At 59.9% G+C, this 57,671-nt stretch carries 51 protein-coding genes and 1 pseudogene (2 of these 52 cut by a window edge); 11 read left to right on the top strand and 41 right to left on the bottom strand.

The genetic code is table 11. The annotated features are described in order from the left end of the window. From ASC90_RS09895 to ASC90_RS09880, 4 genes and pseudogenes are all read left to right on the top strand, one after another. On the top strand, positions 1–854 hold the 3' portion of the coding sequence (locus ASC90_RS09895) for a glycosyltransferase family 2 protein (protein ID WP_056540172.1). 157 nt of this gene lie to the left of the window's left edge; 854 of the gene's 1,011 nt are visible here — the last part of the coding sequence; its start codon lies off the left edge, out of view; its stop codon occupies positions 852–854. 108 nt (positions 855–962) lie between these two features. After that, positions 963–1,166 (top strand): annotated as a pseudogene (locus ASC90_RS30250) (transposase); the annotation flags it as partial. Between the two features lie 653 nt (positions 1,167–1,819). Next, complete coding sequence (locus ASC90_RS09885) at positions 1,820–2,170, top strand: DUF1330 domain-containing protein (RefSeq protein ID WP_056539028.1); 351 nt, start codon at positions 1,820–1,822, stop codon at positions 2,168–2,170. Positions 2,171–2,547: 377 nt separating this feature from the next. Then, the gene (locus ASC90_RS09880) at positions 2,548–4,077 is read left to right on the top strand and encodes an aldehyde dehydrogenase (NADP(+)) (RefSeq protein WP_056540169.1); all 1,530 of its coding nucleotides are present in this window, start codon (positions 2,548–2,550) and stop codon (positions 4,075–4,077) included. A 453-nt stretch (positions 4,078–4,530) separates the two neighbouring features. On the opposite strand, the gene ASC90_RS09875 is transcribed toward ASC90_RS09880, so the two are convergent. The 11 genes from ASC90_RS09875 to ASC90_RS09825 form a co-directional block, all read right to left on the bottom strand. Beyond that, a complete protein-coding gene (locus tag ASC90_RS09875) occupies positions 4,531–6,159 on the bottom strand; it encodes a GMC family oxidoreductase (protein WP_056539025.1) in 1,629 nt (542 codons plus the stop codon). Then, positions 6,156–7,685, bottom strand: a complete 1,530-nt coding sequence (locus ASC90_RS09870) for an FGGY-family carbohydrate kinase (protein WP_056539022.1) — start codon at positions 7,683–7,685, stop codon at positions 6,156–6,158. The genes ASC90_RS09875 and ASC90_RS09870 overlap by 4 nt, the downstream gene beginning before the upstream one ends. A gap of 31 nt (positions 7,686–7,716) precedes the next feature. Beyond that, positions 7,717–8,535 carry a class I fructose-bisphosphate aldolase gene (locus tag ASC90_RS09865; RefSeq protein ID WP_200950881.1) on the bottom strand — a complete coding sequence of 273 codons (819 nt, stop codon included), beginning with the start codon at positions 8,533–8,535 and terminating at the stop codon, positions 7,717–7,719. Beyond that, the gene (locus ASC90_RS09860; protein ID WP_056539015.1) at positions 8,532–10,280 is read right to left on the bottom strand and encodes a glycerol-3-phosphate dehydrogenase/oxidase; all 1,749 of its coding nucleotides are present in this window, start codon (positions 10,278–10,280) and stop codon (positions 8,532–8,534) included. Before ASC90_RS09860 ends, ASC90_RS09865 begins: the two co-directional genes overlap by 4 nt. 9 nt (positions 10,281–10,289) lie before the next feature. Beyond that, the gene (locus ASC90_RS09855) at positions 10,290–11,285 is read right to left on the bottom strand and encodes an aldo/keto reductase (RefSeq protein ID WP_056539013.1); all 996 of its coding nucleotides are present in this window, start codon (positions 11,283–11,285) and stop codon (positions 10,290–10,292) included. Continuing rightward, complete coding sequence (locus ASC90_RS09850; protein WP_056539011.1) at positions 11,282–12,286, bottom strand: sugar-binding transcriptional regulator; 1,005 nt, start codon at positions 12,284–12,286, stop codon at positions 11,282–11,284. The genes ASC90_RS09855 and ASC90_RS09850 overlap by 4 nt, the downstream gene beginning before the upstream one ends. 1 nt (position 12,287) lies before the next feature. After that, positions 12,288–13,277 (bottom strand): ABC transporter permease, encoded by a 990-nt coding sequence (locus ASC90_RS09845; protein ID WP_156392896.1) that lies wholly within the window; start codon positions 13,275–13,277, stop codon positions 12,288–12,290. A gap of 28 nt (positions 13,278–13,305) precedes the next feature. After that, the gene (locus tag ASC90_RS09840; RefSeq protein ID WP_056539006.1) at positions 13,306–14,850 is read right to left on the bottom strand and encodes a sugar ABC transporter ATP-binding protein; all 1,545 of its coding nucleotides are present in this window, start codon (positions 14,848–14,850) and stop codon (positions 13,306–13,308) included. A 70-nt stretch (positions 14,851–14,920) separates the two neighbouring features. Next, a complete protein-coding gene (locus ASC90_RS09835) occupies positions 14,921–15,952 on the bottom strand; it encodes a substrate-binding domain-containing protein (RefSeq protein WP_056539003.1) in 1,032 nt (343 codons plus the stop codon). A 174-nt stretch (positions 15,953–16,126) separates the two neighbouring features. Beyond that, a complete protein-coding gene (locus ASC90_RS09830) occupies positions 16,127–17,242 on the bottom strand; it encodes an ionic transporter y4hA (RefSeq protein WP_056539000.1) in 1,116 nt (371 codons plus the stop codon). Positions 17,243–17,527: 285 nt separating this feature from the next. Then, positions 17,528–19,333, bottom strand: a complete 1,806-nt coding sequence (locus ASC90_RS09825; RefSeq protein WP_056538997.1) for a diguanylate cyclase — start codon at positions 19,331–19,333, stop codon at positions 17,528–17,530. A 156-nt stretch (positions 19,334–19,489) separates the two neighbouring features. Here ASC90_RS09825 and ASC90_RS09820 point away from each other — a divergent pair, with 156 nt between their 5' ends. Continuing rightward, positions 19,490–20,239 carry a cytochrome c biogenesis CcdA family protein gene (locus ASC90_RS09820; RefSeq protein WP_056538994.1) on the top strand — a complete coding sequence of 250 codons (750 nt, stop codon included), beginning with the start codon at positions 19,490–19,492 and terminating at the stop codon, positions 20,237–20,239. A gap of 18 nt (positions 20,240–20,257) precedes the next feature. On the opposite strand, the gene ASC90_RS09815 is transcribed toward ASC90_RS09820, so the two are convergent. The 5 genes from ASC90_RS09815 to cysG are packed head-to-tail and all read right to left on the bottom strand — an operon-like array spanning position 20,258 to position 25,464. Further along, on the bottom strand, positions 20,258–21,469 hold the full coding sequence (locus ASC90_RS09815) for a UbiH/UbiF family hydroxylase (protein WP_056538991.1): 1,212 nt from the start codon (positions 21,467–21,469) through the stop codon (positions 20,258–20,260). Between the two features lie 36 nt (positions 21,470–21,505). Next, entirely contained in the window at positions 21,506–22,018 is a 513-nt protein-coding gene (locus tag ASC90_RS09810; RefSeq protein WP_056538988.1) for a DUF934 domain-containing protein, read from the bottom strand. A 13-nt stretch (positions 22,019–22,031) separates the two neighbouring features. Beyond that, the gene (locus ASC90_RS09805) at positions 22,032–23,702 is read right to left on the bottom strand and encodes a nitrite/sulfite reductase (RefSeq protein WP_056538985.1); all 1,671 of its coding nucleotides are present in this window, start codon (positions 23,700–23,702) and stop codon (positions 22,032–22,034) included. A gap of 8 nt (positions 23,703–23,710) precedes the next feature. Beyond that, positions 23,711–24,025 carry a DUF2849 domain-containing protein gene (locus ASC90_RS09800; protein WP_056538982.1) on the bottom strand — a complete coding sequence of 105 codons (315 nt, stop codon included), beginning with the start codon at positions 24,023–24,025 and terminating at the stop codon, positions 23,711–23,713. A gap of 2 nt (positions 24,026–24,027) precedes the next feature. After that, positions 24,028–25,464 (bottom strand): siroheme synthase CysG, encoded by a 1,437-nt coding sequence (cysG, locus tag ASC90_RS09795; protein ID WP_056538980.1) that lies wholly within the window; start codon positions 25,462–25,464, stop codon positions 24,028–24,030. Positions 25,465–25,727: 263 nt separating this feature from the next. Here cysG and ASC90_RS09790 point away from each other — a divergent pair, with 263 nt between their 5' ends. Continuing rightward, positions 25,728–26,315: a nucleoside deaminase gene (locus tag ASC90_RS09790; RefSeq protein WP_056538976.1), complete on the top strand. Its 588-nt coding sequence runs from the start codon at positions 25,728–25,730 to the stop codon at positions 26,313–26,315. A 6-nt stretch (positions 26,316–26,321) separates the two neighbouring features. After that, complete coding sequence (gene mazG / locus ASC90_RS09785) at positions 26,322–27,155, top strand: nucleoside triphosphate pyrophosphohydrolase (protein ID WP_056538973.1); 834 nt, start codon at positions 26,322–26,324, stop codon at positions 27,153–27,155. A gap of 4 nt (positions 27,156–27,159) precedes the next feature. On the opposite strand, the gene hflX is transcribed toward mazG, so the two are convergent. The 8 genes from hflX to dusB form a co-directional block, all read right to left on the bottom strand. Next, the gene (gene hflX, locus ASC90_RS09780; RefSeq protein WP_056538969.1) at positions 27,160–28,488 is read right to left on the bottom strand and encodes a GTPase HflX; all 1,329 of its coding nucleotides are present in this window, start codon (positions 28,486–28,488) and stop codon (positions 27,160–27,162) included. A 77-nt stretch (positions 28,489–28,565) separates the two neighbouring features. After that, positions 28,566–28,808, bottom strand: coding sequence for an RNA chaperone Hfq (gene hfq, locus ASC90_RS09775; RefSeq protein ID WP_003539403.1), 243 nt, complete (start codon positions 28,806–28,808; stop codon positions 28,566–28,568). 108 nt (positions 28,809–28,916) lie between these two features. Continuing rightward, entirely contained in the window at positions 28,917–29,780 is an 864-nt protein-coding gene (locus ASC90_RS09770) for a D-amino-acid transaminase (protein ID WP_056538966.1), read from the bottom strand. A 56-nt stretch (positions 29,781–29,836) separates the two neighbouring features. Continuing rightward, complete coding sequence (locus ASC90_RS09765; protein WP_056538963.1) at positions 29,837–31,201, bottom strand: sigma-54 dependent transcriptional regulator; 1,365 nt, start codon at positions 31,199–31,201, stop codon at positions 29,837–29,839. Further along, positions 31,191–33,461, bottom strand: coding sequence for a PAS domain-containing sensor histidine kinase (locus ASC90_RS09760; protein WP_056538961.1), 2,271 nt, complete (start codon positions 33,459–33,461; stop codon positions 31,191–31,193). The genes ASC90_RS09765 and ASC90_RS09760 overlap by 11 nt, the downstream gene beginning before the upstream one ends. Before the next feature lie 188 nt (positions 33,462–33,649). After that, the gene (gene ntrC, locus ASC90_RS09755; RefSeq protein ID WP_056538958.1) at positions 33,650–35,101 is read right to left on the bottom strand and encodes a nitrogen regulation protein NR(I); all 1,452 of its coding nucleotides are present in this window, start codon (positions 35,099–35,101) and stop codon (positions 33,650–33,652) included. Next, a complete protein-coding gene (locus ASC90_RS09750) occupies positions 35,098–36,252 on the bottom strand; it encodes a nitrogen regulation protein NR(II) (protein ID WP_056538955.1) in 1,155 nt (384 codons plus the stop codon). The genes ntrC and ASC90_RS09750 overlap by 4 nt, the downstream gene beginning before the upstream one ends. Beyond that, positions 36,249–37,271 (bottom strand): tRNA dihydrouridine synthase DusB, encoded by a 1,023-nt coding sequence (gene dusB / locus ASC90_RS09745; protein WP_056538952.1) that lies wholly within the window; start codon positions 37,269–37,271, stop codon positions 36,249–36,251. Before dusB ends, ASC90_RS09750 begins: the two co-directional genes overlap by 4 nt. A gap of 141 nt (positions 37,272–37,412) precedes the next feature. Here dusB and ASC90_RS09740 point away from each other — a divergent pair, with 141 nt between their 5' ends. Continuing rightward, positions 37,413–38,633, top strand: coding sequence for a bifunctional 2-C-methyl-D-erythritol 4-phosphate cytidylyltransferase/2-C-methyl-D-erythritol 2,4-cyclodiphosphate synthase (locus ASC90_RS09740; protein WP_056538949.1), 1,221 nt, complete (start codon positions 37,413–37,415; stop codon positions 38,631–38,633). Next, positions 38,630–39,130 carry a CinA family protein gene (locus ASC90_RS09735; protein ID WP_056538947.1) on the top strand — a complete coding sequence of 167 codons (501 nt, stop codon included), beginning with the start codon at positions 38,630–38,632 and terminating at the stop codon, positions 39,128–39,130. The genes ASC90_RS09740 and ASC90_RS09735 overlap by 4 nt, the downstream gene beginning before the upstream one ends. Here ASC90_RS09735 and ASC90_RS09730 read toward each other — a convergent pair. The 14 genes from ASC90_RS09730 to eno form a co-directional block, all read right to left on the bottom strand. After that, positions 39,121–39,564 (bottom strand): type II toxin-antitoxin system RatA family toxin, encoded by a 444-nt coding sequence (locus ASC90_RS09730; protein WP_056538944.1) that lies wholly within the window; start codon positions 39,562–39,564, stop codon positions 39,121–39,123. The genes ASC90_RS09735 and ASC90_RS09730 overlap by 10 nt on opposite strands. A 9-nt stretch (positions 39,565–39,573) precedes the next feature. Then, the gene (locus ASC90_RS09725) at positions 39,574–40,143 is read right to left on the bottom strand and encodes an AAA family ATPase (RefSeq protein ID WP_056538941.1); all 570 of its coding nucleotides are present in this window, start codon (positions 40,141–40,143) and stop codon (positions 39,574–39,576) included. Positions 40,144–40,177: 34 nt separating this feature from the next. Then, positions 40,178–40,756 (bottom strand): AAA family ATPase, encoded by a 579-nt coding sequence (locus tag ASC90_RS09720; RefSeq protein ID WP_056538938.1) that lies wholly within the window; start codon positions 40,754–40,756, stop codon positions 40,178–40,180. Positions 40,757–40,816: 60 nt separating this feature from the next. After that, positions 40,817–41,791: a lipoyl synthase gene (gene lipA, locus ASC90_RS09715; RefSeq protein WP_056538933.1), complete on the bottom strand. Its 975-nt coding sequence runs from the start codon at positions 41,789–41,791 to the stop codon at positions 40,817–40,819. Positions 41,792–41,831: 40 nt separating this feature from the next. Next, on the bottom strand, positions 41,832–42,080 hold the full coding sequence (locus ASC90_RS09710) for a GlsB/YeaQ/YmgE family stress response membrane protein (protein WP_037117818.1): 249 nt from the start codon (positions 42,078–42,080) through the stop codon (positions 41,832–41,834). Between the two features lie 14 nt (positions 42,081–42,094). Continuing rightward, on the bottom strand, positions 42,095–42,349 hold the full coding sequence (locus tag ASC90_RS09705; protein ID WP_056538929.1) for a GlsB/YeaQ/YmgE family stress response membrane protein: 255 nt from the start codon (positions 42,347–42,349) through the stop codon (positions 42,095–42,097). Positions 42,350–42,430: 81 nt separating this feature from the next. Next, positions 42,431–43,876, bottom strand: a complete 1,446-nt coding sequence (gene lpdA, locus ASC90_RS09700; RefSeq protein WP_056538925.1) for a dihydrolipoyl dehydrogenase — start codon at positions 43,874–43,876, stop codon at positions 42,431–42,433. Positions 43,877–43,891: 15 nt separating this feature from the next. Continuing rightward, on the bottom strand, positions 43,892–44,473 hold the full coding sequence (locus tag ASC90_RS09695) for an N-acetyltransferase (RefSeq protein ID WP_056538922.1): 582 nt from the start codon (positions 44,471–44,473) through the stop codon (positions 43,892–43,894). 2 nt (positions 44,474–44,475) lie between these two features. Further along, on the bottom strand, positions 44,476–45,117 hold the full coding sequence (locus tag ASC90_RS09690) for an SGNH/GDSL hydrolase family protein (protein WP_056538917.1): 642 nt from the start codon (positions 45,115–45,117) through the stop codon (positions 44,476–44,478). Positions 45,118–45,136: 19 nt separating this feature from the next. Further along, positions 45,137–46,483, bottom strand: coding sequence for a pyruvate dehydrogenase complex dihydrolipoamide acetyltransferase (locus tag ASC90_RS09685; protein ID WP_056538914.1), 1,347 nt, complete (start codon positions 46,481–46,483; stop codon positions 45,137–45,139). An 18-nt stretch (positions 46,484–46,501) separates the two neighbouring features. After that, positions 46,502–47,878 carry a pyruvate dehydrogenase complex E1 component subunit beta gene (locus tag ASC90_RS09680; protein ID WP_056538912.1) on the bottom strand — a complete coding sequence of 459 codons (1,377 nt, stop codon included), beginning with the start codon at positions 47,876–47,878 and terminating at the stop codon, positions 46,502–46,504. A 15-nt stretch (positions 47,879–47,893) separates the two neighbouring features. Then, positions 47,894–48,940, bottom strand: coding sequence for a pyruvate dehydrogenase (acetyl-transferring) E1 component subunit alpha (gene pdhA, locus ASC90_RS09675; protein WP_056538909.1), 1,047 nt, complete (start codon positions 48,938–48,940; stop codon positions 47,894–47,896). Positions 48,941–49,086: 146 nt separating this feature from the next. Then, positions 49,087–49,407, bottom strand: a complete 321-nt coding sequence (locus tag ASC90_RS09670; protein ID WP_056538906.1) for a septum formation initiator family protein — start codon at positions 49,405–49,407, stop codon at positions 49,087–49,089. Positions 49,408–49,547: 140 nt separating this feature from the next. Next, on the bottom strand, positions 49,548–50,822 hold the full coding sequence (gene eno / locus ASC90_RS09665; protein WP_056538903.1) for a phosphopyruvate hydratase: 1,275 nt from the start codon (positions 50,820–50,822) through the stop codon (positions 49,548–49,550). A 423-nt stretch (positions 50,823–51,245) separates the two neighbouring features. Here eno and ASC90_RS09660 point away from each other — a divergent pair, with 423 nt between their 5' ends. Further along, complete coding sequence (locus ASC90_RS09660) at positions 51,246–53,090, top strand: methyl-accepting chemotaxis protein (RefSeq protein WP_056538900.1); 1,845 nt, start codon at positions 51,246–51,248, stop codon at positions 53,088–53,090. A gap of 22 nt (positions 53,091–53,112) precedes the next feature. On the opposite strand, the gene kdsA is transcribed toward ASC90_RS09660, so the two are convergent. Both kdsA and ASC90_RS09650 read right to left on the bottom strand, forming a co-directional pair. Beyond that, positions 53,113–53,958 carry a 3-deoxy-8-phosphooctulonate synthase gene (gene kdsA, locus ASC90_RS09655; RefSeq protein WP_056538897.1) on the bottom strand — a complete coding sequence of 282 codons (846 nt, stop codon included), beginning with the start codon at positions 53,956–53,958 and terminating at the stop codon, positions 53,113–53,115. Next, positions 53,955–54,839: a VOC family protein gene (locus tag ASC90_RS09650; RefSeq protein WP_056538894.1), complete on the bottom strand. Its 885-nt coding sequence runs from the start codon at positions 54,837–54,839 to the stop codon at positions 53,955–53,957. The genes kdsA and ASC90_RS09650 overlap by 4 nt, the downstream gene beginning before the upstream one ends. 202 nt (positions 54,840–55,041) lie before the next feature. On the opposite strand from ASC90_RS09650, the gene lexA reads away from it, so the two are divergent. Next, a complete protein-coding gene (gene lexA / locus ASC90_RS09645; RefSeq protein ID WP_056538891.1) occupies positions 55,042–55,758 on the top strand; it encodes a transcriptional repressor LexA in 717 nt (238 codons plus the stop codon). On the opposite strand, the gene ASC90_RS09640 is transcribed toward lexA, so the two are convergent. Beyond that, positions 55,739–57,671: the 3' portion of a ComEC/Rec2 family competence protein gene (locus ASC90_RS09640; protein ID WP_056538888.1), read on the bottom strand. The gene runs 518 nt beyond the window's last position; 1,933 of the gene's 2,451 nt are visible here — the last part of the coding sequence; its start codon lies off the right edge, out of view; it ends in the stop codon at positions 55,739–55,741. The two genes, lexA and ASC90_RS09640, sit on opposite strands and share 20 nt — an antisense overlap.

The following is a 57,671-nucleotide window of genomic DNA, read 5'->3' as shown; positions in this document are numbered from 1 at the left end:
TGGAACAATTGATCGCGCTGTCGCAGGAAGACAATCGCTTTCGGGTTATCGAGCTCTCCCGAAACTTTGGAAAAGAGGCTGCGTTGACTGCCGCCATTGATTTCTCGAACGGCGACGCGGCCATTCCTTTCGATGCAGATCTTCAGGATCCTCCAGAACTCATCTTGACGATGATCGAAAAATGGGAAGAGGGCTACGAGGTCGTGCTGGCGAGGCGTGCGGACCGCACCGTGGACACGTACTTGAAGCGGAAGACCGCGGGAATGTTCTATCGGTTTCACAACCGGATGTCCGATACGAAGATTCCCGAGAATGTCGGCGATTTCCGCTTGATGGACAGCGCGGTCGTGGCTGCGATCAAACGTCTCCCGGAGCGGCAGCGCTTCATGAAGGGTTTGTTCGCCTGGGTCGGATTCAGGACCGCCGTGATCGACTATAAGCGCGCTGCGCGCCAGGCAGGCGAAACCAAGTTCTCCGCCTGGAAGCTCTGGAACTTCGCGCTAGAAGGCATCACAAGTTTCAGCACCGTGCCACTCAGGCTGATGGCGTGGGTGGGAAGTGTCGGGACGCTGACCACCTTGGCCTACGCGCTCTACATCACCTTCAAGACGCTCATTTATGGTGTGGATGTGCCCGGCTACGCCTCGCTGCTCGTCGCCATTCTGTTCATGGGCAGCCTCCAGTTGATCGGGTTGGGAATCCTGGGTGAATACATCGGCCGCATCTATATGGAATCGAAGCAGCGTCCTGCGTATCTGGTTCGCCGGCATTACGGCTTGACCGGTTCAGACGAGGCGTCCGCCCAAAGCGCGTCGGGCTTTGGCTTTCAATCAAGAGGAGATCGGGATGGCTAAAGAAGAATTGAATGCAGGGTTCACCGGATCACCTGCCGACCAACCTGAAGGCATGCGCCCGAGATTTGTAGACACCTTCTTTCCTAATTTTGAGGCAGGAAGAGCATCATGAGCAAATCGAATTTCAGCGAAGAATTTAAGCGCGACGCTGTGCGTCAGATCAAGGAGCAAGGCTATCCGGTTTCGCAGCGGCTCGGCGTCAGCCAGCATTCGCTCTACGAGTGGAAGAAGAATTTTGCGGCGTCGAACGCCACGGGTAACGACGAGACCGAGGAGATCAGGCGGCTGAAGGACGCTGCTGGCGTTAGGGAAGCTTTTCCCGGAACGGAGTTTTGGACGTGCAACGGTGACGTGCACTCTGACTGACGAAGCAGCCCGGTGTTTCAGCACGCCGGGCTTCTTGTATGAGAACAATGCTTCCACTAGCAGGTTCATCCATCAGCGGCTCATCCTGTGTGTCGCTCGGCCGGCGGCCAACCTCAACCGTCGGTGGGAAATAGGCCCGGTGTCGTACGAGGCACCGGGCTTTTCGTTGGGAACCTTTGCCAAATTTGCAAGTCTTCACACGCGTCCCAGACCAGCCCCTCGGCCCCGGGCATTCATCACCTGGGTTCGGGAGCCCTGTAAGGTCCTGCCGGGCTCGTATTCAACCATACGAAGCGGTTCGCTATCCCTCGTGTTGCCTGCGGTAGCCAAGCACCGGTCAACAATATAACCTCGCACATCGCCCCAGATCCACTCAAAGCTCATGCAGACGATGGTGAAGCAAAATGCACGGCGCAATTCCGGATTGCCGACGCTTCCGCAGTTGAATTTAATTTTCTTAAGGCCTCTGTCCGCTACGCCGAAGGCTGCGTCGAACCTAAAAGGTTCGCTGATTCAAGCTACCTGCGTCGGCAGTTTGCGCGAATTGCAAGATCTTTGCATGCCCATAACACCTCGAAAGCGAACCAAGGAGTTGCACTATGAAAACATATCTTGTGAATCACTTACGGATTCCCGGCGAGGTGCCCAACGAAGACGGACTCTCGTATCTTGAGCAGGTAGAGGCGACGGTTGCTCCGTTTGGCGGCAAATGGCTTGCACAGGGCCCCGGCGATGTGGTTGAAGGTGCTTGGCCTGGTTCAGTTATATTGATGGAATTCCCCGACCGAAAGGCCGCCACCGACTGGTACAATTCGCCCGCGTATACAAAGTTGCGCCCCCTGCGTATCGGTTGCTGCATATCCGATATCATTCTTGTTGATCAGATCCCAGATGGCTTCACCATCAAGGGGTTTGCCGAGGGAATTCGGGAGAGTCTGAAGAAAAACTGACAGCAGTTCGTATCGACCCAGTCTGCGCGCCTGCTTCCTTCGAGCGTGGGAGATCGATTGCTCTAGTCTTTTTTGAGCAAGATGCTGGCGTTCGTTGTCTCACTGCGCGCCTGCCAACTCGTCGTGATCGCACGATCATCACATCGGCCGCCGCCCGGCAAGCCCAGAACGTTGGGTGCCCGTGCTACATGCTGCGCTTGGCTCAAGGCATCCGAACCTCGCAAATAAAAAGTATTACAATTGGGCAAAAGCGTCTTAAATGTTTGCATTTCAAACCCTACTTAGGTAGCCCGACCTATCGCATGGTGGATTGTATGAGCCACCATCAGACCGGACCCGCAGGGGTCTGGTGATTGGCAATTTCGAAAGGATGTATGATGACAGTCTCCGGCGATCTTCTAATCGGCGGCATTGCAGTGCGCGGCACGGCAGCCAAGTTTTCCGCAATCAATGCTGCCACCGGCGCTGCAATGGATCCCGCATTTGCAGGCGCGACGAAGGAAGACGTTGAAAAAGCAGCAGCATTGGCGTGGGAAGCTTTTCCGATCTACCGCGAAACGTCGCTCGAGCAGCGAGCCCTGTTTCTCGAAGCAATCGCCGAGGGCATTCTAGCGATTGGCGACGAGCTCATCATACGGGCAATGGACGAAACCGGCCTGCCTCGTGGACGTCTCGAAGGCGAGCGAGCGCGAACCGTCGGACAACTTCGCCTGTTCGCCAAGGAAGTGCGTGACGGAGCGTTCCAGGAGCTTCGTTTTGATCCGGCCGATCCGGATCGCAAGCCGGCGCCAAAGCCGGACCTGCGCCTTCGGAATGTGGCACTTGGACCGGTCGCGGTGTTCGGCGCGTCCAATTTCCCGTTGGCATTCTCGGTTGCTGGAGGCGATACTGCGTCGGCGCTTGCGGCCGGCTGCCCCGTTGTTGTAAAGGCTCATTCGGCACATCCGGGAACATCGGAGCTTGTCGGGAAAGCCGTCCAGCAGGCAGTTAACGCAAGTGATCTTCCGGCCGGCACCTTTGCAATGCTGTTCGATGCCGGGTTTGAAGTTGGACAGGCACTGGTGGCGGATCACAGGATACGCGCGGTCGGCTTCACAGGATCCCGTCGAGGTGGAACGGCGCTGATGAAGATTGCTTCCGAGCGCAAACAGCCTATTCCGGTCTATGCGGAGATGAGCAGCATCAACCCCGTTCTGTTGTTCCCACATGCTCTGCGCAGCCGCGGCGAGGCAATCGGAAAGTCCTTTGTCTCATCCCTGGTGCTTGGCGCAGGCCAGTTCTGCACAAATCCGGGCCTCATTATTGCTATCGATGGTGAAGGCCTCCAAACGTTCATCGCCAGCGCAACCGGAGCTCTGGCCGAGGCGCCTGCACAGACGATGCTGACGAGAGGCATCTGCGAAGCCTATCAGACCGGCGTTGCAAGGCTCAACGGCCACTCTGCCGTGCGGCAGCTCGCCAAGGGGAAACCCGGCGAGATGCAGCAGGCTACAGCAACCTTGTTCGAAACGACGGCCGCAGCTTTCCTCTCCGATCCTGCGCTGCAGGAAGAGATATTTGGCGCTGCCGGCCTTGTTGTCAGATGCGTCGATGAAGCCGAACTTACTCGGGTTGTCGATCACCTGGAAGGTCAGTTGACGATCGCATTGCATATCGACCAGGGAGATATGCAGGCCGCCAACAGCTTGGTACCGACGTTCGAGTTGCTTGCCGGCCGCATCCTGGTCAATGGATTTGGTACGGGCGTGGAAGTCTCGCCCGCCATGGTTCATGGCGGCCCGTACCCCGCCACCTCCGACGGCCGGTCGACCTCGGTCGGAACGCTGGCGATCTATCGCTTCCTGCGACCGGTTTCCTACCAGGATTTCCCGGCTGACCTCCTGCCGGCATCACTGCGCAACGCATAACGAACCGTCAAACCTTCGCTTCCGGACGATAGACCGGAAGCGAGTTCCGCGCTGCGCAACAAAACCAGACGACCCGCTGGCGGGCGACCACCACCTTATGGTCGAGCCTCCGATTTGGGGACTTGCCGAAATGTTGCTATGTGTCGTTTTCTGCTCGCCCAATAACTGAAGGGGCGGGTGAAAATGAGCTGGGTCAGCGGAATCTGTCCAATATGCCTCGCCAAATGCGGCGAAGCCCTGCCTAGGGTGGGTGACCAGCGAGAGATCAGCTGCTCAAGTTGCGGCCGATATCGCATTACCGGACTGGCGGAACAAGGCTTCCAGAACACGGCCGAGCCGGCGCGGCGGGCGGTTCTTCGCCAGGCGACAATGATCGCTGCTCGAAGTACGGAAGTGCCCCTCATCGCCAGCCACCTTCCAACCGGTTGATGCCAGCGGAAATGGAGCCGCTGTTCAGGCTCCGGCCGCCAAGATCATTTCCGCCGCCTTTTCGGCGATCATGATCACCGGCGAGTTGGTGTTGCCAGAAACGATCGTTGGCATGATCGAGGCATCAACGATCCGCAATCCGTTCATTCCATGCACCCGTAGCTCTGCGTCGACGACGGCGTGGCGATCGCTGCCCATCCTGCATGTTCCGACGGGGTGGAAGATTGTCGTGGCGATGTCCCCGGCGCGGCTGACCAGGTCCTCGTCACTTTGAAACGCTGCCCCCGGGAGCATCTCCTGCGGCCGGAACTTCGAGATTGCACTGGCTTGCATGAGACTGCGGGCGTGGCGAATGGATTTCACCGCAAGGATGCGATCGCCGCTGGTCGAGAGGTAATTGGGCCGGATTTCGGGTGCTACAGTCGTATCCGGGCCGGCGATGTGAACCGTCCCCCTGCTCTCCGGCCTCAGATTACAGACCGAGACCGTTACCGCGGGATAGCGGTGCAACGGTTCGCCGAGCCTGTCGGTACTAAGTGGCTGCACATGGTATTCGAGATCAGCCGTCGCGACCGCGGGATCGCTCTTTGCAAAGATACCGAGCTGGCTCGGCGCCATCGAGAGCGGACCGGAGCGACGTAGCGCATACTCAATCCCCATGCCGGCGCGGGCAAAGAGGTTGTGGTAGAGTTGATTGAGCGTCTTCGCACCCTCGATCTGGAAGACAGTGCGTATCTGGAGGTGATCCTGCAGGTTCTCGCCGACGCCGGGAAGCGCATGGACTACGTCAATGCCTGCGGACGGCAGCAGATCCGGGCGGCCGATGCCGGAGAGTTCGAGAATCTTCGGCGAGTTGATGGCGCCCGCCGAGAGGATAACCTCGCGTCCTGCCTGCGCGACATGAAACCGCCCGTTCAACAGGAAACGAACTCCGCTTATGCGCCCGCCATCGGACCGCAGCTGCTGCGTCTCGGCGCCGGTCAGGACACGCAGATTGGGCCGCTTCATTGCCGGGCGCAGAAAGGCCTTGGTGGTATTCCAGCGAACGCCGCTACGCTGGTTGACCTCGAAATAGCCGGAGCCTTCGTTGTCACCGTCATTGAAATCGTCCGTCTTCGGAATGCCCAGCTCTTCGGCTGCGTCACGAAACGCATCGAGAATTGGCCAGGAGAGCCGCTGCCGTTCCACCCGCCATTCGCCGCCGGCCCCGTGCATGCCCGATTTTCCGCGATAGTTATCCTCCGATTTGAGGAAATAAGGCAGCACGTCATCCCAACCCCAGCCGACATTGCCCGCTTGCCGCCAGCCGTCATAGTCCGCCGCCTGGCCGCGCATGTAGATCATTCCGTTGATCGACGAACAGCCGCCGAGCACCTTTCCGCGCGGATAGGGAAGCGTGCGGCCGTTGAGCCCGGCTTCCGCGGCGGTTTTCATCATCCAGTCGGTGCGCGGATTGCCCATGCAAAAGAGATAGCCGATCGGGATATGCACCCAGTGATACCGGTCGCTGCCGCCAGCCTCGAGCAAGAGGACACGGTTCGTCGGATCCGCTGATAACCGGTTTGCAAGCACGCATCCGGCTGACCCGGCTCCGACGATGATGAAATCGTACGACCCGGCATCGACGAGACCTACATTTGAAAGCTCGTTCACGCTGCCACTCCCGCCGCCATCGTGCGGACAGAGGCCAGTCGCCGCCAAATCGGCGCCATGGCCTCGGCGATGTCGCGGTAGAGTCCATAGCGTCGCGCGTAGTGGTCCTCCAGAACGGAATTCGGGACGTAGTTGCGTTCCATCCGAACCATCGACGCTGCACCGGCGGCAAAGCTCGAGAAAACACCCACGCCGGCTCCCGCCGTGATCGCTGCACCGAGCGCACCTGTTTCACGCGAGCGCGCGATGGACACCGGCACACCAAGGACATCGGCAAATATCTGCGGCCAGACCATGCTGCGCGAACCTCCGCCCGACAACACGGCTTCATCGAATGTAGCGCCGGCGGTGCGCATCGTTTCGATATGTTGGCGGTGGCCGAAGGCCACGCCTTCGAGTACCGCACGAACCATGTGCCCCTTGCTATGCCAACCGGCAACACCATAGAAACCGGCGCGGGCATTGCCGTCCTGCTGGGCGCCATAGAGGAAAGGATGATACAGCGGATCGTCGGCAGCAGGTTCGATGGCCTCCGCAAGCACTCCGCATAGATCGAAGGGCGAACGCCCGTCCGGCGAAACGTCAGGGAAGAATTCTCGAACCAACCATTCGAGGTTGGCAGCAGAGGTGGCGCTGGACTCAATCGCCATATAGCGCTCGCGGTCGAAGGTTGACGACATGAAGACCGGGCCTGCCAGTTGCGGCGTGTCGATGATTACCTGGTTGACGCTCCATGTCCCGGTAATGATCGAGGCCGCTCCAGTCCGGGTTACGCCGGAGCCAATGGCGGAGGCGACCACATCGAACAAACCGCCGACAACAGGCGTTCCCGCCGCAAGCCCCGTTTGCGCCGCGGCCGCCGTCGTGACGCGGCCGGCGACGTCGGAGCTTTCGATCAGCCGCGGCAGCATCTCCAGGCAGTCGCCAAGACCATAGGCTTCCATCAATGTGCGGTCGTAGCGGCGGTTGGCGACATCAAGCAGGCCGCAGCCGGTCATGTCGGAGACCTCGCTGACGCGAACGGCGGTCAGGCGATTGACGATGAAGTCCTTGCACAAAAACACGGTGCCAACCTTGCTGAATGTCTCCGGTCTATGGCGCTTCAGCCAGGCAAGCAGCGTCGGGGTCTGCGACGGCCATGGACGTTGCTGCCCGATCGGATAGCTCCGATCACCGACTCCCTGCGCTTGCCATTCCTCCACGAGGGCCGCAGCGCGCGTATCCAGGGACTGAATTCCCAGGAGAGGCTGGCCATCGCGGTCGAGCGCGTAGAGGCCGTTTCCATGACCGGCGCAACCGACAGCGATGATCTCTTCCGGTCGGATCGCCGCCTGTTCCAGGCAGGTACGCATGACCTGGCACGCGTTGGTCCAGAGTTCATCCAGCCCGCGCTCGACATGGCCGGGGCACGGCATGCGGCTATGTCCCTCCGCGGATGCTGCGGCGATTTCGTTGCCTTGCCGGTCAAAGATCACCGCCTTGATAACGGTATTGCCGGCGTCGAGCCCTAACAGATAATCTCCCATGCAGAACCCCTCCAAGGTTCAGACTTTCACTTCAGCCGCGCTGATAGAGCGCGAAGGCTTCCTCGCCGCCGGCGTCCTCATGCACGATGGCCATCAGCCCTTGCACAACAGCGCTTGGGTTGGCGTGCTGATAGATGTTGCGCCCATAGACCATGCCCAGCGCGCCCTGTCGCATCAAGGCCGCAGATTTGTCGAAGACGGCGCGAAGATCTTCCTTGCCGCCGCCACGCACCAGAACCGGGCATCGCGCCGCCTCCACGACCCTGTGGAAATCCTCCGCGTTCGTTGTCGGATCAGCCTTGACGATATCCGCACCCATCTCACGCGCAAGCCGCGTCAGGGTGACGATCTTTTCGGCATCGCCGTCGACCATGTACCCGCCCCTTTCCGTGACCGGCTGCATCACCAGCGGCTCGATCATCAGCGGCATCCCGTACTTGTCGCAGTCCGCCCGCACACGCGCGATGTTCTGCACGCACTGACGAAACAAGTCGGGCTCATCAGGCAGCATGAAAAGATTGACCACGACGCAGGCAGCATCCATCTCGATCGCGCCGATCAGCGGCTCAGCCTCGTTCTGCAACACGGCCCACATGTCCCGGTGGCGAAGCCGATTGTAGGGGTTGCCCATGTCGATCCGCATCACCATTGCCGGCTTGTCCCTACCTGCAATATCCTGCAGCAGGTCGGCCTGACCATAGTTCATCTGGATGGCGTCAGGCGCTGCTGCAACCAGAGCCTTGACGACCGACGACATGTCCTCAAGGCCGCTGAGGAAGGACGGTTCATTGCAGACGCCGTGATCGATCGCCACGTCCAGGCAACGACCGCCGCCGAACAGCCGGTTCATCCGGACTTTGCTGTTGTTTCGCATTCCATGCTCCTTTGTTCGTTCCGTGCGGAAAGGGTGATTTCATCCACGCCATGCCGTTCGCGCAGAAGGGTGAGAAAGCGGCCGCGCTCCGTCGCGCGTTGCTCAGGTGTCCACCCCTTCTCCGCCACCAGCAGATCGAGGACGGTATCCGTCATCTCAAGCGACAGGGTGCCGGTGATGGCAAGTGTCGTGCGCCTGAGCAGTACGTCGTCCAGCCGTTCGACAGCCTCGTTCCTGATGAGAAAGAGAAGTTCGCGGGCGGAGTAGCCGGGATGCGGCAGCAACGTGTCAGGCGCGGCAGCAACGAATGCTGCCATCGCGTCCGCCTCGGTCCCGTAGCGGGCAAAGAGCTCCGCCATGCGCGCACCGGAAATCCCCCGTCCCGCCGCAGTCTCAGCGATCCAGGCGGCGCGATCCAGGGGAAACCGTCGGCCGCCCCCGATCGGCCGCTCCGCCGTGTCTATGCTGCGTGCCTTGCCCAGACGTTCCAGAGCCAGGTCGGCTGCAAGTTCGCCAAACGATCGGAAGGTGGTCCATTTGCCCCCAACCATGCACAGCACCGATGGGCCGCCATCATTGGTTTCGACAACCGTACAGAAATGGTCGCGCGGGATGCGCCCGGTGAAGCTGTCCTTGCTCGCCGGGAGCGGCCGTACGCCAGAGAACTGAAAGCTGATCTCTTCCGGTCGGATTTCAATGCCGGGAAGAACAAAGGCCAGCGATTGCAGGATGTAATCGCGTTCATCCGCTTCGCAACGCGCTGTTTCGGGGTCGTCGACGCGAATGTCGGTCGAGCCGACGAGCACCTTGCCCAGATAGGGGAAGAGGATGCAAATCCGTCCATCCTCATTCTCGTAGTAGATCATATGGTCAGCCAGCGCTTCATACAGCGCCGCGTTATCGATGACGAGATGGGATCCCTTGGTGCCCCCCATCAACGACGTCGGTCGTGTTTCCGGCGTAAAGAGAGTGCCATTGGTGATGTCGATCCAGCCCCCTGTTGCGTTGATGATGAGGGCCGGGTCGATGGCCGTAGAGGAGCCGCCGATTGTGTCGTGAACGACGAACTGGCCCGGACCGGTCGTGCGAATGTCGACGTAGTTGAGTGCCCGCGCCTCTGTGTTTGCAAAGAGACCATCATGCAACAACTCGATCCCAAGGCGCTCCGGGTGACTCACCCAGGCATCGTAGTAGGTCGCCGAACTCTTGATGTCTGGACTAAGCGCCGGCCATTTCGCAAGTGTCGTGCGTCTTCCGCGAAACTCATGACGCGGCATCATCGGCCGCTTGCGCGTGAGGAAATCATAGATGCTGAGCCCCATCTTGATCGCAACAGCGCCGCGACGGCTGGGGCGGCGGGTCAATCCCAGGAAACGGACGATGCCGTTGCCAAGTCCGGACAGGACGTCAAAGATCGGGACGGTTGTTGGCAAAGGGGTGACGTAGTGCTGCGCATTGCGCAACAGACGGTCGCGCTCGACCAGCGATTCCTGTACCAGCTTGAACTCGCCGTTCTCCAGATAGCGAAGACCGCCATGTACCATTCGCGACAGCCCGGCGCTTGCGCCGGAGCAATAGTCGTTCCTCTCCACAAGGAGCACATTCAGCCCCTGCAACGCCAGCTCCCGGAAGACGCTGATGCCGTTGATCCCGCCGCCGATGACACACACGTCCACCTTCGGGCTTTGGCGCAGCCCGTCAAATGTCTGTTCACGCTTCATGGCGATCCGTTACCTGTCCATGGCCGTCAGCTTCGCCGCAATGGCTGCATCGATGGCCGAATGATCTTCTGCATCGAGCCGTATGGTCCCGGCCCGGGCATTGTCGAGCGCCTGCGAAGGGTTGCGCGCACCGCAAAGAGCAAAGGTGATGCCGGGCTGCGCGAGCGTCCAGGCGATGACGGTTTGTGCGAGGCTTGCTGCGTGCTTGTCGGCAACCGGCCGGATCGTGGTGGCGAAAGCCGCGGCCTTTTCGCGGTTGGCAACCGAAAAGCGCGGATTGTCACGACGCTGGTCATCGCCGGAAAAGATCCTGTCAGGCCCGATGACGCCGGACAGCAGGCCGAGAGCGAGGGAGGAATAGCTCAGCGTCGAAATGCCGTTCGCCTGGGTTAGCGGCAGAAGATCGGCCTCGATCTCCCGGTCGATCATGCTGAAACGCTCCTGGATGGCATCCAGCCCCCCGACGGCAATGTAGGCTTCGAGTTCGGCGGCATTGACATTGCTGGCACCGATCGCGCGGACCTTTCCCGAGGCCTTCAGCTCCTCCAGTGCCCGCATAGTTTCATCGATTGCGGTTGTCGGATCCTGCCAGTGGGTGATGTAGAGATCAATGTAGTCGCTGCGTAGACGGCGCAGGCTCTCTTCGATTTCGTGGAAGATTGCGTCTCGGCCGAGATAGCGGTGGACCGGATTGCCGTTTTGATCGAAGAAATGCTTGCCCTTGTTCGTGTGCCAGACGAGGCCGCACTTGGTGGCAATGACGGCGGTGTCGCGGCGGCCTTTCAAGGCCTTGCCGACTATCTCTTCCGATCGGCCAAGCCCGTAGGCGGGCGCAGTATCGATCAGCGTAACCCCGGCGTCGAGTGAGGCCTGAATCGCGGCGATGGATTCAGCCTCATCCGTGCCTCCCCACATCCAGCCGCCGATCGCCCATGTCCCAAGGCCGACCGCCGAAGCGGCTACACCGGACTTCCCGATCTCGCGTAACAACTGTTGCCCGCTCATACGCGCTGTCCCTTGCCGCTTGCCAGCGCGAGAACGCGCGCGCCGGTGGCCTCGTCGGTGACAAGCGTATCGAGATGATGACCACGCATGACGCTCAGGATCGGTCCGGCCTTGTTCGGCCCGCTAGCCACCCCGATCTTCGTCGGTATGGACGCGAACTCGGGAAGAGTCAGTGACACTAGCGACCGGTTGAGGCTGTAGTCGCAGACACCGCCCTGATCGTCGAGCAGGTGGGCCAGCAATTCGCAGGAGGCGCCGGAGCGCTCGATCGCCACGCGGTCCGTACTCGACGATGGATGAAGGTCGTAGTAGCTGGAGTCGTCCGACAGAATGGAGCCGATGCCGACAACCGCAACCTTGGCCTCGCGCGCTCGTTTGAACACGTCAGCGACCGAACGCATATTGATCAGCATGCCGCGTTCGGCTGCGCTGTCGGCAAACAGCGGCGCATGGATCTGGAATGAGCGTCCCCCGAGCCGGTCAGCCATCATCGTCGAAACGTGGTTGACGTCGGTGTAGTGCTTGCCCTGGACACATCCCGTTGCCGGGATGACCTCGACGTCGAAGCGCCGTGGCGGCTGAAGCCCGGCGACGACGGCGCTGACGCCCTTGCCGCCGGTGATGCAGATCGTGTCGCCGTCCGAGATCCCCTCAAGCAGCAGGCGCGCCGCCGCTTCACCGACTGCCTGCAAGGCAGTACGCGCATTATCGGAAACGGTCGGCACGACGATGACACGACTGATGCCGCCAAGCGCGAGCAGCTGTTCCTCCATGTCGACAAGCGGCTCGACCGGGGACTTGATCTTGATTTCCACGAGACCAAGCTGTCGGCCGCGCTTGATCAGGCGGTTGACTGTGGCGTGCGAAATCCCGAGTTGATCGGCGATCTGCGCCTGAGTCAGACCTTCCAGGAAGTGCAATACGAGCGCTTGGTGCATCTGCCGCGCGATGACTATTTCCTCGCGCGGCATGGAAACGATCTTGGGTTTTGCATTCGGCATATCAGGCAGCCTTCCGCTTGTGCAGGAAATGGTCGATCGAGACGGCGGCAAGCAGAATGCAGCCTTTTATCATGTCCTGCCAATAGACCGAGACGTTGAGCAGGATCAAAGAGCTGGTGACCACGGACAGCAACGCAATACCAAGGATGGCGCCCAGGATGGTGCCGGAGCCGCCGCTGAGCGAGGCTCCGCCGATCACGGCGGCTGCAATGATGTTGAGTTCCATGCCGACACCGAAGGTGGGGGTCGCGGCACCGAAGCGCGACATGTAGATGACGCCAGCAACGCCCGACAAGGTAGTGCAGAGCACGGTAACCCAGAACTTCACCTGGTTCGTCCTGATACCGGAATAGAGCGCCGCCTTCTCGTTGCTGCCGGTGTAGAAGACCTTGCGGAACGCCGTCGCCCGGCGCAGCAGGAAGTCGAACAGCGCAACGATCGCGACGAAGATCAGGATGACGTAAGGGATGCCGTGGAAAGTGCCCTGCCCGATCGCCTTAAACGATGGCGGCAGCGTGAACAGCGATAGCGGCGTTCCCTTCGTGATGACCAGACAGACACCGCGCACGATGACCATTGCGGCAAGCGACGTAATGAAGTGGTTGAGCCCGATGACCGTTACGAAGAATCCCATGACACAGCCAATCAGCGCGCTGGCGAGAATGCCGATCAACGAAGCGCTCCATGGATCCATTCCCATCAGAAATAACGACCCCGACAGGACCATGGAAAAGCAGACCACGGATCCGACCGAAAGATCGATACCGCCAACGATCAGAAGGATCGTCATTCCGACAACAACAATGCCCTCCACCGAGAATGACATCAACATGGCTCTGAAATTGCCGAGCGTGAGGAAGTGCGGCGAGGCAAAACTCATGAGGATGCAGAGCACGAGAATAATCGCAATCAGCCCAGCCTCTCTCATCGTCCCCAGCCTCCTCCAGGAAGAGGGGCGGTCCTTCGTCACCGCCAATGCATGATCTGCCATTGCCTGTTCTCCCGTCCCTGTCTTGTCTTCAGACGGCATGCTCTGATGCCTTCGATGTGTTGTTCTGGCTTCCGCCGATCCCAGAGGCGAGCCTCATGACGGACTCCTCGGTCATCGCCTCTCCCTCTACGTTTCCGGCGACCGTGCCGTCGCGAATGACGATTGCCCGGTCGCAGAGACCGAGAAGCTCCGGCAGTTCCGACGTGATGACGACGATGCCGATCCCGGAGCGTGCGAGGTCACGCAGTAAGCGATGAATTTCAGATTTTGCGCCGACATCGATCCCGCGCGTCGGCTCGTCCATGAGAATCACTTTCGGATTGACCGCCAATTGCTTGGCGATGGCGACCTTCTGTTGATTGCCACCGGAGAGCGATGAGACCGGCATGTCGATCCCGCCCATCCGAACACCAAGACGGCGTGCAAGTTTCTGTGCCCGCTCGGCCTCAGCCTTGGCATCCAACAGGCCGAACCGTCCGGTTAGCGACTTGAGATCGAGGGCGGCAATGTTCTTCGCGATCGACAAATCGAGAAAGACACCCGATCCCTTGCGATCCTCCGACAGGTAGACGACACCCGCCCGTACCGCACTTGCATAGGACGATGCGTCAAGGGTTTTGTCCCCCAAGCGAACATCGCCTCCTGTCGTGGTGCGCAGTCCACAGATGCCCTCGGCGATTTCGGTTCTGCCGGAGCCGATCAGGCCGCCGATCCCGAGAATTTCGCCTTTGCGCAGCTCGAAACTGACGTCTCTGAAGCGTGTACCGTCACCAAGGTTGCGAACCGAAAGAATAGGTTGGCCGGTGCGCTCCGCGAGCAGTCGCTTTTCCGGGTAAAGCTGTGTGATCTCTCGGCCGACCATGCTGCGGACCACATCGTCCGATGTCACATCTGAGAGCTTCTCCGTCGACACGTAACGTCCGTCGCGAAAGACCGTGACGCGGTCGCAGAGGCTGAATATCTCCGCCATGCGATGGCTGATGTAAACGATCGAAATGCCGTGCGCCTTCAGATCGTTGATAATCCCGAACAGGACCTGCGCTTCCGCCTCCGTCAGCGCCGCCGTCGGCTCGTCGAAAATCAGCACGCGGCAGTCGAGCGTCAGCGCCTTGGCGATCTCGACGAGCTGCTGGCTGGATATCGGTAGATCTCCCACCTTCCGGCGGACGTCGATCGGGGCAAGACGGCTCATCACCGCTTGGGCGTCCCGCTCCAGCTTGGCGAAATTCATGAACGGCGAGCGTCGTTTGTTCGTCGTCGCCATGAACATGTTCTCGGCAACCGTCGCATCCGGGCAAAGTGCGATCTCCTGGTGTACCAACCCGATGCCCAGCGACTGGGCCACCGCCGGAGAGGTGATCTTGACGGTAGCTCCGTCTACGAGAATTTCTCCCTCATTCGGTTGCAGCACACCGGCAATGATGTTCATCAGCGTCGATTTACCCGCACCGTTTTCGCCGCATAGCGCATGCACTTCGCCCCTCTCAAGGCGGAAGGTCACATCAGTCAGAGCCTTGATGGCGCCAAAATGCTTGCTGATATTGCGTATCTCAAGGACCGGCGCTTCCGCCATCGCAGCTCTCCCTTCCGATGCTTTGCAACGGCGGCCCGGGGGTTTGCCCCGGACAGCCGCACTACAAAGCTTACTCCTCGATACCCTTCGTACCCCGACGCTGCAGGTACTTGTCCCAGTAGAAATCGTCGGCATTGGCGGCCGTCACGATCGAAAGCCCGTTGTCGACGACGGGAATGCTCATCGGATTGAAGCCCGAGCGTTTCGCGTCGTTCATCGGATCGATCAGCTCCGGATGCTTGGCAAGCCACAGCATCATGAAACCCATGTAACCCTGCATGCCCTGGTTCGGGTTGATCGAGCCGAAGACTTCCCCGGCCTTGATCATGTCGAGAATGTTGGCGTTGACATCGGCGCACATGACAAGGATCTTTCCGCCGCTTTCCTTGTTGGCCTGAGCCGCACCGATCGCAGAGTTTGCCTCCGGCATGAACACCGCATTGAGGTTCGGATGCGCCTGCACCAGGCTCATCAGACCCTGGTAGGCCTTGTTCGGATCCTGGTTCGACGCCGCCCGTCCGACGAGCTTCATATCGGGATATTTCTCTTCCATCCGCGCAATGAAGGCGGCAATGCGCTTGTCGTGGTTGTCCTGTCCCGGATTTTCCAGAACCGCATATTCCCCCTTGCCACCCAGCTTCTCGGCAATCGCGTCGGCCGCATAGGTGCCTTCGCGCGTATTGTCGGAGGTGATGAAGGAAATTCGCTTGGACAGCGGCGAATCCGCAGCAAAGGTGACAACTGCGGTGCCCTGATCGATCGCGCGATTGATCGGCTCGATGAAGGGATCCGAATTCATCGGGTGAACGAGGATACCGGCCGGGTTTTGGGCAAGCGCCTGATCGAAAGTCGCGATCTGCTTGTTCACGTCATATTCCGGTGTGCCGGTGTAGGCGGTTTCGCAGCCAAGCTGCTGACCGGCCTGCTTGAACATCTCGTAGACCGGGAACCAGTATTCGACGCCCGACACCATGACGTTCATGACGTACTTTTCGCCGGGTTTGCAGCGAAACGGGTTTTCGGTTTCGACCGCTGACGCGGCCGTGCTCAATGTAGCCACGGCCAGAACGGCCATCGCGGTCGTGCTCAGAAAATTGCGCAAAGTTCCTCCTCGAGGCCGAAGCCCCTCCCAAAAAGCCGATGGCGCGCATGGCGCCTTGTTCGTGAAACCGGATTTCCTCCTCGAACCCCGGTGATCGCAGTTAGCCTTGGGACAAGACGAATGTCAATATAATTCACGTACTGAAATATATTTCAGTCAATTATGATGGCGAGGTCAAGGAACCGCCGAAACCAGCAGGAAGACAACGAAAATCACCAGATGGATTTCGCCCTGAAGCACAGTGGTGCGCCCGGTACCAAGCGTCAGGGTTCCAACGAACAGGGTGAGTACCAGCAGCGTCACATTCGCGGAGGAGATACCTAGCGCCAGGTCGTGGTTGATGAGGAGCGAGACGACCGCGACCGTTGGGACAGTGAGGCCAATGCTGGCGATGGCCGAGCCGAGCGCCAGGTTGATACTGTTCTGAAGTTGGTTCTTGAGAGCCGATTTCGCGGCGGCCATACCTTCCGGCAACAATACGATGGCGGCGATCACCACGCCGACGAATGCAGGCGGCAGTCCCGCTGCGGCAACCCCCTGGTCCAGAGCCGACGATAGAACCTTGGCAAGCAGGACCACGGCAGTCAACGAAACCAGCAGAAGCGCCAGACTTGCCACCGAGACGCGATCAGACGGCTTTTCGGGCTCGGGCATGGCCACCTTCACCTGCGGGTTCACCGCAACTGGAGCATCGAGAAAATAATCGCGATGCTTGACGGTCTGCACAAAAACAAAGGCGGCCCAGAGCCCCAGCGATGCCGCACCTATGACCATAACCTGGGTACGGGAGTAGGACGGGCCCGATACCGTGAGCGTAAAATTCGGCAAGATCAGCGTCAGGGTGGCCAACGTACCGAGTACAGCTAAGGCGGATGATGCCCCTTGCAACTGAAACGTCTGCTCGAAGTGTCGCCGTCCGCCTAACACAAGGCACAGACCGACCACCCCATTGAGCACAATCATCACAGCCGCAAAAACCGTGTCTCGTGCTACCATTTCACTGCCTTCGACGCCCGAGATCATGATCGACACGATCAGCGCGACTTCAATGACCGTGACGGCGACGGCCAGCAATATCGAGCCAAACGGCTCGCCGAGTTTGAGCGCCAGCAGCTCGGCATGGTGAACGGCAGCGAATACCGCCGCCAAAAGCAACAATCCCGCGATTATCAGCACGAACGTTGCATCGGCTGGAACGATATGAAGGAATTTCAATGCCAGCAATCCGATACCGAGCGCTGGTATGACCCAACTCCACATTGGGATCGACGCATAATGGTGATCCGCCATAGGCAGTCTCTCTCTTCAGCTGTTCGATATCTTGGAGGCGATAGGACAGCGACCGGAAACACCCCGGACCGCCGGATTGGGAAACGCTGGAACCACGTCACCATAAAGACTAGCGTGCTTCGTCACGTCTGAAAAGCCGGCGACACTGTCAAAACAGGTCACCCGGTCGCAGCGGTGCGGTCGACCGGGCGCACGCTGTTCGTCAAGCTCGTGACTTACGGAGATAGCGGACAGGAGGCCGGCGCGCCTGGGATCAATGTGCCGCCTAGGGTCTTCCGCGGGCACTTACGCGGAATCACGTCTTCTCCCCCCGTCAACGAGAGCCGATGCCAGAACCGTCATGTTTCGCCCGCGCGCCTTAGCCTCGAGCAAGGCCGTGTCCGCGCGTGTCAGCAGCGACGCTACCGAACCGCTGTCGCGCGACGATGCAAGGCCGATCGACACCGACACGGCACCGAGAATTCGGCCACGGTGCGACAGTGGCGCGCTGCGGATGTTGGATCTGACGCGCTCGGCCAGTTCCAATCCTTGCGCCTCGTCCATTCCCGGAATCAGAGCGGTGAACTCCTCGCCGCCAAATCTGTAGGCGTGGCCCGCCGCGCCGATTGTGTCGCTGATGATATGGGCCACATAGCGCATCACTTCGTCGCCGGCATCATGGCCGAACTCGTCGTTGAAGCGCTTGAAATGATCTATGTCGATCATCATGCAGGCCAGGAGTTCCGTCCCCCGATCCCGCGCGTGCCGGTTCATATCCTCGTCCAACGAGCGCCTGTTATAGAGGCTGGTCAGCGCATCGCGGATCGACAGGTTCGTCAGCTTGTCTCGCAGCTGCAGATTGGCGGTGGCCAGACCGACGTTCTCGGCGATCAATTCGAGATAGAGACGTGACGTTTCGGCCTGCAGTTGGCCCTCCGGGCGTTCTTCGAAATACAGCAGACCAATCGCATCTCCCTGGGCCGTCAATGGCACGCACAGGCCCGGAACATCCGAATCATCGAGATGCTGGCAGTTGATGTCGCTATGTTCGCGGGCGCTGACATGTGGCCGACCGCGGCGCAGCCCCCAACAGGCGCTGGCCGGAAATGACGCCTCGGAATGTTGCGGATCGAGCCAGCTGGCGATGCGCGCCAATGTCGTCCGGCTTTCGTTCATGATGTAAAGATGCCCGGCGAGCGCTGGAAAAATCTGCGGGGCGAATAGCGCCACCACCTCGGCGAGTTCGGTCTGTGTCTGGCAGGCTTGCAACCTATGCATCATTTGCAGGATCAGGTCCTTGGTCTGCTGGTCACGCCGACGCTCCGCGTCAAGGCGATCGCGCTCCAGGCCGTTCTCGCGGAAGATGTGGATGGCCTCGTTCATCTCGCCGATCTCGTCGCGCCGGCGATCAAGCGGAACATCGACATCGTAGTCCTGCCTGGCCAGCCGGCTGACGATCCCGGTCATGCGGGTGAGTGGCATCGCAACACGCCGCTTCAAGATGAAGTAGAGGACGCCGAGGAACAGGGCCGCCGTCAACGCAAGCAGTGTCTTGGCAAGCAAACTCCACCAGTCGCTCTGTGACTGCGCGTCCCGCACCACCGCTTCCGTGCGAGCGTTCGTCAGTTCGCGAAAACGGGTGACTGCACCAAGCAAAGCGGTCTGAAGCCGATCGTGCTCCGGCCCGAAAAGCAATTGCCTGGCGCCGACCTGGTCGCCGGTTCCAAATGCGGAGATCGCTGCAATCTCGATCTTGTCCAGGGCTTCGGCATCGCGCGCGACTTCTTCAAGGGCTGCCAACTCCGCGGCCGTTGCGCCGATTTCCCGAACGCCTTTGATTGCGCCCTCTCGTCGCCGTTCCTCGTCCTCTCTGCCATGGAAAGCATCGAGGTGCCTCTGATCTCCCCGCATCACATAGAGACGGGCTGCGTCGGTTCGCTCTTCGGCACCAAGCGCCAGCTCCTCGCCGAGCACATCAAGCTCCAGGTGCTCCTGAACGGCTGTCCTCTCGCGTGTTGCGCTATAACCAGACAGGATGAACGCACCGCCCGACAGCACGGTCAACACAACGGTGACACCATAGGCCCAATTGGTGATTGTGCTTATTCGCATGTGCGCAAACTAGTCTTTTTGAATTGCCAGACAATTAACCCGAACGTGTTCCCGACTTCATCATCAGACGCGCGGCGACACGCAAAAAGGTGATTGGCGGGATTGGGTATGCTGCGGTAGGAATTCGCCAACATTGCCCGCCGCCGGAGAGACCACTTGTCGATTGCAGATATTTCGTTGCTGAGTGCGCTGATTGCCGGAGCGCTGTCTTTCCTGTCGCCTTGCGTCCTTCCGCTGGTACCACCCTACCTCTGTTATATGGCTGGCATTTCCGTCGAGCAATTCCGGGGCGGCGGCGCTGTCGTCGTCGCACCTGATGTACGCCGCGGCGTGCTGTTTTCCGCGTTGTTCTTCACGCTCGGCTTCGCCACCGTGTTCGTCGCGCTGGGCGCCGGGGCATCAAGCATTGGCATGGCGCTTCGCCAGCATCTCGATCTGCTGGCAAAGATCGGCGGCCTCATCATCATCATCATGGGCCTCAACTTCCTCGGTCTGTTCAGAATTGACTTGCTGGCACGGGAAGCACGTTTTCAGAGCGGAGGAAAGCCTGCGACGTTGACTGGCGCCTATGTGATGGGACTCGCCTTCGCGTTCGGCTGGACGCCCTGCATCGGCCCGGTCCTTGGCGCCATCCTCGGCGTTGCCGCCTCGCGCGAAACGGTCGGTTCGGGTGCCGGTCTCCTGGCCGTCTACTCACTCGGTCTTGCAATTCCATTCTGGATCGCGGCCGGCTTTTCCGGTGCATTCATGGGCTTCCTGACGCGCTTTCGGCGGCATCTGGGCACAGTCGAAAAGGCGATGGGCGTGTTCCTGATCTTGACAGGCCTCGCCTTCATGTTCGGATTCGTCAGCGATGCAGCAATCTGGTTCCAGCAGACCTTTCCAGTCCTGATGAAAATCGGCTAGCTGGCAGCGTCCCGACCATCAAGCTTTCTTCCGGCTTAGCTTTTCTCTGATCGCCGCCGGAATGTCACGCAATCCGCGACCGGGCTCGATCCCCTCGCGCATGACGATGTTGCGAAGCGGTGTGATCGCCGACAGGATATGCAGACCGGCGGCGCGCAGCACTTGTACCGGCAGGAAACCCGACAGCAGCGAGCGGTTGAGGAGATCGACGCTGGCTGTGCGGGTCATGATGTCGGCGCGACGTTTGCGGTCAAACTGATCGCCGGCATCGGCTGCCACCGGCATTTCGGGACGAGCACAGAGAATGTCGGCCAACGACATCACGTCGCGCAGGCTGAGGTTCAACCCTTGCGCGCCGATCGGCGGAAAGACGTGAGAGGCCTCGCCAATCAACGCCACGCGTCCCTTGCCGGATCGATGTGCCATCATACCCGAAAGCGGCCAGAGCTGGACGCCTTCCTCGACGGTCACCTTGCCGAGCAACGACTGCATCCGGTCCTCGACGACGCTGCTCAACTCCGCAAGCGAGAGCTCGTTGCGAGCCGCCGCATCAGACGGACTCTGCACCCAGACGAGACTGGAGCGGTTGCCGGGCAACGGCACCTGCGTAAAGGGTCCACTTTCCGTGTGAAACTCGGTGGAGATGTTTTCGTGCGGGAGTGAATGCGCAAAGTTCAGCACCATGGCCGATTGCGGATAGGACCAGCTGCGCACGCCGATGCCCACCGTCTCGCGTAGTTTCGACTTACGCCCGTCCGCGCCGACCGCAAACCCGGCCGACACAACCTGGCCGTCTGCCAGCGTGATCGATATGGATTCGGCCGTTACGTCCACCACATCGGCGAAGGAACTGAAGCGCGTGATGTTGCCCTCGGCGACAACGGCGCTTTCCAGCACCTCCATCAGCGCCTTGTTCGGAAAATTGTAGCCGAATGCGTCGAGGCCGACTTCGGCGGAGCGGAAGGTGGTCGTCGGCGCTCGCAGCAGCCGATTCGTGCCATCTATGATGCGCATCGTTGCGAGCGGCGCAGCTGACGGCTTGAGCTTTGCCCACAGCGTCAGACGATCGAGAAAGCGGATCGACTGATCCATCAGCGCGGTCGTGCGCTGGTCTTGCCGCGGGGCCGGCGGCGCGACAAGTGCCACATGGCGGCCGCCGCGCGCCAGCGCTATCGCGGCGATCATACCGGCCAACCCGCCACCGATCACCACTATTTCGAAGGTCTTCATTGCACCGTTCCGCTGTTCTATAACGGCGAGCGGGCCTTATACAGCCGGCTTCGCCTGACGGCGCCAACTATAGCCCTTGCCGGCGTCCGCGTCACGCGCAGCCGGCTGATAATAATGCGGAATTTCGGGAAGGCGCTTTTCGGCAAGGCGCTTCAATGCGGTCTCGTTGCTGACCGCAAAGCTGTCGATTCCGACCCGCAGCATCAGTGGCACCTGATCGATCAGCACGTCGCCCACCGCGCGAAGCTCGTTGGTGTAGCCGAGACGATCGCGCAGCAGCGACGCATGGCTGAAGGCCCGACCGTCGTTGAAGGCCGGGAATGCGACCGCTACAATTTCCAGCCGGTAAAGATAAGGTTCGAGCTTGCGGACATCGTCAGCCGGATTGATCAGCACGCCGAAACCAACCTCGTTGCTTTCGTCAGCCCTGGCAATCAACTCATCCAGGCCGAGGAGAGGCTTCTGCCCCTCGCCCGCCTTGACTTCTTCGGTCTCGATCACCCACGGATCGTTTTCGACGAAACCGGTTTCTCTCCAGATCTTGGTCATCGTCTTTTTCTCCTTATGCCGCTTCCGCCGCCGAACCGTAGAGCGCATCCTTGAATGGCTGGGGGCCAACGCGACGATAGGCTTCCAGGAAGATTTCAGACGAATCCTTGCGGAGCCCCAGATAGGTGTTGACGATCGTTTCGATGGCGTCGGTTACTTTGCTCGGCTCGAAGCCACGGCCAATGATCTCGCCGATGGATGTGTGCTCGTCGCCTGAACCGCCAAGCGTAATCTGATAGAGTTCGGCACCCTTCTTTTCGACACCGAGAAGGCCGATATGGCCGACGTGGTGATGGCCGCAGGCGTTGATGCAACCGGAAATCTTGATCTTCAGCTCACCGATCTCAGCCTGGCGATCCGCATCGCCGAAACGACGGGAGATCTCCTGGGCGAGAGGGATGGAGCGTGCATTGGCGAGCGCGCAGTAGTCCAAGCCGGGACAGGCAATAATGTCGGTGATCAGCCCGGCATTGGCTTCGGCAAGATCGATCGCGACCAGACCGCGGTAGACCAGTTCGAGATCCGCAAGCGCCACATGGGGCAGGATCAGGTTCTGCTCATGACTGACACGAATCTCATCGAAGGCATATTCCTCGGCAATGTCCGCGATCGCGTCCATCTGACCGTCCGAAGCGTCGCCGGGAATGCCGCCAATCGGCTTCAACGAAATCGTGACCATGCCATAGTCAGGGTTCTTGTGGGGCTGCACATTCTGTTGCACCCAACGGGCAAAGGCCGGATCTGCCTTCTTCCAGCGTGCAAGGTTTTCCCAACCTTCGGCCCGCTCGGGCAGAGCCGGCGGCGCGAAATAGGCGGTGATAGCCTGCACGTCGGATTCCGGGAGCTTCAGCTCAGTGTCCTTCAACGCAGCAAATTCGATCTCGACTTGACGCGCCAGTTCTTCGGCACCCGTTTCGTGAACCAGGATCTTGATGCGAGCTTTGTACTTGTTGTCGCGGCGGCCATGCAGGTTGTACACGCGCATGACGGCGGTCGTGTAGGAGAGCAGATCCTCTTCCGGCAGGAAATCGCGGATCAGCTTGGCGATCATCGGAGTACGGCCCTGGCCGCCGCCGACATAGACCGCAAAGCCGATTTCGCCCTTGTCGTTCTTCTTGAGGTGCAGGCCGATGTCGTGGACCTGGATGGCGGCGCGGTCGCGCTCGGCACCGGTCACGGCAATCTTGAACTTGCGCGGCAGGAACGAGAATTCCGGGTGGACCGATGACCACTGGCGCAGTATTTCCGCATACGGGCGCGGATCTGCGACTTCGTCGGCCGCAGCACCGGCAAAGTGATCAGCCGTCACGTTCCTGATGCAGTTACCCGACGTCTGCATCGCGTGCATCTCGACAGTTGCGAGCTCCGCCAGCACATCCGGCATGTCGGAGAGCTTCGGCCAGTTGAACTGCAGGTTCTGGCGTGTGGTAAAATGGCCGTAACCGCGGTCATAAGTGCGCGCGACGTGGGCGAGCATGCGCATCTGCTTGGAGCTCAGCGTGCCATAGGGAATGGCGATGCGTAGCATGTAGGCGTGGAGCTGCAGATAGACGCCGTTCATCAGCCGTAGCGGCTTGAATGCATCCTCTGAAAGTTCACCGGAGAGGCGGCGCTGGACCTGATCGCGAAACTGCTCGACGCGCTCGGCGACAAAGGCGTGGTCAAATTCGTCGTAACGGTACATCTGTTTCCTCAGACTGCAATGAATTCGGGATCGGCCGGCTTGTAACCCGGCGCATATTCCATGGTCGGCCCCTGGGCGCGAATGCGCTCGCGAAGGCGGAGCGGCCACAGAACCCCGTTGGTTTCCTGAACTTCGATGACAGCCACGTCAACGACAAGATTGTTGGCATAGGACTTCTTGCCAATTTCCTCGAGGGCCGTGACGGCCTCGGCGTGGCGAGCAACGAGCGCGTCCTGCAGTGAGGTCACCCAAGCACCGTTGGCATCAAGCCAGACAGCAATGCCGTCTGTCAGCCGATTGGCCGTCAGAACCTTGTCTACCATATTTAGCTCCTTGCAAATTCCTCGGACCGCGCACGCTCACGCACCAGCGGTTCGGACAGTTCAAAATTGGCGCCTGCAACCGCATCGCCGATAATGACCATAACCGGTCCCATCAACTCGTCGCGATTCTGCAAATCGGGCAGATCGCGGAGTATCCCATGCAGCAGACGGCGATCGGCGCGGCTGGCGTTCTCGATGACGGCGACGGTGGTCTCCGATGGAAGGCCCGCCTGCATCAGGCGCGCTGCAACCGAAGCAGCAACCGTGCGTCCCATGTAGACCGCTATCGTGGCGCCGGATACGGCAAGACTTGCCCAGTCCGGTAACACATCACCGGTCAGATCGTGACCCGTGGTGAAGACGAGCGACGACGCAACACCGCGAAGTGTCAACGGCAGCTCGAAGTCGGCTGCGGCAGCGAATGCCGAGGTGATCCCCGGGACAACTTCATAGGAAATGCCGGCCACACGCAAAGCGGCCATTTCTTCCCCGGCCCGGCCATAGACCAGCGGATCGCCCGATTTCAGACGCACGACGCGCTTGCCTTCGCGTCCGAGATAGACAAGGAGGTCGTTGATCTCTTCTTGCGACTTGGAATGGCATCCCTTGCGCTTACCGACCGAGAGCCGCTCCGCGTCGCGTCGCCCCATATCGACGATCTCTTGCGGCACAAGCGCATCGTAGACAATCACATCGGCTTCCATCATTACGCGCTGCGCGCGCAACGTTAGCAAGTCGACCGCGCCCGGGCCCGCGCCGACGAGCCAGACATGCCCTTGCACCTTGTCAACCGATTGCAACAATTCGCTGGCAACACGTCTCGCCTGAGGCAGGTTTTCGTTGGCGACGGCATCGGCAACCGCACCGGAAAAGAACCGGCGCCAGAAAACGCGGCGTGCTGCGCCCTTGGGAACGAGATGTTCGACAGTCCTGCGGTAGCTGATCGCCAAATCCGCCAGCCGTCCGAGCGATGGCGCGAGCAACTGGTCGATCTGGGCCCGGATCATCTGCGCGAGCACAGGTCCCGCTCCCTCGGTGCCGATTGCAACAGCGACAGGCGCACGATTAACGAGCGCCGGCGTGAAGAAATCGCAATAGTCTGGCTGATCGACAGCGTTCGCCGGCACTTTCGCGGCACGCGCTGCGTCCACGATGGCCCGATCCTCGGCAGCCTGGCCAGTCGCCGCGAAAACCAGGACAGCACGTTGTACCTGGTCGGTCGCAAAGCCCTGCCGCACGGTCTCGATACGGTTGGCGATCAGGTAGGCGTGATAGTCTGCTTCGGGTCGATCTGCATAGGCGACGATCCTGACCTTGGTGTTTAGAAGCAGGCGTACTTTTGCAAAGGCTTCGTCACCATTACCGAACACAGCCGCAACCTTGCCCTCCACCCGGAAGAAGGCAGGAAATACCGACAACTGTTCACTCTTGGAAGGCATTCATCAATCCATTTCGAAGTTGCCGGAATATGCACTGTCTGCCTAGTTAAATGAAGAAACAGAAATTCCAAAGCCCACGCGGGCGCGTATTCTTTTACTCGGGTTGTCAATGATTTGAGCAAAACTCACCGGTATGGCGTCGGGAGCACACCGGCATTTGACGCGGCGCAACATAAAGGCTGTGACAAATCCAGTCGACAGGCGAAATCGACGTTTGCCTCTCGGGTCGCCGGCGATAGAGTGGTTCCACTAAGGAGAAAGCCATGCCGGACAACACCATCGCTGCCCGCCTGCTCAACGTCATGGAACAGGATATCCTGCCCTTGACCGAACGAGGCGTTGCCGTCGGCAACAAGGTGTTCGGCGCCGCCATTCTTCGCAAGTCCGATCTGTCCCTAGTGATCGCGGAAACCAACAACGAACTCGCGAACCCACTCTGGCACGGCGAAGTGCATACACTGAAGCGCTTCTATGAGCTTGGTGAAAAGCCCGCCACGAAAGACCTTATCTTTCTGTCGACACACGAACCATGCACGATGTGCATGTCGGCGATCACCTGGGCCGGCTTCGACAATTTCTACTATTTTTTCAGCCACGAGGACTCGCGCGACGCCTTTGCCATTCCGCACGACCTCAGGATTCTCAAAGAGGTCTTCGGGCTGGAACCTGGTGGCTACCGACGCCAGAACGCTTTCTGGAAGAGCTTTGCCATCGCTGATCTCGTCGAGGCGGAAAATGGGAAGCTGAAAGCCGACTTGAAAACACAGACGGCGCGGATCAAGGCCCGCTACGACGCGCTCTCGAATAGCTATCAATCGTCCAAGGGTGCCAACGACATTCCGCTGAACTGAGAGACCATGCAACCTTCAAAGGATATTTCGCGCCTGATCCAGATCATGGCTGACCTGCGCAACCCGGAGACGGGATGCCCATGGGACATCGTCCAGACCTTCGAGACAATCAAGCCCTATACGATCGAGGAGGCCTATGAGGTCTCGGACGCGATCGAACGCGACGACATGGACGACCTTTGCGACGAACTCGGCGATCTGTTGCTGCAGGTGGTTTTCCACGCGCGCATGGCTGAGGAAGCAGGAGAGTTTTCCTTCGGTGATGTCGTCGAGGCAATCACGACGAAGATGATCCGACGCCATCCCCATGTCTTCGCACGCTCCGACGCCGACACACCAGACGCCGTCAAGAAGCAGTGGGACGAGATCAAGCAGGCCGAAAAACGCGAGCGTGCCGAGCGGCGTGCAAGGCGGGGTCTGTCCGAAGATTTCAAGGCTGGATTTCTTGGATCAGTGCAGCGCAGTTTCCCCGCGCTCACCGAGGCACTCAAGCTGCAGGAGCGTGCTGCCAAAGTCGGCTTCGACTGGTCCGCGCCGGAACCGATCCTCGACAAGATCGAGGAGGAGATCGGCGAGCTTCGGGAGGCGTTGAAGCACGGCGATCAGGCGAAGGTCAGCGATGAACTCGGCGACCTGATCTTTGCTGTCGTCAACATCGGCCGGCACGTGAAAGCCGACCCGGAGCAGTCGCTTCGTGGAACGAACACCAAGTTTCGCCGCCGTTTCAATCACATCGAAACCACTCTTCACGCGGAAGGTGAAACGCTAGAGGCCGCAACGCTGGAGCGGATGGAAGAAATCTGGCAGGCGGCGAAAGCCATCGAGCGACAGCTCGCCTAGCGGGTTATTGCCAGTCCTCGCGCTGCGACTTCGGACCCTTCCCCAGCCGGCGCTCAAGTTCGACAGCCTCCGTCTCTGACAGGCGGACATCGAGCGTTATCGATCCATCCTCGTTGTCCTCGCGGCTATCGACGATAGCGTGATCGTAGAGCCAAGGAAGTAGCGCCAGCTTCTCGACAGGCAGCAGGACCGTCGCTTCGGTCAACACCCCGGACAACCTGAGGCTGATCTCATTCATCAAATGATCGACACCCTCGCCGCTGATCGCGGACACGGCAACGACATTCGCGGCGCCTTCTGACTTTTGCACGATTGCATCGTGAAACTCAGGTTCCAGACGATCGATCTTGTTCCAGACCTCGATGATGCGCTTGTCACCCTCGGCCTCGTCGATGCCAAGGTCCTTCAGGATCCGCAGTACGTCGGCGCTCTGCGCTTGATTGTCGACGTCAGCCATGTCGCGAACATGCAGGATCAGATCCGCTTCTAGTACCTCTTCGAGCGTCGCGCGGAAGGCGGCGACAAGGTGCGTCGGCAGATTGGATATGAAGCCGACGGTATCCGAGAGAATCACCGTCCGTCCATGCGGCAGCTTCATGCGCCGGAGCGTCGGGTCGAGCGTAGCAAACAGCATGTCTTCTGCAAGGACACCGGCACCGGTGATGCGGTTGAAGAGCGTTGACTTCCCGGCATTGGTATAGCCGACCAGTGCCACGATCGGGTGCGGCACCTTCCTGCGCTTGGCCCGATGAAGCTGGCGCGTACGAACCACCTGCTCCAGCTCCCGCTCGAGTTTGATAATGCGGTCCTGCAGCATGCGACGGTCGGCTTCGATCTGGGTTTCACCCGGCCCCCCCATGAAGCCGCCGCCACCGCGCTGACGCTCCAAGTGGGTCCAACTGCGGACCAGTCGGCCCTTCTGGTAGTTCAGATGCGCAAGATCAACCTGGAGCGTGCCTTCCTTGGTCGATGCACGACGGCCGAAGATTTCAAGAATGAGGCCGGTTCGGTCAATGACCTTGGCGTTCCATTCCTTCTCGAGATTGCGTTGCTGCACCGGCGTCAGTGGATGGTCGACGATCACCAGGCCCGAGTCATTCTCGTCGAGATGCGCCTTGATCTCTTCAATCTTGCCGCTGCCCATCAGCGTCGCGGGGCGTGGATCGTTCACGGAGACGATCATTCCCTTGACAACGTCAAGGTCAATCGCCTGCGCGAGGCCGGTCGCTTCTTCGAGGCGGCTTTCGGGCGTGCGCGTGACCGCCCCGGCACCTTCAGCATTACTTCCGCCCCGCCCCTGCTTGAGCACAGGCACGATGACGGTCGCACGCATATCGTCCCGATGCTTTGGGGCTTCCGGGATGATGGAATCGTTCTTGGTATCGCGTGTCGAGATAGTGGCAGATCCTGTTAGGACGCGGCTTCTTCGCTCTCGAACATCTGCATCGGCTGACCGGGCATGATCGTCGAGATCGCGTGCTTATACACGAGTTGCGAATGGCCGTCACGACGAAGCAGAACACAGAAATTGTCGAAAGAGGTGACAACACCCGTCAGCTTAACGCCGTTAATAAGAAAAATTGTCAGTGAAATCTTTTGCTTGCGAACAGTATTGAGGAATAGATCTTGCAGATTCTGAGAACGTTCCGCCATCGCGCCGCTTCTTTCTTTATTGCCGGCCTTATTTGCCGGTGAAATACTAATCAACCTCGCCTGCAGGCAGCCGAAACCCTCATCCCCTCTGCCCAGAACGCCTTGGTATCAAATCGCAATCTTTTCCGCAACGTCGAAAAAGACCTCCCTAATTTTATGGGATATGCTGCCGGGATGCCCATTGGCGATTGTTTGGCCGTCGATAGACACAACCGGGAAGCAAATGCTCGTGGCCGCAGTAATAAAAACTTCGCGTGCACCTAACATCTCCGGAACCGAGAAGTTGCGCTCCTCGATCTTCAGCTCAAGCTTGGCGCCAACGTCCATCAGCGTCGTGCGGGTGATGCCCCGTAGAATGCCGTGATCGGCGGGTCGTGTGACAAGCGTGCCATTACGGTCGACGATCCAGACGTTGGTAGCGGCCCCCTCCTTCACCATCCCGTCGGCGTCGATGTATATCGCCTCCTGAGCGCCCGCCTCCTTTGCCTGCTGTCGAGCCATGGCATTCGGCAGGAGACCGACGGACTTAATGTCGACCCGGTCCCAGCGATTGTCGAAAACGGTGATTGCTTTGATGCCGTTGGCATTCTTGGCGGCGATGATCGAGGGATCGGTGCTCTTCGCCGTAATCACCAGCGAAGGCGGTGTACCCTGCACCGGGAACACGTGGTCGCGTCGCGCGACGCCACGGGTGACCTGGAGGTAGAAGAGGCCGTTGCGAACATGGTTGCGGCGCAACGTCTGGCGAATCACCTGTGTCAGTGCGTCTCGGCTCATCGGCCAGGAAATTCGCAACTCGCCGAGCGAGCGATCCAGCCGGTTCAGGTGGCGGGTCATGTCAACGATATAGCCGTGTCTGATTTCGCAGACCTCATAGACCCCATCGGCGAACTGGTAACCTCGATCCTCGATGTGCACCATGGCACTCGAATGCCGAACATATCGACCGTTCACATAGGCTATTCTGGGCATGGGAAACCTGAAGGATGGAATAGAAAGCGGTGGACGGCGCTAAGCGCCGCCCTGCGTCAAACGCCGAGAGACTTGAGCTTGCGGTGAAGCGCCGAGCGCTCCATGCCTACGAATTCAGCCGTGCGCGAAATATTACCCCCGAATCGGTTGATCTGGGCGATGAGATAGTCCTTCTCGAACATCTCACGCGCCTCGCGGAGCGGCAACGTCATAATGTGATAGTCGTTCTTCGCCGACACTTTAGGCAACATGTCGCCGAGATCGGTCGGTAGCATCTCCGCCGTGATCGGGGCATCGGGACCGTCCGAGCGCGCCAGAATCATAAGGCGTTCGATGTTGTTGCGGAGCTGGCGGATGTTTCCCGGCCAGTCGTGCGCCTGCAGAACAGCCATGGCATCGTCGCCGATGCGTCGCGGGCGGATACCCGCCTGCTCCGAGATCTGGCGCATGAGCTGATCGACAAGGAACGGGATGTCTTCGCGGCGCTCCGCAAGCGCCGGCACCTTGACCGGCACGACAGCCAGGCGATGATAGAGATCCTCGCGGAACCAGCCTTCAGCGATGCGGCTTTCCAGGTTGTAGGCCGTGGAGGAGATGATGCGCACATCGACCTTCACCCGCTTCGAACCGCCAACACGCTCGAACTGCTGGTCGACAAGCACACGCAGAATCTTGTTCTGTGTCTCGCGCGGCATTTCGCCGACCTCGTCGAGATAGAGAATGCCGCGGTGCGCCTCCTCCAGCGCGCCTGTCTTGCGCGCCTGCCCGGGAGAGCCTTCCGTGCCGAAGAGTGCGATCTCCATACGATCCGGCGTGATGTTCGCAGCATTCAGCGCGACGAAGGGACCGCTCGAGCGCGTGGACTTTCTATGGATCATCCGGGCCACCAGCTCCTTGCCGGAGCCGGATGTGCCTAGAATCATGATGCGACTGTTGGTCGGCGAAACCTTTTCGATGGTTTGGCGCAACTGCGAAACGGCGACGGACGTTCCAATCAGTTCGACAGGGTCACCGGCCTTGCGCTTCAGTTCGGAAACCTCGCGTTTCAGCTTTGAATTCTCCAGCGCACGCTCGGCGATCAGGATCAGTCGATCGGCCTTGAACGGCTTCTCGATGAAGTCGAAGGCGCCGCGCTTGATGGCTGAGACGGCTGTTTCGATGTTGCCGTGGCCCGAAATCATCACGACCGGAATGTCGGCATGGCGTGTCTTGATCTCGTCCAGCAGCGAAAGACCGTCGAGCTTGCTGCCCTGCATCCAGATATCGAGAAAGATAAGCCGCGGCGCGCGGTCGGATATAGCCGCCAGCGCGCTGTCGCTGTCATGCGCCGTGCGCGTTTCGTGGCCTTCGTCCGAGAGAATGCCTGAAACGATCTCGCGAATGTCATGCTCGTCATCGACGACGAGAATATCAGATGCCATAAACGCTTTCCTTATCACTTGCGGCGGGGGCGATGGGCGGGTTCTCCTGGCGTGGCAGATGCACGCGGATCATTGCCCCTCTTCCCCTGTCAAAATCAGATGGCGCATCATGCAGCTCAAGCTGCCCGCCATGCTCTTCGATGATTTTCTTGACGATGGCGAGGCCGAGGCCGGTGCCCTTGTCACGCATCGTCGTATAGGGCTCCAGAATGCTGTGCCGGTTCTCGACCGGCAGGCCGCGACCGTTGTCGATGATGTCGACAGTGAAGCGATCTCGGGACTGTTCCAGAGAGGCGCGGACAAGGATCTTCCGCTCGTCGCGCTCATCGACAGGGACAGCTTCAATGGACTCCACGGCGTTCTTGATGAGGTTTCCGAATGCCTGACCCAGCATGCGGCTGTCGAACTGGCCTTCAAGCGGCGCCTCGCCAAGTTCCTGGCCAAATGTCACATGACTATTGCCCATCTCGCGCAGGAACACCGCATCGTGAAGGATCTTGCGCAGATCGCTTGGTTCCTTGATTGGCTTCGGCATTCGGGCGAAAGAGGAAAACTCATCGACCATGCGGCCTATATCGCCGACCTGCCGGATGATCGTCTCCGTGCACTGGTCGAAGACGCTGCGATCCGACTGGTCGATCTGCTTTCCGTAACGGCGCTGGATACGCTCCGCCGACAGCTGGATCGGCGTCAGCGGATTCTTGATTTCGTGAGCGATCCGGCGAGCGACGTCGCCCCATGCGGTCGAGCGCTGCGCGATGACGAGATCGGTGATGTCATCCAGCGTGATAACGTAGGACTCGCTCAGGTCGCGGACTTCCTCGCGCGTCACCTGGACGCTCAGCGTGCGGACGGTCCCGCCGCGAACGAGGGCGATCTGCTTGCGGAAATCGCCACGATATCGCGAGGCAGCTTCAGTCAGCACCTGATCGACCTCGGGTGCGATCTCGGAAAGCGACTTCCCAAGCATGTCCGATGCAGAAAGCGACATCAGCGCTTCGGCGGAACTGTTAACGATGGTGACACGCCGATCATTTTCGACACCGATCACGGCAGCGGTGACGCCGGACAGAACAGCTTCGATGAAGCGGCGGCGATCGTCGACCTCGTCCTTTGCCTCCAGGATTTCGTCGCGTTGCGTGCGGATTTCGGAAATCATCTTGTTGAAAGTGCGCGAGAGATTGGCGACGTCACCGTCGACGGCGTGTACCGGAACGATAACATCCATGTTGCCGGAGGCGACGCTGTCGGCAGCGGTGATCAGCAGTCTGATCGGCCGGACGATGCGGTCAGCGACGGCAATGGCGGTCCAGATCGCAGCAAGCAGCACAATCAGCGCGAAACCGATGTAGAGGATGGCAAACGCGACCTGCAACGAGAGGCGGCCGGCCTCCATTGATTTATACTCGGTCGCATTCTCCTCCATCATACGCATCGCGCCCATGACTTTTGGGTCGACCGCGCGAACGGTGTAGAGGAATGCACCGTCGATCACCTCCAACTTGATTATCGCGCCAACGAGGTTGGTAACGCCGGGAGGTATCAACGTCGGTTGCCCGGCGGCCGCCTTGTTCAAAGCATCCTGTGGGATCGCCGGCAGCGGCTTTTCCGTGTCGATGTCTGCCTGAATGATCACCGAGCCATCCCCGTTCACGAGGAAGGCACCCAGAAGGCCGCGTCCCCTAGCCTGGCGCGTCATGAGGTCCGAAAAACCGGTGCGGTCGAGATTGAACAGCGCCCTATTGCGCTCGAGATCGTTCGCCATGGAGACCGTCTGCCCCTGAAGATAGCTGGCGTTCTCCATCATGTAGGCCTGCCCGATGTTGCGGGACGAACTGATGATCGACTGCGTCCGCAAGGCAAACCAGCGGTCAAGACCGGCGTTAAGCGTGATACTGGCAAAAATGGCAACGAGAATGGCTGGTGTGATCGCGACGATCGAGAACAGCACGACGATGCGAATGTGGAGACGTGCTGCGGCGCGACCTCGCTTGCGCGCCTTGAACAACCTCGCAACCTCGCGTCCTATCAGGGCGATCAACCCGAGAACGAAGAAGGAATTCACAACGACGGAGGTGATGACGACATGATACGTCGGGGCTATCGGGGTCAGTCCAAGGAGCACGAACAAGGTCACTGTCGCACAAAGCAGCGCACCTCCGGCAAGGACCAGACCCGGCAGCGCAAACAGCGCACGGCGATCCGTCACAGTCGTGACAGACTCGCCTTCCGCCGCCGGCGGCACTGCATCCTGCTTCATTCGCTTAGTTCTCCTGCGGCAGACCAAAGCGTCTGCCGTGCTTCGCGAACGGATCGGAACCGGACCTCTCACTCGAGCGACATCGATAGAGGACCGCGAAAATCCGAAGACCGTGCAAAAGCACAAACCCCATGCGTGACTTATAAGCAACGCATTGTGGCGAAAATGCAACGTCGTCCGTCACATTGTCAAGCTGTACGAGAGCTCCTGTAAACCGACACGCCAAGTTCTCTGATCTTCTTGCGCAGTGTATTTCGGTTGAGCCCCAGGAGATCGGCGGCCTTGATCTGGTTACCGCGTGTCGCCGTGAGCGCAGCGAGGATCAGCGGGTATTCCATTTCGGTCAGGACGCGGTCGTACAGGCCCGGCGGCGGAAGGCTATCGCCGAATCCAGCGAAGTACGTCCGCATGTTTTCCTCGACAGCCTGGGCGATCGTCATATTGCCGGTGCGGATTGGCCCCTTGTCGATCGGGCTGTCCGGCACGTCGGCGCGCAGCTCGGATTCGATGATTTCGCGAGTAATCACATCCTGTGGATAAAGTGCCATCAGACGACGGATGAGGTTCTCCAGCTCGCGAACGTTACCCGGCCAGGCATAGGCCTTCATCAGGTCCAGCGCTTCCTGGTCGAAACGCTTGGTACCCAGTCCTTCCTTCTCCGCCTGCTGTATGAAGTGGCGGACCAGGTCCGGAATATCCTCGGCACGGTCGCGAAGCGGCGGCAAACGCAGCGGAACGACGTTAAGGCGATAATACAGGTCCTCACGGAAAAGGCCCTGATTGATCGCCTGCTTCAGATCCTTGTTGGTCGCAGCGACGATGCGAACGTCCGTCCGGATCGGTGTGCGTCCGCCGACGGTGGTATACTCACCCTGCTGGAGAACACGTAGCAAGCGCGTCTGAGCATCCATCGGCATATCGCCGATCTCATCGAGAAACAGCGTTCCACCTTCAGCCTGTTCGAATCGGCCGGTCGACCGGGTCTGTGCGCCGGTGAACGCACCCTTTTCGTGACCGAACAGCTCGGACTCGATAAGGTCGCGCGGGATCGCGGCCATGTTGATGGCTACGAACGGGCCGTTGCGACGCTTGCCGTAATCATGGAGCGCTCTTGCGACCAGTTCCTTGCCTGTCCCGGACTCTCCTGTAATCATCAGCGTCAGGTCGGTCTGCATCAAACGCGCGAGAACGCGGTAGATCTCCTGCATTGCAGCCGAGCGGCCAACGAGCGGCATTCCGTCCTGCATATCTTCATCAAGCTTCACGGGCTTGCGTTTGGGCTCCGATAGCGCCCGTCCGATGATGCCAATCAACTCGGTCAGGTCGAAGGGCTTTGGAAGATAGTCGTAGGCGCCCTTCTCCGAGGCTTTGATGGCGGTCATGAAGGTGTTCTGGGCGCTCATGACCAGCACCGGCAGGTCAGGCCGCGCTTTCTTGATCCGGGGCAACAGATCAAAGGCGTTCTCATCAGGCATGATGACATCGGTCACCACGAGATCGCCCTCGCCCGCCGAAACCCAGCGCCAAAGCGTGGCGGCGTTCGAGGTGATACGGACGTCATAACCGGCACGGCTCAAGGCCTGATTGAGCACGGTACGGATGGCCGCATCATCATCCGCGACGAGGATCGTAGCTGTCATCGAGAAAGTCCTGTGGGAGTTGTGTTCGTAGCGTCTTCCAGCGATGCATCCTTGGACGCAGGCATGAGAACGCGGAAGGTGGTGCGATTGCTCTGACTGTCGCATTCGATGATGCCGCCATGGTCACCGATGATCTTGGCGACGAGTGCCAGGCCGAGTCCGCTTCCGTTGGTCTTTGTAGTGATGAACGGGTCAAAAAGGTGCGGCAGCAGGTCAGAGGGTACGCCGGGTCCGTTGTCCTGCACGCAGAACTCCAGCGGCAGAGAGATTTTCTCGCGCGTACCGGCGACAGAGAGGCGGATGCCGGGTCGGTAGGCCGTCGTCAGCTGGATCTCTCCGTCGGGACGATCGCCGACGGCTTCGGCAGCATTCTTCACAAGATTGAGGAAGACCTGCACGAGTTGGTCACGGTTCGCATAGACCGACGGCAGCGAGGGATCATAGTTCTCGGTAATACGCAAATGTCTGGCAAAACCAGCTTTGGCAACGGCTTTGACATGATCTAGGACGGAGTGGATGTTGACCGGCACGCGGTCAACAGGTCGCTCGTCGGAGAAAACCTCCATTCGGTCAACGAGGGAGACGATCCGGTCTGTCTCGTCGCAGATGAGGCGCGTCAGCGCGCGATCTTCGTCGTTGACCGACTGCTCCAGCAATTGGGCGGCGCCGCGAATGCCCGACAACGGATTCTTGATCTCATGCGCCAGCATCGAGGCGAGACCTGTCACGGAGCGCGCCGCCGCGCGGTGCGTCAGCTGGCGATCAATCTTGTCGGCCATCGACCGTTCCTGAAAAACGATCACCACCGACCCGGGATCGCTGATAACAGGCGCAACATATATGTCTACGAGCTTATCCTGTCCGAGCCGCGGCGAACTCAGATCGACGCGGTACTCGTTGATCGGTGCTCTTCGTTCGCGCACCTGGTCGATCAATGCGAGCAAAGGGCTTCCGAAGGGAATGAATGTCGAGATCCTGTAGCGGGCAAGGTGCGCAGCACTGGCACCGAAGAATGCCTCAGCCTCCCAATTCGCAAAGGCCACGAGCCCGCCCTCGTCGACCATCACAACCGGATTCTGAATGGCGTTGAGCACGGCCATCGCGACCGCATTGCCGTCGTGCTCTGTCGATGACGGCAGGTTCTTGGTCATGCAGCCTCCCGGGTCTGCGCGTTAGACACGGCAGCCATCAATGCATCATGAAAGCGCGCAGAAACCTCAAGGGGATCGCGGGAGGTCATGATCGCTGCTTTTTCCGAAACGGCCAGCCCAGGCGCGAAGCGCTCCAGATACCAGCCGAGATGCTTGCGCGCATGACGGACAGCCACCGATTCTCCATGGAACTCCCGCATCATCCGATAATGCTCGGTCGCGATGCCCGGAATTTCCCAGGCCTCGGGCGCCACCGCGCCCGCAAGAACACCGGCGTGCCATGGCCTGCCCTGACACCCTCTGCCGATCATGACGGCATCGGCGCCGGAGCGACGCAGGATCTCGTGTGCATCTTCGACGGTTTCGACATCGCCATTGGCGACCAGAGGAATGGAAAGGACATCGCGCACGGCGTGAATCGCGTTCCAATCAGCCTGCCCTTCGTAAAACTGCATTCGGGTGCGACCGTGAATGGTAACGAGCTGGACGCCTGCCTCCTCGGCGCGGCGAGCGATCTCCGGCGCGTTGATTGAGTTTTCGTCCCAGCCAAGCCGCATTTTCAGCGTGACCGGAACATCGACCGCCTTGACGGTCGCCTCGATGAGGCTCAGCGCATGGTCAGGATCCCGCATCAACGCCGAGCCGGAGTAGCCACCGATCACCTTTTTTGCCGGGCAGCCCATGTTGATGTCGATGATATCAGCGCCGTTGTCGGCGGCGATCTTCGCGGCTTCCGCCATCCAGTGCGCCTCGCGACCGGCAAGCTGAACCATGTGCGGATTGAACCCTGCGTTCTGAAGCCGTGCCCAAGATTCGGATGTGCTGTTGACAAGTTCCCGGCTGGCGACCATTTCCGTCACCACAAGCCCAGCACCGTGACGCCACGCGAGTTGCCGGAAAGGCATGTCCGTCACGCCGGACATCGGCGCCAGGACGATGCGGTTCCTGACCGCGACTGATCCGATCCGCAAGGGTGTTGCGAGGTCTACGTCAGACAATTGATTATCTTTCAGGCGCATCGGACATGTGCATTATTTTTAGACAGATTTGAAAGGCTTGCCAAGGGGGCAGCGCGCGAATTGATATTTTTCGGGCAAATGCTGGAATTCGGTGCGCCAAGCCGTTAGAGCACCTGTTCAAATTCTGCTTATCTGGGATTTATGCCGCCAATGCATCAAAAGCAACCGATATCGGCCGGAATTGTCGTTGTGGCCGCCGGCCGCGGTGAGCGCGCCGGCGCGTCCGAAGAGGGGCCGAAGCAGTACCGGATGATTGGCGGCAAGCCTGTCATCGCGCACACGCTCGATCAATTTCGTAGCTGGGCGCGGACAAGCCGTATTGTCGTTGTGATTCATCCAGACGACGAAGCGCTGTTTGCCCTGGCATGCGACAACATATCAGCGACAACACCAATCGACGTCGTCCACGGCGGCGCAACGCGTCAGCAGTCCGTGCTCGCGGGCTTGCGCCACCTGCGAGGCAAAGACGTGTCGCACGTGTTGATCCACGACGCGGTGCGGCCTTTCTTTGATCACGCCTTGCTCGATCGGATCGTCGCGGCGCTGTCCGACGGAGCAGCGGCCGTGCTGCCGGCCATGCCGGTCGCCGACACGCTGAAGCGCGCCGATGCTGTGGGAAGCGTGGTTCAGACAGTCTCGCGCGCACAGCTCTACGCGGCGCAGACGCCGCAATCCTTCGCCTTCGGGCCGATTCTCACCGCGCACGAAAAGGCTGCCGCTGCCAATATTACCCACTTCACCGACGACGCGGCAATTGCGGAATGGGCGGGCATGGCGGTCCAGATTGTCGAAGGAATGGCGGATAACGTAAAACTGACGGTCAAGCGGGACATAGCGATGGCGGACAGCAGGCTCTCGAGAAACGCGCTTCCCGATGTGCGCACCGGCAACGGCTACGACGTACACCAACTCGTACCCGGCGACGGCGTCACCTTGTGCGGCGTCTTCATCCCGCATGATCAGAAACTGAAGGGACACTCGGACGCAGACGTTGCGCTGCATGCGTTGACCGACGCGCTACTAGCTACCTGCGGTGCCGGCGATATCGGCGATCATTTTCCGCCATCGGACCCGCAATGGAAGGGCGCGCCGTCGCGCATCTTCATCGAGCATGCGGCAAAGATTGTGCGCGAACGCGGCGGCACGATTATGAACGCCGACGTGTCCCTGATCGCAGAAGCGCCGAGAGTGGGTCCGCATCGCGACGCCATGCGTGCAAAGCTATCGGAGTTTCTCGGAATCTCAATCGATCGATGCTCCGTCAAGGCCACCACCAACGAGACGATCGGCTTCGTCGGCCGTCGGGAAGGTATCGCGGCCATCGCGACCGCCACTGTCGTCTACCAGGGGAGCAAGCCGTGAGCCTATTCCCTGTCGATATCGCGTCACAAGCGGAGATGATCATCCGCGACTTCAGTGCTGCGGGCCTGATGGTCTCGGCGGCCGAATCCTGCACGGGGGGTCTGATATTGGGCGCACTGACCGACATTTCGGGCTCATCAGCCGTCGTCGACCGGGGCTTCGTCACCTATACGAACACGGCAAAGATCGAGATGCTCGGCGTTGAGGACGCCACGCTCGCCCGCTACGGCGCAGTTTCAGAGGAAACCGCACGGCAGATGGTACACGGAGCGCTTTTCCGGTCGCGGGCCGCGATTGCCGTAGCGGTGACAGGCATTGCCGGTCCCGGTGGCGGATCGACCGACAAGCCAGTTGGGCTCGTCCATCTCGCGGTAAAGTCACGCGCGGGCCGGTTAACCCATCGAAAGATGCTCTATGGCGACATCGGTCGGGACCAGGTGCGCCTTGCAACCGTCAGGACGGCGCTCGGCATGATCCTGGAGCTCGCTCAGGCATAGATCTTCGCGGCACGCGTCTCGAATGCTTCGGAAAACATCCGAAAGGCGCGATCAAACATCGTTCCCATCAGCATCCCCAGCATGCGGCTCTTGAATTCATAGTCGATGAAGAAATGGACATCGCAGCCGGCTGCGGTGTCTTCGAAACGCCAGCGATTGTCGAGATACTTGAAAGGCCCATCGATATACTTCACGTCGATGATGCGCTCCGCCTTGTTCAACAACACCTGCGTCGCGAACGTCTCGCGGATCGCCTTGTAGCCGACGGTCATGTCGGCGATCAGCAGCACCTTGCCGTCGCGCTCCTTGCGGCTGCGAATCGTCAGGCCGTCGCAGAGCGGCAGGAATTGCGGGTATCGCTCAATGTCGGCGACAAGATCGAACATCTGTTCGGCGGAGTGCGGGACGGGGCGATGCGTTTCGAACTGAGGCATGACCGGCAGTTAAGCGGGAGAGACGAGAAGATCAAGAAGGCGGCGCATTTCTTGATGAGATTTCAACTGCAGGACTGGCACATCCGGGCCGAACCGATCCATTGCGGCAATGATATACGGAACGTAGCGACGCTCGAAATTCCATATGAAACTCAGAAATTCGAGGTCAAGCTTTTCCGGGCAGCCCGGCGCCATTTCAGGCCGTGCCCTGCCCCACCACCTTAGCCACCGCCCGGTGACGCCCATTAGGCAACGCCAGCGTGGCAATCGCACCCACAGCACAAAGTCAGTCCGCGGCAGCCGCAGATCGAAGCTGGACGAACCCGTGCCGTCCATCAACCAGCGCGTGGACGCGACAGCAGCCGCGATCATCTGCCGCTCCTCTACCTTCTGGCGTTTCACCCAGCCCGGCAACCAATAGAAGTCGCGATCCATCGAGATGTGACGGAGACCGAGCCTAGGCGCGAGCTTGTTCGAAAGGGTTGTCTTTCCACCACCGGAGCAGCCGATCACCAGAATACGTTGCGATCGCCGCAGCAGTTCTGCGGCATGTTTAAGGTCAGTGACGAAATTTGGCATCTCTCCATTCCTGCAAACAACTATCGAATAGAGGTCAAGGCTCAAGCTGCGGATCGAGGCGGTGAAGCAACCTGTTCATCGCTGCCCTGCGCTTGAGCTGAAGGATCGGAACTGAAGGACCATGGAGATGGATGCCCTCGATGAATTCGGGCACGTCATCGCGCTCGAAATTCCAAACATAGGAGATGAACTGCCAGTCTGGCATCTGCTCCACGCAGCCGGGCGCCATATCCGGTCGCGTCCTGCCGTGGTAAACGAAGCCACGTTTCACGATGCTCCAGAGGCACAGCCAACGGGGTACCCTCACCCAGAGGACGATGTCGGCACGCGGCAAACGAAGATCCAGCGATTTCGGATTATTGCCGTCGATGATCCAGCGGTCCTCGGCGACAATCCCGGCAATCAGCGTCCGTTGCTCCGTTCGCGGCCTCAAGACCCAACCGGGAAGCCAGAAGACTTCGCGATCCAACGAGACGTAGCGGAGACCGAGAATCCCCGAGAGGTTTTGGGAGAGCGTACTTTTACCGCCGCCCGAGCAGCCGAATACTAGGATCCTGCGCGCAGAGCGCAGTGCGTCAACAGCATCGTCGACGGTTGGAATGTGAGCGAGCATTTGCGGGCTCCTGAAATGGAGCCGCGCAATTTACACAACTTCAGATGATAGACAACCGCGTTACTCGGCCGCGATCAGCATCTTTTTCTCGCGTGCGGCGCGAAGGCGGGCGAAGTCGTCGCCTGCGTGATGCGAGGAGCGTGTAAGCGGGCTTGATGCCACCATCAGGAAGCCCTTGGTGTAGGCGACCGTCTCGTAGGACTTGAACTCGTCCGGGGTGACAAAGCTCATCACCGCGTGGTGCTTCTTGGTCGGCTGCAGGTACTGGCCGATGGTCAGGAAGTCGACGTCGGCGACACGCAGGTCATCCATCAGCTGCAGCACTTCATTGCGCTCCTCGCCGAGCCCGACCATGATGCCCGACTTGGTGAACATCGTTGGGTCCAGTTCCTTGACCCGCTGCAGCAGGCGGACAGAGTGGAAGTAGCGTGCGCCGGGGCGAACGGTCAGGTAGTTGCCGGGTACGGTTTCCATGTTGTGGTTGAAGACATCCGGCTTGGCAGCCACGACGCGCTCTAGCGCACCCGGTTTTTTCAGGAAGTCCGGCGTCAGGATCTCGATCGTGGTCGATGGCGAAGCGGCGCGGATCGCCCAGATCACCTTTTCGAAGTGCTCTGCACCACCGTCCTCCAGATCGTCGCGGTCGACCGAGGTGATGACGACGTGCGACAGCCCCATCTCCTTGACCGCCTTGGCCACACTCTCCGGCTCCGCCATGTCGAGCGCATTCGGCTTGCCAGTCGCAACATTGCAGAACGCGCAGGCGCGCGTACAGATCTCGCCCATGATCATGAAGGTCGCGTGCTTCTTGTCCCAGCACTCGCCGATGTTGGGGCAGCCCGCTTCCTCACAGACGGTGACGAGCTTGTGCTCCTTCACAATCGAACGGGTTTCCGCGTAACCCTTGGAGGTCGGCGCCTTGACGCGGATCCAGTCCGGCTTGCGCAGCACCTCCTGGTCAGGCCGGTGAGCCTTTTCCGGGTGCCGCACCCGCTTTTCAGCGTCGGAATTGATCCTGTCGAGAATGGTTACCATAGCAGTCTAACTCTCCACCGCCCCATGCGGGCAAGGCTCTCTATCGGCGAACGAGCCGCGCGACGAATATCAGCAAGCAGGCGCCAAGAAAACCCGTGACGAAGTAGCCGAGCCTGCCCCCGGCCACTTCGATATGAAACTGGGCAAGGATCGCTGTCGCCACCACCGAGCCAACGATGCCGAGCACGATGTTCAGCAATATGCCGTAACGCGCCTCCATCAGCTTGCCCGCGAGCCAGCCCGCGAAACCGCCGATGATGATTGCCGCAATCCAGCCTACGCCTTCCATCCTGCCACTGCCCCTTAAGCGATCGCCCTTGCGATCAACACCACAATGATAGCGCCAACCGTCGCGTGAACGATCTGCACCACGATCGCATTCTCAATTCCGAGCGAAATCCCCAGAGCGTTGAAGAGGAAGCCTCCGACGAACGCGCCGATGATGCCGCTGAGCAGGCACCGTATCAATCCACCGCCGCCGACGATCAGACTGGCAAGGAACCCCGCAACCAGACCGATCAACAGGAAGATGAGCAGTGCCTGCGTACCCATAGACATGATGATTTCCTTTCGTTTTTTCCACCCCTTGCGGGGGACGGCTTGCGCCGCCCGGGGGATAAAGGGCAGAAAAGGAAACTATCAAGCGTTCAGGACACGACCGTAAGCATCCAGAACGGCCTCCTTCATGGTTTCGGACACCGTCGGATGCGGGAAGATAGTGTGCATCAGTTCTTCTTCCGTCGTCTCCAGGTTCATGGCGACGACGAAGCCCTGGATCAGTTCGGTGACTTCGGCTCCGACCATGTGAGCTCCGAGCAGTTCACCGGTCTTCTTGTCGAAGATGACCTTGCACATACCCTGGTCTTCGCCCAGCGCGATTGCCTTGCCGTTGGCAGCAAAGGAAAAGCGACCGACGCGGATATCGCGGCCGGCTTCCTTGGCCCTCGCTTCGGTGAGGCCAACAGAGGCAACCTGCGGGTTGCAGTAGGTGCAGCCCGGTACCTTATTCTTGTCGGTGGCATGAACGTTCGGCAGACCGGCAATCTTTTCCACGCAGACGACGCCTTCGTGCTCGGCCTTGTGGGCGAGCATCGGCGGACCGGCGACGTCGCCGATGGCGTAGATGCCAGGAACGTTGGTCTTGCCGTAGCCATCGATGACGACGCATCCGCGATCCGTCTTGACGCCAACCGCTTCAAGGCCAAGGTTTTCGATGTTGCCCTGTACGCCGACTGCCGAGATCATCCGGTCGGCAACGATCTGCTGGACCTTGCCATCAGCGGTTTCCACTTGTGCGGTGACGCTGTTTGCGGCTTTTTCGACTTTGGTGACCTTGGCGCTCGTCAGGATCTTCAGGCCGCGCTTTTCCAGCTGTTTGCGAGCAATCGCCGTAACCTCGACATCCTCGACTGGCATGATGGTCGGCATGACCTCAATGACCGTGACATCGACACCCATCGAGCGGTAGAAGCTCGCGAATTCAATGCCTATCGCGCCCGAGCCCATGACGATCAGCGACTTCGGCAGAGCGGCCGGCTTCATCGCTTCGAAATAGGTCCAGATCAGCTTGCCATCCGGCTCGATGCCGGGCAGCGCGCGCGGGCGGGCGCCGGTGGCGATGATGATGTGCTTGGCGGTGTAGGTGCCCTCGCCCTTGACGTTCTTCGGAACCGGGTTCTGCGGCTCGACGACGGGCTTCGATGACTTGGCGACAACGATCTCGCCCGGCTTGGTGATCTTGGCTTCACCCCAGATGACGTCGACCTTGTTCTTCTTCATCAGGAAGCCGACGCCGCCGTTCAGGCGCGCGGAGACGCCGCGCGAGCGTGCGACAACTGCCGTAACGTCAGGCTTGACGGTGCCTTCAAGAACGAGGCCGAAATCCTTGAAATGATTGGCGTGGTCGAGCACTTCGGCCGAACGCAGCAGCGCCTTGGTCGGGATGCAGCCCCAGTTCAGGCAGATGCCGCCCAGATGTTCGCGCTCGACGATCGCGGTCTTGAGGCCCAACTGGCTGGCACGCACAGCGGCGACATAGCCGCCGGGACCGGAGCCGATGATGATGACGTCGTAATTCTCAGCCATGTTTTCCTGCCTTTGTTACCGGGCGTCGCGGGTGAGAAGCACCCACTCGTGTTTCCTGCTGCTTTCGAAAACCGACAACGCCTGACGGCGCGCCCGCTCCGAAAATCCATTCTTCCTGTAAAGCGCCAGAGCCGCTTCATTGTCACTCGCCGTGATCAGGCTGACTGGCAGTGTCCCTGCCCGTTCGATCTGATCATCCAGTATGCTCTTGCCGATCCCTATGCCGCGCAGATGGCTATAGACGCCGAGCGTTGCAATGAACCAGCTGCCGATCACCGTCTTCTGCAGATCGACTGCCGGCTGAAGAGCCACCCGATCCACCTCGATGTCTCTGACGTCGTCGCCAAGAGCATAGCCGATGGCCGCTCCCGCCGTTTCGCCATAGGCCTCTGCAATCACCGCATGGCGCCAGCTGCCATAGCCGTCGTCGCGGCGCATCTTCAGCCGGCCCAGTTCCATTGGCGTGTCGCCACAGCTACCTGCCAACTCACCCAGCCAGAGCCAGCAGGCAACGCCGTGCGAGGCAAGGTCTGCCACGATTGCCAGTTCGGCCGCATCCTCCCGCGTCGCGGGACGGAGCGTCACGAAAGGCGCCATGGTCACAGCCCCAACATCATCCGGACCGTCGATTCCATGCCGCGCCCGAGAGCGCGGGTATTCTCGGCATCGAGATGGATGCCATCGAGAGGCGTGGTCTTCGCAACCGAATTTCCGTCGAAGAAACCGCAGCCGAGTTCATCGGCCAGATCGCGGTAGAGCGTCGCCAGCATCGCCGATTCCTCGATACCGCCGACAAAAGACGCCGCGAAGGCCACGTTGGCGGTTTCGCGGATCTTCGGCGGCGCGACGATCAGGATGTCCGGTACGTCAAACTCGAACGGCCAGGCATGATTGCGGATCAGCCGGACCAATCGGGCGATGCCCTGGCAGGCGGCAAAAGCCGATCCTGCCACGACCGGCTTCATGTCGTTGGTGCCGAGGAGGAGAATGACGAGATCGAGCGGCGCGTGCGTCTGCAGGATGGTCGGCAGAATGCGGGCACCGTTACGATCGCAATCGGCGAGATGATCGTCGAATGCGGTCGTGCGGCCGTTCAGCCCCTCGGCAATGATCCTCGCTTCGTCGCCGAGTGCCGCCTGAAGCGCACTCGGCCAACGATCCCGGTAGTCATGACGGCCAATGGAAGCGGCGTCATAACCCCAGGTCAGAGAGTCCCCATAGCAAAGAACGGTCTTCGTCATTTCCGTCTCCGCTATCGTCTTAGACGAGCATGCCCATCGGATTTTCGATGTAGCCCTTGAACGCCTGCAGAAGCTCAGCACCGAGCGCGCCGTCGACACAGCGATGGTCGGTCGACAGCGTGACGCTCATCACCGTGGCGATGACCATTTCGCCCTTGCGGACGATCACACGCTGCTCGCCTGCACCGACCGCGAGGATCGTTGCATGCGGCGGGTTGATGACAGCCGCGAAGTTCTTCACGCCCATCATGCCCATGTTGGAGACCGACGTCGTGCCGCCCTGGAACTCTTCCGGCTTCAGCTTGCGATCCTTGGCGCGCTTGCCGAGGTCGCGCATCTCGTTGGAGATGGCCGACAGGGTTTTTTCCTCGGCCTTGCGGATGATCGGGGTGATCAGGCCGCCCGGGATCGAGACAGCCACGCCGACATCGGCGTGCTTGTGCTTGACCATGTTGGCTTCGGTCCAGGAGACGTTGGCATCCGGAACATCGCGCAGCGCCAGTGCCATGGCCTTGATGACCATGTCGTTGACGGAGAGCTTGTAGGCAGCGCCGCCATCCTTGCGTGGTGCGGCGTCGTTGAGCTGGGCACGCAATGCCAGCAGCGCATCGAGCTCGCAATCGACCGTGACGTAGAAGTGCGGCACGGTCTGCTTGGATTCGACGAGGCGCTTGGCGATGATCTTGCGCATGCCGTCATGCGGCACGAGCTCGTAGGAGCCGGGCTCGAACAACTTGAGCACGCTTTCGTCCGACGCACCCTTCGGCGCAGCAGCCGGAGCTGCTACAGCAGCCTGCGGTGCTGCAGCGGCAGGAGCCGCCTTGGCGCCACCACCTGCGGCAGCCGCTTCCACGTCGCTCTTGACGACGCGGCCATGCGGGCCGGAACCGGAGATGGCCGACAGATCGATACCGGCTTCCTTCGCCAGACGGCGCGCCAGCGGCGAGGAGAATGGGCGATCGCCACTTGCCGGAGCTGCGGCGGGTGCCGCGGCCGGCGCAGATGCTGTAGCAGCCGGTGCCGGAGCAGCAGGCGCGGCAGCTTCAGCCTTCGGGACTTCGGCAGCAGCTGCTTTCGGCGCCGGCGCGGAACCCGCACCGCTCGCAGCAGCGGCAACGTCTTCGCCTTCAGCAGCCAAAACGGCGATCAGGGCATTGACCTTGACGCCTTCGGTGCCGGCGGGAACGAGGAGCTTGGCAACGACGCCTTCGTCGACTGCTTCGACTTCCATCGTCGCCTTGTCGGTTTCGATCTCGGCGATGACATCGCCTGATTTAACCGTATCGCCTTCCTTGACCAGCCACTTGGAGAGGTTTCCCTCTTCCATGGTTGGAGACAGGGCAGGCATCGTGATGTTGATAGGCATCGAAATACCCTCCCCTTGTTACTTGTAGCAAACGGCTTTCACCGCCTGGACGACTTCGTCGACATTCGGAAGCGCGAGCTTTTCGAGGTTGGCGGCGTAAGGCATCGGAACGTCCTTGCCGGCAATCGTCAGAACCGGAGCATCGAGATAATCGAAGGCCTGCTGCATGACGCGGGTGGCGATTTCGGTGCCGACGGAGTTCTGTGGATAGCCTTCCTCGACGGTGACCAGACGGCCGGTCTTCTTGACGGATTCAATCACGGTCGGAAGGTCCATCGGGCGCAGCGTGCGCAGATCGATCAGTTCGGCATCGATGCCGATCTTCTCGAGCTCGGCGACAGCCTTGACCGCATAGGTCATGCCGATACCGAAGGACACGATGGTCACGTCCTTGCCCGGACGATGGATGCGCGCCTTGCCGATCGGCAGGACGAAGTTATCCATCTTCGGCACATCGAAATGCTGACCGTAGAGAATTTCGTTTTCGAGGAAGACGACAGGGTTCGGATCGCGGATGGCGGCCTTCAGCAGGCCCTTGGCGTCGGATGCCGTGTAGGGCATGACGACCTTGAGGCCCGGGATCTGGCTATACCAGGCCGAGTAATCCTGGCTGTGCTGGGCGCCGACGCGGGCAGCTGCACCATTCGGGCCACGGAACACGATTGGAGCACCCATCTGGCCGCCGGACATGTAGAGCGTCTTGGCAGCGGAGTTGATGATCTGGTCGATCGCCTGCATGGCGAAGTTGAAGGTCATGAACTCGACGATCGGCTTCAGGCCAGTCATTGCAGCGCCGACGCCGACACCCGCAAAGCCGTGCTCGGTGATCGGCGTATCAACGACCCGGCGGGGGCCAAATTCCTGTAGAAGCCCCTGGGTGACCTTGTAGGCACCCTGATACTCGGCAACCTCTTCACCCATGACGAAGACATTTTCATCGGCACGCATTTCTTCGGCCATGGCGTCGCGGAGCGCGTCACGGACGGTCGTCGACACCATTTCGGTGCCGGCCGGGATTTCCGGATCGTTCGGCACATGCGCCTTGGGCTCGGCCGGGAGCGGCGCCTGTGCAGAAGCGGCAGCAGGCTTTTCTTCGGCTTTCGGTGCTTCGGCAGGAGCAGGTGCGGCGGCTGAGATGACGGACGCGGATTCGCCATCCTGCAGCAAGATGGCGATCTTGGCGTTGACCTTCACGCCTTCGGTGCCGGCAGCAACCAGCAGCTTGCCGATCACGCCTTCATCGACGGCTTCGACTTCCATCGTCGCCTTGTCGGTTTCAATTTCGCAAATGACGTCGCCTGATGTGACCTTGTCACCTTCCTGCTTCAACCACTTGGACAGCGTGCCTTCTTCCATTGTCGGAGAGAGGGCTGGCATAAGGATGTCGATAGGCATTGTTGCCCTCCCCGCTTAAAGCAGAATGTCGGTGTAGAGCTCGGACGCATCCGGCTCGGGAGCGGCCTGGGCGAAATCGGCGCTGTCTGCGACGATGTCGCGGACGTCCTTGTCGATCGCCTTCAGGTCGTCTTCGCTGGCCCAGCCCTTTTCGACGAGGCGCGCCTTGACCTGCTCGATCGGGTCCTGCTCGGAGCGCATCTTCTGCACTTCTTCCTTGGAGCGATACTTCGCAGGGTCGGACATGGAGTGACCGCGATAGCGGTAAGTCAGCATTTCCAGGATGATCGGACCCTTGCCGGAGCGGCAATGCTCCAGCGCTTCATCCGCAGCCGCCTTAACGGCACGAACATCCATGCCGTCGACCTGAATGCCGGGAATGCCGAAGCCCGACCCGCGCAGTGAGTAGTTTGACTGCGCGGTGGCGCGCAAAGTCGAGGTACCCATGGCGTAACGATTGTTCTCGACGATGTATACGATCGGAAGCTTCCAGAGAGCAGCCATGTTGAAGCTCTCGTAAACCTGGCCCTGGTTGGCAGCGCCGTCGCCGAAATAGGCGATCGAAACGCTGTCATTGCCGCGGTAGCGGTTGGCGAATGCCAGACCGGTGCCGAGCGACACCTGGGCGCCGACGATGCCGTGACCGCCGTAGAAATGCTTCTCCTTGGAGAACATGTGCATCGAGCCACCCTTGCCCCGGGAATAGCCGTCGATGCGTCCGGTCAGCTCGGCCATGACGCCGCGGGCGCTCATGCCGGTTGCCAGCATGTGACCATGATCGCGATAGGCGGTGATGACCTGATCGCCTTCCTTCTGGGCCATCTGCATGCCGACGACGACAGCTTCCTGGCCGATGTAGAGGTGACAGAAGCCGCCAATGAAGCCCATGCCGTACAACTGACCCGCCTTCTCTTCGAAGCGGCGGATAAGAAGCATCTCGCGATAGGCTTTGAGCTCCTGATCGCGATCGAAATCAGCGACAGGGCCACCATTCGATGCCTTGCCTGCCGGTTTCGCACTGGTCTTGCGGCTGGAAACGGTCGCGTTTTTTCGCGGCGCCATTCAACCCTCCCTATGGGTTTATCGGTTCTTAGGTGGCGCGTACCATAGGGAAGAAATTTAGCCGCAGCAATGCCATAAATGCATGGCTCGTATTCATCGTTAAGCTATTGATAAATATACGATTATTTCAATTAACTTGTTTTCGGTTAATTTGAATAGTGGTTGAATATGACGATCTCGTCGGCGCGCGACATATTCAGCTGAAGACGCGCCTTTTCGTCCAGCATATCCTTGTCCATCGAGCCGTCACTCAGCAGCGCAACCTGCCGTTCCAGGTGCTCCCGCTTTGCTTTCAGAACCGCCAGCTCCCTCTCCCGTGCGACGCGCGTGCGCTCGAACACTTCGGTTGCGCGCAGGCCATAATCGCCATGGATGCAATGGTAGCCGAAATAGGAAAGAAAGGCGACAGTCATCGCCGGAACGACGAAACGACCGATCTTTTTCTTCTTATGATGCTTTGTCCACATACGCGGCTTCTCAAAACGCATTACCTTGTCGACGAGACTAACGAGGAGAGATTAACCGTCCGTTGACTATGAACGCGGCGCAAGAAAAAACCCGCACCAACCGTGGGCGCGGGTTTCCAAAGGTTTGAAATTAGACGGTATTAGCCTCGGATGATGGAACGGCCGGCATACTGCGCCTGCGGGCCGAGGCCTTCTTCGATGCGGATCAGCTGGTTGTACTTTGCAAGACGATCCGAGCGCGACAGCGAACCGGTCTTGATCTGACCGCAGTTCGTGGCAACCGCCAGATCGGCAATCGTTGAATCCTCGGTCTCACCCGAACGATGCGACATGACGGCAGTGTAGGCAGCCTTGTGCGCGGTGTTGACGGCATCAAGCGTTTCCGTCAGCGAACCGATCTGGTTGACCTTGACGAGGATCGAGTTGGCAACGCCCATGCGGATGCCGTCGCGCAGACGCGCCGAGTTGGTGACGAAGAGATCATCGCCGACCAGCTGAACCTTCTTGCCGGCCAGATCGGTCAGAGCCTTCCAGCCGTCCCAATCGTCTTCAGCCATGCCGTCTTCGATCGAGATGATCGGGTACTGGGCAGCGAGCTGCGCGAGGTATTCGGCCATGGCGCCCGATTCCAGCGTACGGCCTTCGCCTTCTAGGACGTACTTGCCATCCTTGAAGAATTCGGTCGCAGCGCAGTCGAGGCCGAGGTGGATGTCTTCGCCGGGCTTGTAGCCGGCTTTTTCGATCGACTTCATGATGAAGTCGAGGGCTTCAGGTGCGCTCTTCAGGCCCGGCGCGAAACCGCCTTCGTCACCAACGTTGGTGTTGTGGCCCTGAGACGATAGTTCCTTTTTGAGGACGTGGAAGACTTCCGAGCCCATGCGAACCGCTTCGCGGATCGAATCGGCGCCGACCGGCAGGATCATGAACTCCTGGAAGTCGATCGGGTTGTCAGCGTGTGCACCACCGTTGATGATGTTCATCATTGGAACCGGCAGCAGATGGGCGCTGGCGCCACCGATGTAGCGGTAGAGCGGCAGGCCGGAGGCTTCGGCAGCAGCCTTGGCGACGGCGAGCGAGACGCCGAGGATTGCGTTTGCACCCAGGCGCGACTTGTTCGGCGTTCCGTCCAGCTCGATCATGATATTGTCGATCTGGATCTGGTTTTCGGCATCGATCCCACCGATCGCGTCGAAGATTTCCGTGTTGGCGGCTTCGACGGCCTTTTCGACACCCTTGCCGAGGTAGCGCTTGCCACCGTCGCGAAGCTCGACGGCTTCGTGCGCGCCGGTCGAAGCGCCCGACGGCACCGCTGCGCGTCCCATGCTGCCATCTTCAAGATAGACATCGACTTCGACCGTGGGGTTTCCACGGCTGTCGAGAATCTCGCGGGCGATAATGTCGGTAATTGCGGTCATCGGCTCTTCCTGCTTGAGGGTCGGTAAATCGTTTGAAGCCTGTTTAATCGAAGGCGCGCAAATTACAATGCCGCAACATCGACCAAGATCGTCACACGGCCTACAGCTCGAATATGTCAGGCTTTTGAAGACGCCTGATAGGCCATCGTCTTCCAAAGGCTTGATCCAGGATTTCGAAACTTCCGGTTTCGAAAAACAGCCGCACCTTCGATGCGGTTGAAGATTTATTGGTCAGTAACCAATCAATATTACAACTACCACCGATGAGGAAATACCGCACTGCCCGTTGGCAAGTAGTATTGCATGACGCACTTCCTCATGCGGTCCCAACCCGCCTGCCCACAAGACCTCTCAGGTTCTTCAAAACTCCAATTGATTTCAACGAACAACACATTTCCACCGTTTAATTTCACAGGGCGCAGGATGAAACTCAATATTGCTCGCAGCCTTGCCATCTTCGCGGTGGTCGTCACCACCGGATTGATCACTTCCGTCGGTATACAGAACTACGCATTCTATAAGCTGCGGGTGAACGGCGAAATGTATAGGCAGATCGTCTACGGCAAGGATCTGGTCGCCGATATCCTGCCCCCTCCTCTCTATATTGTCGAATCCTACATGCTTGCACTTGAAGCGGTACAGCGCCCGGACGTCGCGAAGAAGAACATCGAGCGTATCCAGACAGTCCTAAAGCCGGCCTTCGAGGATCGCCGCAAATACTGGTCGGAAACGGCTCTTAGCGCCGACCTCAAGGAAAAACTCCTGAACGATGTGCTCATCAAAGGTGACGTTTTTTGGAAGGTGATGGCTGAGGAGCTCGCCCCGGCCATTCTCGGAAACGACAAGGCGGCTATTCCCGTTGCCTTCGAGAAACTTTCCACGAATTTTCATATTCACGAGGAGGCCGTCAACAAACTGGTGGACATGGCGAATGCCTTCCTGGCGACCGCCGAGAAGGACGCTGCCGATCAAACCCGTATCCTCTCCGCTATCACGCTGGTGGCAGCCGCCGTCTCGCTCTGCCTCTTGCTCGGCGGCCTCTATGCCTTTCGCCGGCGCGCGATCGTGCCGCTATCGACGATGCGCGACTACATGGCTGTCCTTGCGGCTGGCGATTATGCGAAGGAAGTGCCTTTCAGGCACCGGGCCGACGAGATTGGCGAGATGGCTCGCGCGGTCTCTGTGTTCCGCCAATCAGCAGAAGAGCGAAACAACATCCGCCTGCGCCAGGATGCCGAACGCCAGGCCCAGACGCAGCGCGATGCAGCGCACGCCGCCATCAAGGCGGAAGACGAAGCTGCGCGAGAAACCGTCATCGACAGCCTGAGCCGCGGCCTGGAGTGCCTGTCCGGCGGCGATCTGACCGTCCGGATCAATGAGCCTTTTGAAGCAGCCTATGAAAAGCTGCGCGAGGAGTTCAACTCAAGCGTCCGCACACTCTTCGGCACGATGATGGAAATCTCGACTGTTACGAATACGGTCAGAACCGGCTCGGGCGAAATCGCGGCCAGCACCGATGATCTCGCCCGACGCACGGAACATCAGGCGGCGTCCCTGGAGCAGGCGGCATCGGCGCTTGACGAGATCACGGCCACTGTCAAGAACTCGTCGGAGCGCGCCAAGGAGGCCAATGCGATGATGACTTTGACCAAGGAAAGCGCCAGCTATTCGGCAACGGTCGTGCACGAAGCCGTCGTTGCCATGCAGAGGATCGAAACGTCGTCCGCGCAGATCGGCGAGATCATCAACGTCATCGACGAAATCGCCTTTCAGACCAACCTGCTAGCACTCAATGCTGGCGTCGAGGCAGCCCGTGCAGGCGAAGCCGGTAAAGGGTTTGCGGTCGTTGCGCAGGAAGTGCGCGACCTTGCCGGTCGTTCAGCGAAGCTGGCAAAGGAAATCAAGCAGTTAACCGAAAACTCCTCCGGGCAGGTTTCCGCCGGCGTTGATCTCGTCAACCGCACGGGCGCGGCGCTCGGCAACATCGACCAGCAGATTTTGAAGGTCACGGCGCTGATCGAGGAGATAGTGCGCTCATCCTCTGAACAGACGACCGCGCTTCTGGAAATCAATACCGCCGTCAATACGATGGACAGCGTTACGCAACAGAACGCCGCGATGGTCGAGCAGACCAACGCCGCCTGCCGCAAGCTCGGCGATGAAGCAGTGCACCTCAATCACCTGCTGTCCCGTTTCCGTATCGACGATTCGGGCAAGTCGGCCGCTGGGGCTCATCCCTCACACCACCGGATGGCGCTCGCCAGTTGACGGCGAGCACGTTCGATAAGTTTCATGCTGCCTTGGCGATGGCATCGAAGGCGAGCAGCTTTTCGAGCAACCTCGGCATATCGCTGAGATAGACCATGTTGGGGCCGTCGGAAGGCGCATTGTCGGGATCCTCATGCGTCTCGACGAACACACCGGCAACGCCGACTGCGACCGCCGCACGCGCCAGCGTCTCCACGAACTCGCGCTGGCCGCCGGAGGAGCCACCCTGACCGCCCGGCTGCTGGACCGAATGCGTCGCATCGAAAACCACAGGTGCGCCCATCGCTTCCATGATCGGCAGCGACCGCATGTCCGACACCAGCGTATTGTAACCGAATGACGCACCGCGCTCGCACAGCATGATGTTCGCGTTGCCGCTGGCATTGAGCTTCGCGAGAACGTTCTTCATGTCCCAGGGCGCCAGGAACTGGCCCTTCTTGACATTGATGGCCCGACCGGTCTTGGCGGCAGCGACAAGAAGATCGGTCTGACGGCTGAGAAATGCCGGGATCTGCAGGACGTCGACCACCGTGGCCACTTCGGCGCACTGCTCCTCGGTATGGATGTCGGTCAGAACGGGAAAGCCATATTCCTTCTTGAGATCGGCGAAAACCTCAAGCGCGTATTCGAGACCTATGCCGCGCTGCGCCGACAGCGAGGTGCGGTTCGCCTTGTCGAAAGACGACTTGTAGACGAGGCCGATACCAAGCCTGTCGCAAAGCTCCTTCAGGACCCCGGCGACCATGAAAGCGTGGTCGCGGCTTTCCATCTGGCACGGCCCTGCAATCAGCGACAGCTTGCCGGTGTTCGAAAAAACGACCTGTCCTGCGCCCTCGCCGACAGCCACTTGCGAATTCGTCTCAGTCATCGTCTCTCCTCGAAGGCAAAGAGCGCGCCCTGGCCGGACGCGGCCTTCACCAGAATTCGATTGTTCTTGCGCGTGTACGTGATCCCGTTAGCAGCCAAATGCGCCTCTGTCACGGAGAGATCGCCGACCGTGAAGACAATCGCAAACCCGCGCAGGCCATGGTCGCCGCTGGGTGCGGCTTGATCGAGGTAGGCATCGAGCCCATTCGGCGAAAGAATGCTGACGCGCGCGTTGGGCAGCGCGACACTGACGCCGAACGCTTCCTCCCGGACGGTCCGAACGGCCGACGCAAAGTGCAGGAACAAGCCAAACGCCTTGGGATCAGGCGCCGTGAGAACGATCTCCGCAACGCCGACCACGCCGTTCGCGTGGGTCTCAAGCGCGGCCCGATCGGCTGGCAGCGCATTAATCCGCTGGCACGTGAAGAGGAAGAAGTCCGGTGCCCGGAGATCCGCCGCAAATGCCAGCCTGAACGCGGCGGTTGTTTCCGCTCCGTCCGGCATCTTCATGGGACGGGAAAACTGCAACATGTCACCGCCACTGATCCTATCGGCGACAAACCGCGCGTGATCTCGATCGGCATCTGCCGTCCCGAGCACGACAGCAGAGAACCCGTCCTGACCACACCGGAAGCGAAAGGCACGGTCGCGCGCTGTAAAGACGTTGCCCTTCTTCACCGAGGCATCGTAGCTGTCCGCACTCGCAATTCCGAGCGGCTCAAGATATGTTTTGTCGGCGAAGAATATGCAGGCATTCTGCGTTCCAAAAGGGTGCAGAGCATCGGCAGCTACCGTGAAACCAAGCTTCCCGAGGCGCTCGCGGGCGAGGCCGATATGGGCAACTGGCAGCACGAGATGGTCCAGCGGGTGCGCTTCAGTCATGGCAAATCCTCCCCCTGATGTTCAAGCGTATGCGTCTACTTCAGCGGCTATTCAAGCGCCTTGCCATCGCATATCTCAAATGAGGCGCAAAAACTGGACAAGTTGAAGCCAAACTTTACGAAAATTTAGGCACTTGCGGAACACATATGGAACATATAGTGTCTGTTCTGGCTTTGTTTCACAACTCTGGGGTTCAACATCGATGCTGACGCGAAAGCAACAGGAGCTTCTTCTCTTCATTCACGAGCGAATGAAAGAGTCCGGTGTGCCCCCCTCTTTTGATGAGATGAAGGATGCCCTGAATCTCGCGTCGAAATCCGGCATCCATCGCCTGATTACCGCGCTCGAGGAGCGCGGCTTTATTCGCCGACTTCCAAATAGGGCCCGGGCGCTTGAAGTCATCAAGCTTCCGGAAGCCTATAATCCGAGCCTGCAGCCGCGCCGCGGCTTCTCGCCCAGCGTAATCGAAGGCAGCCTGGGCAAGCCGCAACCGGTGGCCCCGCCAAAGCCTGCCCCAGTTGCCGACAACGGCAATTCTGTTTCGGTGCCCGTCATGGGTCGCATCGCCGCCGGTGTGCCGATTTCGGCAATCCAGAACAACACGCACGACATCACCGTTCCCGCCGACATGATCGGTTCCGGCGAGCACTATGCGCTCGAGGTGAAGGGCGATTCGATGATCGATGCCGGGATTTTCGATGGCGATACAGTCATCATCCGCAATGGCAACACGGCAAATCCCGGTGATATCGTTGTTGCCCTCGTCGATGACGAGGAAGCGACGCTGAAGCGCTTCCGCCGCAAGGGTGCGTCCATCGCGCTCGAGGCCGCCAACCCGGCTTATGAAACCCGCATCTTCGGCCCGGACCGGGTCAAGGTTCAGGGCAAGCTTGTCGGGCTTATTCGTCGCTATCACTGATCGGTGACGCCGTATTGAACGTGTTGCTGCGCCAGTCGTAGGTACGGTGCATCAGCCATGGTCGGCTGAGGCTTTGATATGCTGTCGTGACGCTCATCGACCCCTGCTGTCCGATTTGAACTTCGACGGCGCCGGATCGGCGTAGCGTTTCTCCAGTGAACAGCATCGAGCCGGATCGGCATTCGCCGAGCCGGAGGCGAACCGGTGTGACGACGATGTCGGATACGTCGCAGGCCGGGCCCAGATAGGCCGCGTCTTCGAGTGTTGTCAGGACATAGCCATTGTCTAGCATGGCGGTACACCACGCTCCTTTCCGGCATGTAAAGCCGTTTTCGGTTCCAGACGCAGCCGAATGGCGGATGGCTTTGCGCGCCTCTCGTTGTTCGCTCACGGATAGCCTGTATCTTTTCCTCTCTTGTCCTGCTCCTCCAAGCGGCGCCGCCTCGCTCCCGATGATGTTCGGCGGCTTGTGTTCTCCGGCGGCAAGTGCGCGCTGCCATTGGCTGAAAATGAAATCAGGCGGGCGCTCGCGATTGGACGCAAGGACTTTTCCGCGCAGGATGGCAGCAACACTGCCGTCCTCGGAAAGGACAATGTCCGGCGGCGCTGTCGCTGGAACGAGCAAAACCAACAGAGTCGAAAGCCCCAATACCGCGCCCCCCAAGTACAGCAGGCGCGTGTGCAGCAGCGTCAGCAGCAGAAAGCCAGACACGGCCAATGGGAAGTACCATTCCGGCAAGCGTCCGATATCGATATTGCCGCCCCAGCCGGATACCATCCGGGCGATGCCTATGACCATGTCCAGACCGAAGCCGGCCACCTTCCATGGCAACACATCAAGACCGAGTGGCGTCAGCAACATCGCCAGCATGCCGGCTGGCATGATCACAAACGAGACGATCGGCATCGCCAGCAGATTTGCCGGCAAGCCGTAGGCACTCATCCGATGGAAATGCTCGATCGAGAACAGAGCGGTGGAAACGCCGCCAATCACGGACGTCAGCACGATACCACCAAAGAAGCGTCCTACGACGATTACCGGCCGCATTGCCGGAAGGGTTGCAAGGACATTTTCGCGCATAGGGCGTCGCGTCCAGATGGCATAGCCGGCCACCAGCGCCAGGGTCGCCGCATACGACATCTGGAAGCTTGGTCCCAGCGCCTCCGAGGGCGACAGCAGAAGAATCAGCAGCGCGGACAGCGCAACGTTTCGAAGGCTTATCGATGGTCGATCGAAAAGGACGGCCACCAGCATGATCGCCATCATGATATACGCGCGCTCTGCCGATACCGCAAAACCGGAGATGAGGTAGTAGGCGGTCAACGCCAACAGTGCGCCGGCGGCCGCGATCTTCTTCGTCGGATAGGCCTGCGCGACGGACGGAACGAAGCTGAGCAGCATTCGCAGACCTACGAAGAAGATGCCTGCGGACAAGGCCATGTTGAGCCCCGATATCGCGACGATATGCGCCAGCCCGGATTGGCGAAGGGCCTCCGTCGTCTCCCGTGAGATGGCGCGTCGCTCGTCAGTGACCACCGACGCTGCAAACGCTCCGGTATCGCCTGGCAAGATCGACCGAATACGGTCCCCGATCCCCGCTCTAAGACGATAGAGCCATTCGATTGTCGTGTGGCGCGCGACGCCCAGGCTGCCGTCATCGCGCGGAGCAGCGGCCGATGGCGCACCGTAGAAGAACCCGTTTGCACCCAGTTCGTCAAAATAGCTGCCGAATGAAAAATCGTCGAGACCTGGCAATGCTGGTCCGGTCGAGGGAACCAGACGGGCCCTGCCGGTCAACCATTGACCAATCTCGAACGGCTCTCCAGCACCACGCGCAACGATCGAGACACGGTCAGGTGGGCGCGCCAGGGAGGGAGCTTGTGTATCTGCTACGGCAACGATGTAGCGCCAG

The organism is Rhizobium sp. Root1220 (assembly GCF_001426265.1).
Lineage (GTDB): Bacteria > Pseudomonadota > Alphaproteobacteria > Rhizobiales > Rhizobiaceae > Rhizobium.
This window is presented reverse-complemented; position numbering and strand designations above follow the sequence as displayed.

What these genes read in the sequence shown, in the direction of transcription:
- ASC90_RS09865 (WP_200950881.1), bottom strand. Translation starts at nt 8,535, where the DNA reads ATGAACCGGCTGTTCGGCGGCGGTCGTTGCCTGGACGTGGCGATCGAT.
- ASC90_RS09885 (WP_056539028.1), top strand. Translation starts at nt 1,820, where the DNA reads ATGAAAACATATCTTGTGAATCACTTACGGATTCCCGGCGAGGTGCCC.
- hflX (WP_056538969.1), bottom strand. Translation starts at nt 28,488, where the DNA reads ATGCGTGCGACCGTCATCGTGCCTGTGCTCAAGCAGGGGCGGGGCGGA.
- ASC90_RS09805 (WP_056538985.1), bottom strand. Translation starts at nt 23,702, where the DNA reads ATGTACCGTTACGACGAATTTGACCACGCCTTTGTCGCCGAGCGCGTC.
- lpdA (WP_056538925.1), bottom strand. Translation starts at nt 43,876, where the DNA reads ATGGCTGAGAATTACGACGTCATCATCATCGGCTCCGGTCCCGGCGGC.
- ASC90_RS09825 (WP_056538997.1), bottom strand. Translation starts at nt 19,333, where the DNA reads ATGCGAATAAGCACAATCACCAATTGGGCCTATGGTGTCACCGTTGTG.
- pdhA (WP_056538909.1), bottom strand. Translation starts at nt 48,940, where the DNA reads ATGGCGCCGCGAAAAAACGCGACCGTTTCCAGCCGCAAGACCAGTGCG.
- cysG (WP_056538980.1), bottom strand. Translation starts at nt 25,464, where the DNA reads ATGCCTTCCAAGAGTGAACAGTTGTCGGTATTTCCTGCCTTCTTCCGG.
- ASC90_RS09730 (WP_056538944.1), bottom strand. Translation starts at nt 39,564, where the DNA reads ATGCCTCAGTTCGAAACGCATCGCCCCGTCCCGCACTCCGCCGAACAG.
- ASC90_RS09690 (WP_056538917.1), bottom strand. Translation starts at nt 45,117, where the DNA reads ATGACGAAGACCGTTCTTTGCTATGGGGACTCTCTGACCTGGGGTTAT.
- hfq (WP_003539403.1), bottom strand. Translation starts at nt 28,808, where the DNA reads ATGGCGGAACGTTCTCAGAATCTGCAAGATCTATTCCTCAATACTGTT.
- ASC90_RS09845 (WP_156392896.1), bottom strand. Translation starts at nt 13,277, where the DNA reads ATGGCAGATCATGCATTGGCGGTGACGAAGGACCGCCCCTCTTCCTGG.
- ASC90_RS09650 (WP_056538894.1), bottom strand. Translation starts at nt 54,839, where the DNA reads ATGACTGAAGCGCACCCGCTGGACCATCTCGTGCTGCCAGTTGCCCAT.
- ASC90_RS09790 (WP_056538976.1), top strand. Translation starts at nt 25,728, where the DNA reads ATGCCGGACAACACCATCGCTGCCCGCCTGCTCAACGTCATGGAACAG.
- ASC90_RS09720 (WP_056538938.1), bottom strand. Translation starts at nt 40,756, where the DNA reads ATGCTCGCTCACATTCCAACCGTCGACGATGCTGTTGACGCACTGCGC.
- ASC90_RS09765 (WP_056538963.1), bottom strand. Translation starts at nt 31,201, where the DNA reads ATGGCATCTGATATTCTCGTCGTCGATGACGAGCATGACATTCGCGAG.
- ASC90_RS09800 (WP_056538982.1), bottom strand. Translation starts at nt 24,025, where the DNA reads ATGGTAGACAAGGTTCTGACGGCCAATCGGCTGACAGACGGCATTGCT.
- ASC90_RS09670 (WP_056538906.1), bottom strand. Translation starts at nt 49,407, where the DNA reads ATGTGGACAAAGCATCATAAGAAGAAAAAGATCGGTCGTTTCGTCGTT.
- kdsA (WP_056538897.1), bottom strand. Translation starts at nt 53,958, where the DNA reads ATGACTGAGACGAATTCGCAAGTGGCTGTCGGCGAGGGCGCAGGACAG.
- ASC90_RS09810 (WP_056538988.1), bottom strand. Translation starts at nt 22,018, where the DNA reads ATGACCAAGATCTGGAGAGAAACCGGTTTCGTCGAAAACGATCCGTGG.
- ASC90_RS09680 (WP_056538912.1), bottom strand. Translation starts at nt 47,878, where the DNA reads ATGCCTATCGACATCCTTATGCCAGCCCTCTCTCCGACAATGGAAGAA.
- lipA (WP_056538933.1), bottom strand. Translation starts at nt 41,791, where the DNA reads ATGGTAACCATTCTCGACAGGATCAATTCCGACGCTGAAAAGCGGGTG.
- ASC90_RS09710 (WP_037117818.1), bottom strand. Translation starts at nt 42,080, where the DNA reads ATGGAAGGCGTAGGCTGGATTGCGGCAATCATCATCGGCGGTTTCGCG.
- ASC90_RS09725 (WP_056538941.1), bottom strand. Translation starts at nt 40,143, where the DNA reads ATGCCAAATTTCGTCACTGACCTTAAACATGCCGCAGAACTGCTGCGG.
- ASC90_RS09850 (WP_056539011.1), bottom strand. Translation starts at nt 12,286, where the DNA reads ATGCCGAATGCAAAACCCAAGATCGTTTCCATGCCGCGCGAGGAAATA.
- ASC90_RS09660 (WP_056538900.1), top strand. Translation starts at nt 51,246, where the DNA reads ATGAAACTCAATATTGCTCGCAGCCTTGCCATCTTCGCGGTGGTCGTC.
- ASC90_RS09740 (WP_056538949.1), top strand. Translation starts at nt 37,413, where the DNA reads ATGCCGCCAATGCATCAAAAGCAACCGATATCGGCCGGAATTGTCGTT.
- ASC90_RS09860 (WP_056539015.1), bottom strand. Translation starts at nt 10,280, where the DNA reads ATGAAGCGTGAACAGACATTTGACGGGCTGCGCCAAAGCCCGAAGGTG.
- ASC90_RS09815 (WP_056538991.1), bottom strand. Translation starts at nt 21,469, where the DNA reads ATGAAGACCTTCGAAATAGTGGTGATCGGTGGCGGGTTGGCCGGTATG.
- ASC90_RS09840 (WP_056539006.1), bottom strand. Translation starts at nt 14,850, where the DNA reads ATGGCGGAAGCGCCGGTCCTTGAGATACGCAATATCAGCAAGCATTTT.
- mazG (WP_056538973.1), top strand. Translation starts at nt 26,322, where the DNA reads ATGCAACCTTCAAAGGATATTTCGCGCCTGATCCAGATCATGGCTGAC.
- ASC90_RS09830 (WP_056539000.1), bottom strand. Translation starts at nt 17,242, where the DNA reads ATGGCGGATCACCATTATGCGTCGATCCCAATGTGGAGTTGGGTCATA.
- ASC90_RS09705 (WP_056538929.1), bottom strand. Translation starts at nt 42,349, where the DNA reads ATGTCTATGGGTACGCAGGCACTGCTCATCTTCCTGTTGATCGGTCTG.
- ASC90_RS09750 (WP_056538955.1), bottom strand. Translation starts at nt 36,252, where the DNA reads ATGACCAAGAACCTGCCGTCATCGACAGAGCACGACGGCAATGCGGTC.
- dusB (WP_056538952.1), bottom strand. Translation starts at nt 37,271, where the DNA reads ATGCGCCTGAAAGATAATCAATTGTCTGACGTAGACCTCGCAACACCC.
- ASC90_RS09695 (WP_056538922.1), bottom strand. Translation starts at nt 44,473, where the DNA reads ATGGCGCCTTTCGTGACGCTCCGTCCCGCGACGCGGGAGGATGCGGCC.
- ASC90_RS09770 (WP_056538966.1), bottom strand. Translation starts at nt 29,780, where the DNA reads ATGCCCAGAATAGCCTATGTGAACGGTCGATATGTTCGGCATTCGAGT.
- ASC90_RS09685 (WP_056538914.1), bottom strand. Translation starts at nt 46,483, where the DNA reads ATGCCTATCAACATCACGATGCCTGCCCTGTCTCCAACCATGGAAGAG.
- ASC90_RS09880 (WP_056540169.1), top strand. Translation starts at nt 2,548, where the DNA reads ATGACAGTCTCCGGCGATCTTCTAATCGGCGGCATTGCAGTGCGCGGC.
- ASC90_RS09870 (WP_056539022.1), bottom strand. Translation starts at nt 7,685, where the DNA reads ATGGGAGATTATCTGTTAGGGCTCGACGCCGGCAATACCGTTATCAAG.
- lexA (WP_056538891.1), top strand. Translation starts at nt 55,042, where the DNA reads ATGCTGACGCGAAAGCAACAGGAGCTTCTTCTCTTCATTCACGAGCGA.
- ASC90_RS09855 (WP_056539013.1), bottom strand. Translation starts at nt 11,285, where the DNA reads ATGAGCGGGCAACAGTTGTTACGCGAGATCGGGAAGTCCGGTGTAGCC.
- ASC90_RS09760 (WP_056538961.1), bottom strand. Translation starts at nt 33,461, where the DNA reads ATGAAGCAGGATGCAGTGCCGCCGGCGGCGGAAGGCGAGTCTGTCACG.
- eno (WP_056538903.1), bottom strand. Translation starts at nt 50,822, where the DNA reads ATGACCGCAATTACCGACATTATCGCCCGCGAGATTCTCGACAGCCGT.
- ntrC (WP_056538958.1), bottom strand. Translation starts at nt 35,101, where the DNA reads ATGACAGCTACGATCCTCGTCGCGGATGATGATGCGGCCATCCGTACC.